The organism is Neorhizobium sp. NPDC001467, assembly GCF_050275975.1.
GTDB lineage: Bacteria > Pseudomonadota > Alphaproteobacteria > Rhizobiales > Rhizobiaceae > Neorhizobium.
On sequence record NZ_JBNNPS010000012.1, the window covers coordinates 55,974 to 111,054 of the forward strand.

The 55,081-nt window shown below is 62.9% G+C and carries 55 protein-coding genes and 3 pseudogenes; 20 read left to right on the forward strand and 38 right to left on the reverse strand.

Annotation, left to right across the window (positions count from 1 at the left end; all coding sequences use genetic code 11):
• Positions 1-536 precede the first annotated feature (536 nt).
• Positions 537-944: a peptide-methionine (R)-S-oxide reductase MsrB gene (msrB, locus tag ACQKKX_RS18635; protein ID WP_427572784.1), complete on the forward strand. Its 408-nt coding sequence runs from the start codon at positions 537-539 to the stop codon at positions 942-944.
• 90 nt (positions 945-1,034) lie between these two features.
• Here the strand turns inward: msrB and prmB are convergent, their stop codons facing one another.
• Both prmB and ACQKKX_RS18645 read right to left on the reverse strand, forming a co-directional pair.
• Positions 1,035-1,961 carry a 50S ribosomal protein L3 N(5)-glutamine methyltransferase gene (prmB, locus tag ACQKKX_RS18640; RefSeq protein ID WP_427572786.1) on the reverse strand — a complete coding sequence of 309 codons (927 nt, stop codon included), beginning with the start codon at positions 1,959-1,961 and terminating at the stop codon, positions 1,035-1,037.
• Between the two features lie 264 nt (positions 1,962-2,225).
• On the reverse strand, positions 2,226-2,423 hold the full coding sequence (locus ACQKKX_RS18645) for a hypothetical protein (RefSeq protein ID WP_427572788.1): 198 nt from the start codon (positions 2,421-2,423) through the stop codon (positions 2,226-2,228).
• Here ACQKKX_RS18645 and ACQKKX_RS18650 point away from each other — a divergent pair.
• On the forward strand, positions 2,422-3,198 hold the full coding sequence (locus ACQKKX_RS18650; RefSeq protein WP_427572790.1) for a pseudouridine synthase: 777 nt from the start codon (positions 2,422-2,424) through the stop codon (positions 3,196-3,198). The two genes, ACQKKX_RS18645 and ACQKKX_RS18650, sit on opposite strands and share 2 nt — an antisense overlap.
• Before the next feature lie 175 nt (positions 3,199-3,373).
• On the opposite strand, the gene ACQKKX_RS18655 is transcribed toward ACQKKX_RS18650, so the two are convergent.
• Positions 3,374-4,216, reverse strand: a complete 843-nt coding sequence (locus tag ACQKKX_RS18655) for an SDR family oxidoreductase (protein WP_427572791.1) — start codon at positions 4,214-4,216, stop codon at positions 3,374-3,376.
• 120 nt (positions 4,217-4,336) lie between these two features.
• On the opposite strand from ACQKKX_RS18655, the gene ACQKKX_RS18660 reads away from it, so the two are divergent.
• Together ACQKKX_RS18660 and galE are read left to right on the forward strand one after the other, a co-directional pair.
• Positions 4,337-5,251 carry a LysR family transcriptional regulator gene (locus ACQKKX_RS18660; protein WP_427572793.1) on the forward strand — a complete coding sequence of 305 codons (915 nt, stop codon included), beginning with the start codon at positions 4,337-4,339 and terminating at the stop codon, positions 5,249-5,251.
• Between the two features lie 104 nt (positions 5,252-5,355).
• Positions 5,356-6,348 (forward strand): UDP-glucose 4-epimerase GalE, encoded by a 993-nt coding sequence (galE, locus tag ACQKKX_RS18665; protein ID WP_427572795.1) that lies wholly within the window; start codon positions 5,356-5,358, stop codon positions 6,346-6,348.
• Here galE and ACQKKX_RS18670 read toward each other — a convergent pair whose 3' ends face one another.
• Positions 6,349-7,041, reverse strand: a complete 693-nt coding sequence (locus ACQKKX_RS18670; RefSeq protein WP_427572797.1) for a pentapeptide repeat-containing protein — start codon at positions 7,039-7,041, stop codon at positions 6,349-6,351. It abuts the gene before it with no gap.
• Between the two features lie 189 nt (positions 7,042-7,230).
• Between ACQKKX_RS18670 and ACQKKX_RS18675 the strand changes: the two genes are divergently transcribed.
• Entirely contained in the window at positions 7,231-8,184 is a 954-nt protein-coding gene (locus ACQKKX_RS18675) for an MBL fold metallo-hydrolase (protein ID WP_427572798.1), read from the forward strand.
• A gap of 6 nt (positions 8,185-8,190) precedes the next feature.
• Here ACQKKX_RS18675 and ACQKKX_RS18680 read toward each other — a convergent pair whose 3' ends face one another.
• Both ACQKKX_RS18680 and ACQKKX_RS18685 read right to left on the reverse strand, forming a co-directional pair.
• Positions 8,191-9,105 carry a DUF1499 domain-containing protein gene (locus ACQKKX_RS18680; RefSeq protein WP_427572800.1) on the reverse strand — a complete coding sequence of 305 codons (915 nt, stop codon included), beginning with the start codon at positions 9,103-9,105 and terminating at the stop codon, positions 8,191-8,193.
• A 175-nt stretch (positions 9,106-9,280) separates the two neighbouring features.
• The gene (locus ACQKKX_RS18685) at positions 9,281-10,885 is read right to left on the reverse strand and encodes a VOC family protein (RefSeq protein ID WP_427572802.1); all 1,605 of its coding nucleotides are present in this window, start codon (positions 10,883-10,885) and stop codon (positions 9,281-9,283) included.
• Between the two features lie 59 nt (positions 10,886-10,944).
• Here ACQKKX_RS18685 and ACQKKX_RS18690 point away from each other — a divergent pair, with 59 nt between their 5' ends.
• Positions 10,945-11,502, forward strand: coding sequence for an NADPH-dependent FMN reductase (locus tag ACQKKX_RS18690; protein ID WP_427572803.1), 558 nt, complete (start codon positions 10,945-10,947; stop codon positions 11,500-11,502).
• Positions 11,503-11,524: 22 nt separating this feature from the next.
• On the opposite strand, the pseudogene ACQKKX_RS18695 reads toward ACQKKX_RS18690, so the two are convergent.
• Positions 11,525-11,908 (reverse strand): annotated as a pseudogene (locus ACQKKX_RS18695) (plasmid maintenance toxin (PemK-like)).
• Positions 11,909-11,942: 34 nt separating this feature from the next.
• Positions 11,943-12,220: pseudogene (locus ACQKKX_RS18700) on the reverse strand (type II toxin-antitoxin system Phd/YefM family antitoxin).
• A 170-nt stretch (positions 12,221-12,390) separates the two neighbouring features.
• Here ACQKKX_RS18700 and ACQKKX_RS18705 point away from each other — a divergent pair.
• Entirely contained in the window at positions 12,391-12,663 is a 273-nt protein-coding gene (locus ACQKKX_RS18705) for a hypothetical protein (RefSeq protein WP_427572805.1), read from the forward strand.
• Positions 12,664-12,744: 81 nt separating this feature from the next.
• Here the strand turns inward: ACQKKX_RS18705 and ppdK are convergent, their stop codons facing one another.
• The 6 genes from ppdK to ACQKKX_RS18735 form a co-directional block, all read right to left on the reverse strand.
• Entirely contained in the window at positions 12,745-15,435 is a 2,691-nt protein-coding gene (gene ppdK / locus ACQKKX_RS18710; RefSeq protein WP_427572806.1) for a pyruvate, phosphate dikinase, read from the reverse strand.
• Between the two features lie 158 nt (positions 15,436-15,593).
• A complete protein-coding gene (locus ACQKKX_RS18715) occupies positions 15,594-16,262 on the reverse strand; it encodes a hypothetical protein (protein ID WP_427572808.1) in 669 nt (222 codons plus the stop codon).
• A gap of 619 nt (positions 16,263-16,881) precedes the next feature.
• Positions 16,882-20,403 (reverse strand): chromosome segregation protein SMC, encoded by a 3,522-nt coding sequence (smc, locus tag ACQKKX_RS18720; RefSeq protein WP_427572809.1) that lies wholly within the window; start codon positions 20,401-20,403, stop codon positions 16,882-16,884.
• 81 nt (positions 20,404-20,484) lie between these two features.
• Positions 20,485-21,210: a DsbA family protein gene (locus ACQKKX_RS18725; protein ID WP_427572811.1), complete on the reverse strand. Its 726-nt coding sequence runs from the start codon at positions 21,208-21,210 to the stop codon at positions 20,485-20,487.
• Positions 21,211-21,368: 158 nt separating this feature from the next.
• Positions 21,369-21,890: a DUF721 domain-containing protein gene (locus ACQKKX_RS18730; RefSeq protein WP_427572813.1), complete on the reverse strand. Its 522-nt coding sequence runs from the start codon at positions 21,888-21,890 to the stop codon at positions 21,369-21,371.
• Positions 21,890-23,122, reverse strand: a complete 1,233-nt coding sequence (locus ACQKKX_RS18735) for an O-antigen ligase family protein (RefSeq protein WP_427572815.1) — start codon at positions 23,120-23,122, stop codon at positions 21,890-21,892. The genes ACQKKX_RS18730 and ACQKKX_RS18735 overlap by 1 nt, the downstream gene beginning before the upstream one ends.
• A gap of 80 nt (positions 23,123-23,202) precedes the next feature.
• On the opposite strand from ACQKKX_RS18735, the gene mutY reads away from it, so the two are divergent.
• Both mutY and ACQKKX_RS18745 read left to right on the forward strand, forming a co-directional pair.
• Positions 23,203-24,285: an A/G-specific adenine glycosylase gene (mutY, locus tag ACQKKX_RS18740; RefSeq protein ID WP_427572817.1), complete on the forward strand. Its 1,083-nt coding sequence runs from the start codon at positions 23,203-23,205 to the stop codon at positions 24,283-24,285.
• A gap of 15 nt (positions 24,286-24,300) precedes the next feature.
• Complete coding sequence (locus ACQKKX_RS18745; RefSeq protein ID WP_427572818.1) at positions 24,301-24,915, forward strand: HAD family hydrolase; 615 nt, start codon at positions 24,301-24,303, stop codon at positions 24,913-24,915.
• Positions 24,916-25,193: 278 nt separating this feature from the next.
• On the opposite strand, the gene ACQKKX_RS18750 is transcribed toward ACQKKX_RS18745, so the two are convergent.
• Together ACQKKX_RS18750 and ACQKKX_RS18755 are read right to left on the reverse strand one after the other, a co-directional pair.
• Complete coding sequence (locus tag ACQKKX_RS18750; protein WP_427572819.1) at positions 25,194-25,454, reverse strand: ribbon-helix-helix domain-containing protein; 261 nt, start codon at positions 25,452-25,454, stop codon at positions 25,194-25,196.
• Between the two features lie 221 nt (positions 25,455-25,675).
• Positions 25,676-26,809 (reverse strand): site-specific DNA-methyltransferase, encoded by a 1,134-nt coding sequence (locus tag ACQKKX_RS18755; RefSeq protein WP_427572820.1) that lies wholly within the window; start codon positions 26,807-26,809, stop codon positions 25,676-25,678.
• A 146-nt stretch (positions 26,810-26,955) separates the two neighbouring features.
• Between ACQKKX_RS18755 and ACQKKX_RS18760 the strand changes: the two genes are divergently transcribed.
• Together ACQKKX_RS18760 and ACQKKX_RS18765 are read left to right on the forward strand one after the other, a co-directional pair.
• On the forward strand, positions 26,956-27,252 hold the full coding sequence (locus ACQKKX_RS18760) for a nucleotidyltransferase family protein (protein WP_427572821.1): 297 nt from the start codon (positions 26,956-26,958) through the stop codon (positions 27,250-27,252).
• On the forward strand, positions 27,252-27,599 hold the full coding sequence (locus ACQKKX_RS18765) for a HepT-like ribonuclease domain-containing protein (RefSeq protein WP_427572822.1): 348 nt from the start codon (positions 27,252-27,254) through the stop codon (positions 27,597-27,599). The genes ACQKKX_RS18760 and ACQKKX_RS18765 overlap by 1 nt, the downstream gene beginning before the upstream one ends.
• Here ACQKKX_RS18765 and ACQKKX_RS18770 read toward each other — a convergent pair whose 3' ends face one another.
• Together ACQKKX_RS18770 and ACQKKX_RS18775 are read right to left on the reverse strand one after the other, a co-directional pair.
• Positions 27,600-27,947 carry an antibiotic biosynthesis monooxygenase family protein gene (locus tag ACQKKX_RS18770; RefSeq protein WP_427572824.1) on the reverse strand — a complete coding sequence of 116 codons (348 nt, stop codon included), beginning with the start codon at positions 27,945-27,947 and terminating at the stop codon, positions 27,600-27,602.
• The gene (locus ACQKKX_RS18775) at positions 27,944-28,273 is read right to left on the reverse strand and encodes an NIPSNAP family protein (RefSeq protein WP_427572826.1); all 330 of its coding nucleotides are present in this window, start codon (positions 28,271-28,273) and stop codon (positions 27,944-27,946) included. The genes ACQKKX_RS18770 and ACQKKX_RS18775 overlap by 4 nt, the downstream gene beginning before the upstream one ends.
• A gap of 105 nt (positions 28,274-28,378) precedes the next feature.
• On the opposite strand from ACQKKX_RS18775, the gene ACQKKX_RS18780 reads away from it, so the two are divergent.
• On the forward strand, positions 28,379-29,062 hold the full coding sequence (locus ACQKKX_RS18780; protein WP_427572828.1) for an ArsR/SmtB family transcription factor: 684 nt from the start codon (positions 28,379-28,381) through the stop codon (positions 29,060-29,062).
• 84 nt (positions 29,063-29,146) lie between these two features.
• Positions 29,147-29,833: an HAD family hydrolase gene (locus tag ACQKKX_RS18785; protein WP_427572830.1), complete on the forward strand. Its 687-nt coding sequence runs from the start codon at positions 29,147-29,149 to the stop codon at positions 29,831-29,833.
• A gap of 247 nt (positions 29,834-30,080) precedes the next feature.
• Here the strand turns inward: ACQKKX_RS18785 and ACQKKX_RS18790 are convergent, their stop codons facing one another.
• Positions 30,081-30,677 carry a PilZ domain-containing protein gene (locus ACQKKX_RS18790; RefSeq protein WP_427572832.1) on the reverse strand — a complete coding sequence of 199 codons (597 nt, stop codon included), beginning with the start codon at positions 30,675-30,677 and terminating at the stop codon, positions 30,081-30,083.
• A gap of 321 nt (positions 30,678-30,998) precedes the next feature.
• On the opposite strand from ACQKKX_RS18790, the gene thrC reads away from it, so the two are divergent.
• The 4 genes and pseudogenes from thrC (at position 30,999) to ACQKKX_RS18810 (ending at position 37,585) form a co-directional block, all read left to right on the forward strand.
• Complete coding sequence (thrC, locus tag ACQKKX_RS18795; protein WP_427572834.1) at positions 30,999-32,396, forward strand: threonine synthase; 1,398 nt, start codon at positions 30,999-31,001, stop codon at positions 32,394-32,396.
• A 28-nt stretch (positions 32,397-32,424) separates the two neighbouring features.
• Positions 32,425-33,723: a M16 family metallopeptidase gene (locus ACQKKX_RS18800; RefSeq protein WP_427572835.1), complete on the forward strand. Its 1,299-nt coding sequence runs from the start codon at positions 32,425-32,427 to the stop codon at positions 33,721-33,723.
• Positions 33,724-33,917: 194 nt separating this feature from the next.
• A pseudogene (locus ACQKKX_RS18805) lies at positions 33,918-34,493 on the forward strand (GNAT family N-acetyltransferase); the annotation flags it as partial.
• Between the two features lie 164 nt (positions 34,494-34,657).
• Entirely contained in the window at positions 34,658-37,585 is a 2,928-nt protein-coding gene (locus tag ACQKKX_RS18810; protein WP_427572837.1) for an EAL domain-containing protein, read from the forward strand.
• A gap of 18 nt (positions 37,586-37,603) precedes the next feature.
• On the opposite strand, the gene ACQKKX_RS18815 is transcribed toward ACQKKX_RS18810, so the two are convergent.
• A complete protein-coding gene (locus ACQKKX_RS18815; protein WP_427572839.1) occupies positions 37,604-37,948 on the reverse strand; it encodes a hypothetical protein in 345 nt (114 codons plus the stop codon).
• A 129-nt stretch (positions 37,949-38,077) separates the two neighbouring features.
• On the opposite strand from ACQKKX_RS18815, the gene ACQKKX_RS18820 reads away from it, so the two are divergent.
• Complete coding sequence (locus tag ACQKKX_RS18820; protein ID WP_427572841.1) at positions 38,078-38,467, forward strand: hypothetical protein; 390 nt, start codon at positions 38,078-38,080, stop codon at positions 38,465-38,467.
• On the opposite strand, the gene ACQKKX_RS18825 is transcribed toward ACQKKX_RS18820, so the two are convergent.
• The 5 genes from ACQKKX_RS18825 to ACQKKX_RS18845 all read right to left on the reverse strand — a co-directional run bounded on the left by ACQKKX_RS18825 (position 38,464) and on the right by ACQKKX_RS18845 (position 41,496).
• On the reverse strand, positions 38,464-38,745 hold the full coding sequence (locus tag ACQKKX_RS18825; RefSeq protein WP_427572843.1) for a hypothetical protein: 282 nt from the start codon (positions 38,743-38,745) through the stop codon (positions 38,464-38,466). The two genes, ACQKKX_RS18820 and ACQKKX_RS18825, sit on opposite strands and share 4 nt — an antisense overlap.
• A 255-nt stretch (positions 38,746-39,000) precedes the next feature.
• A complete protein-coding gene (locus tag ACQKKX_RS18830) occupies positions 39,001-39,252 on the reverse strand; it encodes a hypothetical protein (protein ID WP_427572845.1) in 252 nt (83 codons plus the stop codon).
• A 72-nt stretch (positions 39,253-39,324) separates the two neighbouring features.
• Complete coding sequence (locus tag ACQKKX_RS18835; RefSeq protein WP_427572847.1) at positions 39,325-40,419, reverse strand: zinc-binding metallopeptidase family protein; 1,095 nt, start codon at positions 40,417-40,419, stop codon at positions 39,325-39,327.
• Between the two features lie 156 nt (positions 40,420-40,575).
• Entirely contained in the window at positions 40,576-40,767 is a 192-nt protein-coding gene (locus tag ACQKKX_RS18840) for a CsbD family protein (protein ID WP_427572849.1), read from the reverse strand.
• 123 nt (positions 40,768-40,890) lie between these two features.
• Entirely contained in the window at positions 40,891-41,496 is a 606-nt protein-coding gene (locus ACQKKX_RS18845; RefSeq protein ID WP_427572851.1) for a YqgE/AlgH family protein, read from the reverse strand.
• A 161-nt stretch (positions 41,497-41,657) separates the two neighbouring features.
• On the opposite strand from ACQKKX_RS18845, the gene ACQKKX_RS18850 reads away from it, so the two are divergent.
• Positions 41,658-42,572 carry a protein-disulfide reductase DsbD domain-containing protein gene (locus tag ACQKKX_RS18850; protein WP_427572853.1) on the forward strand — a complete coding sequence of 305 codons (915 nt, stop codon included), beginning with the start codon at positions 41,658-41,660 and terminating at the stop codon, positions 42,570-42,572.
• Between the two features lie 142 nt (positions 42,573-42,714).
• Complete coding sequence (locus ACQKKX_RS18855) at positions 42,715-43,200, forward strand: peroxiredoxin (protein WP_427572855.1); 486 nt, start codon at positions 42,715-42,717, stop codon at positions 43,198-43,200.
• Positions 43,201-43,274: 74 nt separating this feature from the next.
• Here the strand turns inward: ACQKKX_RS18855 and ACQKKX_RS18860 are convergent, their stop codons facing one another.
• From ACQKKX_RS18860 to coxB, 13 genes are all read right to left on the reverse strand, one after another.
• Complete coding sequence (locus tag ACQKKX_RS18860) at positions 43,275-43,583, reverse strand: Dabb family protein (RefSeq protein WP_427572856.1); 309 nt, start codon at positions 43,581-43,583, stop codon at positions 43,275-43,277.
• A gap of 83 nt (positions 43,584-43,666) precedes the next feature.
• Entirely contained in the window at positions 43,667-44,134 is a 468-nt protein-coding gene (rnhA, locus tag ACQKKX_RS18865; protein WP_427572858.1) for a ribonuclease HI, read from the reverse strand.
• Complete coding sequence (locus ACQKKX_RS18870) at positions 44,131-45,105, reverse strand: homoserine kinase (RefSeq protein ID WP_427572860.1); 975 nt, start codon at positions 45,103-45,105, stop codon at positions 44,131-44,133. Before ACQKKX_RS18870 ends, rnhA begins: the two co-directional genes overlap by 4 nt.
• Positions 45,106-45,263: 158 nt before the next feature.
• Positions 45,264-46,316, reverse strand: coding sequence for a 4-hydroxy-3-methylbut-2-enyl diphosphate reductase (gene ispH / locus ACQKKX_RS18875; protein ID WP_427572861.1), 1,053 nt, complete (start codon positions 46,314-46,316; stop codon positions 45,264-45,266).
• Between the two features lie 127 nt (positions 46,317-46,443).
• A complete protein-coding gene (locus tag ACQKKX_RS18880) occupies positions 46,444-47,352 on the reverse strand; it encodes an SURF1 family protein (RefSeq protein WP_427572863.1) in 909 nt (302 codons plus the stop codon).
• Positions 47,353-47,393: 41 nt separating this feature from the next.
• Positions 47,394-47,888: a L,D-transpeptidase family protein gene (locus tag ACQKKX_RS18885; protein WP_427572865.1), complete on the reverse strand. Its 495-nt coding sequence runs from the start codon at positions 47,886-47,888 to the stop codon at positions 47,394-47,396.
• A gap of 251 nt (positions 47,889-48,139) precedes the next feature.
• Entirely contained in the window at positions 48,140-49,258 is a 1,119-nt protein-coding gene (locus ACQKKX_RS18890) for a glycosyltransferase family 4 protein (protein WP_427572867.1), read from the reverse strand.
• A 206-nt stretch (positions 49,259-49,464) separates the two neighbouring features.
• Positions 49,465-50,340, reverse strand: a complete 876-nt coding sequence (locus ACQKKX_RS18895) for a cytochrome c oxidase subunit 3 (protein WP_427572869.1) — start codon at positions 50,338-50,340, stop codon at positions 49,465-49,467.
• A gap of 50 nt (positions 50,341-50,390) precedes the next feature.
• On the reverse strand, positions 50,391-51,011 hold the full coding sequence (locus ACQKKX_RS18900) for a cytochrome c oxidase assembly protein (protein WP_427572901.1): 621 nt from the start codon (positions 51,009-51,011) through the stop codon (positions 50,391-50,393).
• A gap of 111 nt (positions 51,012-51,122) precedes the next feature.
• Positions 51,123-51,263 (reverse strand): hypothetical protein, encoded by a 141-nt coding sequence (locus ACQKKX_RS18905; protein WP_427572903.1) that lies wholly within the window; start codon positions 51,261-51,263, stop codon positions 51,123-51,125.
• A complete protein-coding gene (gene cyoE, locus ACQKKX_RS18910; RefSeq protein ID WP_427572871.1) occupies positions 51,260-52,216 on the reverse strand; it encodes a heme o synthase in 957 nt (318 codons plus the stop codon). Before cyoE ends, ACQKKX_RS18905 begins: the two co-directional genes overlap by 4 nt.
• A 78-nt stretch (positions 52,217-52,294) precedes the next feature.
• Entirely contained in the window at positions 52,295-54,022 is a 1,728-nt protein-coding gene (gene ctaD, locus ACQKKX_RS18915; protein ID WP_427572873.1) for a cytochrome c oxidase subunit I, read from the reverse strand.
• 14 nt (positions 54,023-54,036) lie between these two features.
• Entirely contained in the window at positions 54,037-54,930 is an 894-nt protein-coding gene (coxB, locus tag ACQKKX_RS18920; RefSeq protein ID WP_427572902.1) for a cytochrome c oxidase subunit II, read from the reverse strand.
• Positions 54,931-55,081 lie beyond the last annotated feature (151 nt).

Genomic DNA, 55,081 nt, shown 5'->3' on the forward strand with positions numbered 1-55,081 from the left:
ACTCATCTTTTCCCCTCAAGATAGCAAACCGGCGTCCCATCCAAGGATTACGACGGTAACGATCACAATATATCGAAGGCAATCGGGAGTTAAACCAAAATCAGCGCTCTGCTGGCAAAGGAAGTAGCATTGTTTTGCGAGAAGTCCAATTGCAATTTCGATATTTCGACTAGGACGGAGTTTGCTGTTGGTTTCTTTAGGCTTCACTGAAGGAAAAAACGCCATAGAAAATCGCATTGTCCAGGCTTGAGGGCCGCGCTCATCGTATATCTGCAATATTGTGCCGGGAAATTCCTGTTTTTCGCTCCGAACCCCGGCGATGGGGTCGGCGCAAAATCAGCACCCTTGTGAGGGCCGGAGTGCAGTGCTGGACACTGCCTGATTCGCAGGTATTTCGCACTGTCATAATGCGCTTCTCGCGTCCTGTCGCCTGCGCCATTTCGATACGGGCCGCAGGGCCCGGCGCGGGGCGCGTCCCTGGCCTTTTCGGCGGCCGTCCTCGCACCTATGTAAGACGAAACAGAAAGGATCAGGTCATGTCCGATGTCAAAACAGCAAAACTGGAGAAAAGCGAAGCGGAATGGCGCGCGCAACTGACGCCGGAGCAATTCTATATTCTGCGCCAGGCGGGCACCGAGCGCCCCTTCACGGGGCCCTACTGGGACAGCAAGGAAACAGGTCTTTATCGCTGTGCCGCCTGTGACGAGCCGCTTTTCTATTCCGACACCAAATTCGACAGCGGCTGCGGCTGGCCGAGCTATTTTGCGCCGGTGAAGGAGGATGCGGTGATCGAGCTGCGCGATACCTCGCATGGCATGGTGCGCACGGAAATCCGCTGCGCCAATTGCAACGGCCATCTCGGCCACGTCTTTCCCGATGGTCCGCCGCCGACCGGCCTGCGCTACTGCATCAACGGCCATGCCATGGTGTTCGAACAGGGTTGATACCTTGATCCGTCAAAGGGAAACGGCTCCGCCAGAGCCGTTTCCGCTCGTCTTGTGCCCCCTGAGGCCTTTTGTTTCGGGCTTTTCGGTTCAGGCGACGCCAAGCGCCTCTGCGGTGATCCAGAACACTGCGTCCTGGGATTGCGCCGTTTCAACCCAGAAGAAATCCAGATGCGGATATTCCTCCTCGAGAATTTCGCGGCCCGAACCGATCTCGCACAGCATGCCGCCCTGCGGATTGAGGTAGGAGCCTGCGTCGTCGAGGATCCTGCGCACCAGATCGAGCCCGTCGGCGCCGCCATCATGCGCCATTGCCGGCTCGGCCCTGTGCTCGGCCGGGAAGCCGGCCATCGCCTCGTGATCGACATAGGGCGGGTTGGTGATGATCAGGTCATAGGTCCGGCCGGCAAGCGGCGCGAAAAGATCGCCCTCGAACAGTGATACCTGCTCGGCCACCTCATGATCGTTGACGTTGATCCTCGCCACATCCAGCGCGTCGCTGGAAAGGTCCGTCGCATCCACCGTGGCATGGGGGAAAAATTTTGCCGCCAGCACCGCAAGACAGCCGGAACCGGTGCAGATGTCGACGGCGCTTTCCACCGAAAACGGGTCGGGCAGGAAGGAGGAACCGTGTTCGCCGAGATATTCGGAAAACAGGATCTCGCCGATATGCGAGCGCGGCACGATCACCCGCTCGTCGACGAAGAAGCGCACGCCCTGGATATAGGCATGATTGGTGATGTAGGAGCTCGGCTTGCGGCTCGTCACCCGCAGGTCGATGCGCTCGGCCAACAATTGCCGTTCATGCGGCAGAAGGCGGGCATCGAGAAACGGATCGAGCGTGTCGATCGGCAGGTCGAGACTGTCGAGCAGCAGGAAGGCGGCATCGTCGCCCGCCGTCGTCGTGCCATGGCCGAAACCCAGTTCGGCAGCGTTGAAACGGGAGATCGCATAGCGCCAGTAATCGCGCAGCGTCACGAGTTCGCCCGTCACGGTTTGGGGTGTGATATCGGCCATGGCTGCGTGGTCTCTCGTTGGCAAGCGGAAATGTTTATCGTCTCTCGCCATTGGAGGCTGGACGAAACCGGCATTAGAATGCCAAGGACCGCAAGGTCAACCGAAACCGCCGCGAACGGTGTGACAGGAAACGTCCGATGACCGGCATTTTGGATAGAAGCGCATGACGAAAAGCCGCCGCCCCGGCGAAAGACCGGGCCCGAAATCCGGCCGGCGACCCGGCCGGAGCGCGCGCGAACTTTCCGACGCATTGCCGCCGGATGGTCAGCCCAGCGCCAGCGCGACACGCCCCGGCGCATCCGGCAGATCGGCGCGGTCGGGCGGGCCCGGGAGACCGGGCGGACCCTCGCCGAAATCCTTCAACCCTGGCAGATCGGGCGCTCCCGGCAGATCGGCCGGACCGGGCGTGTCCTCTGCGAAATCCGGAAACGGCACCCAACCCAGCCGCAAAGCCGGCGTCATGGCCGCTCCGCGAGCCGACGCCAGAGCGCGCCTCAAAACCGACGGCCAGCGCGTCACCCTCCCCCGCGGCCTGTCGAAGCTCGGTTACTGCTCCCGCACGCAGGCCGAGGCGCTGATCCGCGCTGGCCGCGTCGCCGTCGACGGCCGGACGATCACCGACACCGAAGCCTGGATCGACCTTGCCGGCGCAAGGATCAGCGTCGACGGCAATCAGGTAGCGGCGGAAAAATTCGTCTATCTGATGCTCAACAAGCCCCGCGGCCTCGTCACCACCCGTAACGATCCGCAGGGTCGCCCGACCGTCTACGAGTGCCTCAAGGGCGAGGACAGCGCCCATCTCTCCCCCGTCGGCCGTCTGGACAAGGCAAGCGAGGGCCTGCTGCTGTTTTCCAACGACACCCAGTTCGCCAACGCGCTGCTTGATCCGAAAACCCATGTGGCCAAGACCTATCACGTCCAGATCGACCGGCTGCCCGATGCCGCGACGCTGGAAGCCCTGCGCCGCGGCATCACCGATGAGGGCGAATTCCTGTCCGCCCGCCGTGTCGAGATCCTGCGCACCGGCGACAGGAACGCATGGCTGGAGATCGAACTCGACGAGGGCCGGAACCGCCAGATCCGCCGCATGTTGGAAAGCCTCAAGATCGCAACGCTGCGGCTGGTGCGCGTGGCGATCGGCGACCTGCGGCTCGGCGCACTGGAAAAGGGCGCCGTGCGGCCGCTGACGGCGGACGAACTGGCACGGCTCAGGCAGCAGAGCGGCATGGCGCGCTAAAACCGCTGCCGGCAGCGTCTGTTTTCGTGGCGCCTTCTCGCCGGCAATCGGATGTCAGGCCGGGTCTGGCCCGCAGGTTTCGCGCCGATACCGGAGCCAGCCCGCTCGGCACAAACTCGATCGAGCCATGTCTCCCGCGCAGCCCGCCACGCGGATGACATGTGCACATCAGCACTCACTCCATCGCCAGCGTTACCGCTTTGTGCGCTTCCAGTTCGGCCAGCCTTTCCTGCAAGGCTGCCCGGATGGAGAAATAGCTGCTGGTGCCGAGAACCAGTCTCTTCGGCGCCTTCTCCTGCTCTGCGGCCACGATCATCGCATCCGCCATCTTCACCGGATCGCCGCTGACCGCGAAACTGCCGTCTGCCATGCCGCGGCGCACCGCTCCGGCCGGCGTATCGTCGTAGACCGCCATCGGTTCGGCAGCGACCAGGCCGCGACCGAAATCGGTCTTGGTCGGGCCGGGCTCGACGAGCGTGATGTCGATGCCGAAGGGCGCCACTTCCTGCGCGACGGATTCGACAAACCCCTCGATGCCCCATTTCGTGGCGTGATAGAGCGAGAAATTCGGATAGGCGATCTGGCCGCCTTCCGACGACACCTGCAGGATGCGGCCACCGCCCTGTTTGCGCAGATGCGGCAGGCTGGCCCGGATCAGTTCGATCGAGCCGATCAGGTTGGTATCGATCTGATGACGGATCTGCTCGCTCGTCACCTCTTCGCCAGCCCCGAACAGGCCGTAGGCGGCATTGCTGACCACCACGTCGATGCGTCCGAACTCGGCAAAGGCACGGTCGACCGTCGCCTTGACGGCCGCAATGTCCGTCAGGTCCATCGACGCAATCCACAGCCGCTCGCCGTGCTCGGCCTTGAGATCCTCCAGCACGCCCGGCTTGCGCAGGGTTGCCGCCACGCGATCACCGCGTACCAGAAGCTTTTCGGTGAGGATTCGGCCAAAACCGGAGGATGTGCCGGTGATGAACCATGTGCGCTGTCCGGGATTGTGCATGTCGGTCATGATCGTCTCCTGCGTTTCGGCCCCACTGCCGCTTTCGAGATCAAGATAGCCCGGATCAATTATTGTGATAATCTGTCTAGACCTGCATGAACTGATGAAAAACAGCCATGAATGATGCCCATGCCTGATCGTCCCTCCCTTTCCGATCTCGACGCCTTTCTGGCCATCGTTTCGCATCGCAGCTTCCGCAAGGCGGCCGATGCGCTCGGCCTGTCGCCCTCCACGCTCAGCCACATGATGCGCGGGCTCGAAACCACGCTCGGCGTGCGGCTCCTCAACCGCACCACCCGCAGCGTGGCGCCGACCGAGGCCGGCGCGCGGCTTGCCGCGCAGGTGCAGCCGGCGCTTGTCGGGCTCGACGAAGCGCTTGCCGTGGTCGATGATTTTCGCGCCAGCCCGAGCGGCGTCCTGCGCATCAACGGCAGCGAACCAGCGATCCGCCATCTGGTGCAGACCGTCTTGCCGGACTTTCTGGCGCGCTATCCGCATATCGCGCTTGATCTGGTCACCGACGGCCGGCTGGTCGATATCGTCGCTGACGGTTTCGATGCTGGCATCCGGTTCGGCTATGCGGTGCCGCAGGACATGATCGGCGTACCGTTCGGCGATCGCGCCCGCTTCATCACCGTCGCATCGCAAAGATACCTGGAAGCGCGCGGCACGCCGCAGACGCCCGACGATCTGAATAACCATTCCTGCATTCGCCTGCGCATGCCGAGCGGCAAGCTTTTTCGCTGGGAGTTCGAACGCCATGGTCAGGAAGTGATCGTCGATGTGCCGGGCAATCTCACGCTCGATCATCTCGAAACCATGGCGGCGGCTGCACAGAAACACCTCGGCATCGTCTATCTGCCGCAAATGGTGGCCGGCCCCCATATCGAAAGCGGCGCGCTTGTGCCGGTGCTGGAAGACTGGTGCCCGTGGATCGACGGGCTGATGCTCTATTATGCCGGCCACCGCCATGTGCCGCCGCCGCTGCGCGCCTTTATCGACATGCTGAAAGAGATCGATCGCAAACCGGCAGACGATCGATAGTGCGCCGCCCCTTGCCTCGCGCCAAGCAATCGAGTGAAACTGTGCCTGCGCGTCACAGTCCAATCCGGCCGGTCGGGGCCTTTGAAGAAAAAGGGCGAAAAAGCATGGCGGTATTGGTCACTGGCGGTGCGGGTTATATCGGCAGCCACATGGTCTGGTCGCTTCTCGACGAGGGCGAGGATGTCGTCGTGCTCGACCGGCTGTCCACCGGCTTTCGCTGGGCGCTGGCGCCGGAGGCAAAGTTCTATGAAGGCGACATTGCCGACCGGGGGCTGCTGGCGCGGATCTTCGAGGCGCATGCGGTCGATGCCATCATCCATTTCGCCGGCTCCGTCGTGGTGCCGGATTCGGTCAGCGATCCGCTAACCTATTACAACAACAACACGGTGAAATCGCATGCGCTGATCGCCGCTGCGGTCGAAGCCGGCGTGCCGCATATGGTGTTTTCCTCGACGGCTGCCGTCTACGGCACGCCGCAACAGGCCGCACCCGTTGCCGAAGACGCGGCGCTCAAGCCCGAATCGCCCTACGGCGCCTCAAAACTGATGACCGAAATCATGCTGCGCGACACGGCGGCAGCTCATCCGCTCACCTATACGACGCTGCGCTATTTCAACGTCGCCGGCGCCGATCCGCGCGGCCGCGCCGGCCAGTCCACGGCCGGTGCCACGCACCTTATCAAGGTCGCCTGCGAAACGGCGCTGGGTCGCCGCTCGAAACTTCAGATTTATGGCACCGATTATCCCACGCCGGACGGTACCTGCATCCGCGATTACATCCATGTCAGCGATCTTGCAGACGCCCACCTGAAAGCGCTGCAGCGCCTGCGCGCCGGCGGCAGCTCGCTCACGGCCAATTGCGGCTATGGCCGCGGCTTTTCGGTGCTGGACGTGGTCGATTGCGTGGCGCGTCTGTCCGGCCGCGATCTGCCCGTCGAGACGGTCGCGCGCCGCCCCGGCGACGCCACCTTCGTCGTTGCCGATGCCTCGATTGCCAGACACGAACTCGGCTGGCAACCGGTGCATGACGACCTCGATTTCATCGTGCGCAGCGCGCTCGACTGGGAAGAGCACCTGGGCAAACGCAACGATCGCTGATTAACGCACCTTCAGGCCCAGTTCGGCCAAAAGCAGCCCCGCCTGATCCTTCGAGATCGTCGCCCCCTTGAATTTTTTCGCATCGATCAGCGCCAGGCCGCCGAGATCGGCGCCGCGCAGGTCGGCACCGTCGAAACGCGCATCCACCAGTCCAGCCTCCCGCAGGCTGCAGCCGGAAAACACTACCTTGCGGAAATCGCAGCCCGTCAGGTCGGCCATGCCGAAATCCAGCTTTTCCAGCCGCTCGTTGTTGAAGGAAAGCCCGCGTAACCTTGCCGCTGAAAGAATGGTTTCCCTGAACGACAGGCCGAGGGAACGGACGCGCGAAAAATCGGCGCCCGTCAGCTTGCATCCCTCAAAGCCCGTGTCATTGGCTTTGGCTTCGATAAAGCGGGCATTGTTGAAATCGCAGCCCGCAAAACGCGCGTCGGTAAGGTCGGCACCGGAGAAATCGGCCTGAGTGCCACGGCAACCGACAAACCGAGCGCCCTCCAGCCCGGCACTGCGGAAATCCACGGCTGCCATGCGGCACTCGTCGAATAACCAGCCGGTCATGTCGAGACTGGCGAGAGCCGCTTCATCGAGATTGCAAGTCTTCAGCGAGACGACGAGACCCTGCGCCGCCCAGGTCCGCATGGCATCGGCAGAAACGTCCTGATTGCTGATGTCGAGAGTGGATTGTTTCGCGACCATGAGGGGTCCTGTGTCGTCCCGGGATAGGTAGACCTATCCGATTCCGCGGCATGCCACCACAGGCCGTCACTGTGCGATGTTAAAGAGAAAAGGATCGACGCCGGAGGACAATATCCGGCAAGCAGCCTCCACCCTCGCCCTCTCCGGCCCGCCATGCTAGACCCCTGGGCGATCACAAGGGAGACGACAATGGCGGACGAGACACGCACGCAAGGCAGGGCCGCGTCGGATGCCGACGACGTCACCTTCGACCGCGAATTCGTGCCCGCCCATGGTGAGGCCATAACGGTGGCGCCCGGCGTGCAACGCGTCACCTGTGGCAATGCCTCGCCCTTCACCTTCACCGGCACCAACAGCTACATCGTCGGCGCCGGCTCCACCGTGGCGCTGATCGACCCCGGCCCTGAAGATACCGCGCATTTCGACGCGCTGATGCAGGCGCTTGGCCAGCGGACGCTGTCGCATATCTTCGTCAGCCACACCCACCGCGACCATTCCCCGCTTGCCGCGCGCATCAAGAACGCAACCGGTGCGCTGACGGTTGCCGAAGGCGCGCACCGGGCCGCCCGGCCGCTGCATGCCGGCGAGGTCAACCCCTTCGCCGAAAGCGCCGATACCGATTTCGTCCCCGATATCGTCCTTGCCGATGGCGCTTCGATCGAAGGCGACGGTTTCTCGCTGTCAGGCGTGCACACGCCCGGCCATACTGCCAACCACTGCGCCTTCGCGCTTGATGGCACGGGCATCCTGTTTTCCGCCGATCACGTCATGGCCTGGGCCACCACGATCGTCGCACCGCCGGATGGTTCCATGGGCGATTTCATGGCCTCGGTCGACAAGCTGCTGGCACGCGACGACCGCCTCTTCTTCCCCGGTCACGGCGGCCCGGTCACCGAGCCGCGATCCTTCCTGCGCGGGCTTCGCACCCATCGGCGCATGCGCGAGCGGGCGATCCTCGAGCGCATCCGCAGCGGCGACCGGCTGATCGCCGACATGGTCAGGGTGATTTATGCCCGCACCGATCCGCGCCTGCATGGTGCCGCCGCCCTGTCGGTTCTGGCGCATCTGGAGGATCTGATCGAAAAGGGCCTGGTGACGACCGACGGTCCGCCATCGCTTTTTGGCGAATACCGGCCGGCGTGAGCGGGCTCAATCCACCGCGAGCCCGAGCAGTTCGGAATCCAGCACCCGCAGGAAAGCTTGCGCGATCTCGTTGCTGAAGCCCAGGTCGTGGCCGCCGTAGCGGGCGGCGACACGCATGTCGACCATGGTCGTTTCAGCCTCTTCACGCAGACGGATGACGACGTCGAAACGAAGGCCGAAAATCAGCGTGCGGGTCTGCCCCTGCAGGATCACGTCGCCTGGCCGGCCGACCTGCTCGACTCCAGGCTTGCCCGGCCGGTCCGGTTGCGGACGCGGCAGCGGGATAGGGATAACGTCCGGCACGGCGCCGGTTTCGGCCCGCGTCTTCGGCGCCGGGCGCTCGGTGATATCCGGCTCCACCCTTTCCATGCCCTGCTTCAGGTCGAGTGAGATGCGCGAGGATTTTGCCACTTTGGCGACCGCTTCGTAGATGCGGTCGACCGCGCCCTCATAACGGCGGCCGGTCAGTGCGGGATAGGCGGCCAACTGCACCTGCCGGTCGCTTGGCGTCACCATGGCCGGTCTTTGCAGCCATTGCTGGTCGGCCTGCGGCTCGCGGATGAAGACCGGCGGATCGACGACATCCGTCGCCACATCGTAGAGCGGCGGCCGCAGGACGTAGAAGACGGCGGCAACCGCCACCAGCGCCACCGGCGCCGCCGCATAGGCGAGCGCCCAGGCAGAAGCGATGCCGCCCCGTGCGCCGACCTGCCACAGGCGGGCAAGGCCGATCGCCGCAAACAGAATGGCGACCATGCCGATCGAGGCGGAAAACAGCAGCACGGCTGCAAAATCCGGCCCCGTCAGCGGCCCGAACCGGTGCGCCGCCAGCGCCAATAGCATCAGCACCAGCGCCGCCAGACCGATACGCCGCGCCGCCAGGGCCGATTGTGAAACGGGACGGACAAAACGGACGGTCATGCGAAAATTCCGGTTGCTGGCATCAGGCCCTTATAGGCCAGGCCGGCGCTCAAGAAAATCGCATGACTGCAACAGACGCCCGCGATCAGCGCACCGCGTCTGCGGCAATCACACATCTGCGCGGTCACGCCCCTGTCGCGGTCACGCCCCTGTCGCAGTCACCCTTGTGCCGCAGTCACGCTTGCGCGGCCAGCCACCGCGCCACGACGCCGCGGTCGGCGGCCACGACATCATGCCCCGCTTCGACCCTTTCCATCGTCACGGCAACCGAGCGTGCCGCCAAAATCGCGCCGAGTTTTTCCGCATCCGCGGCATAGGTGTCGGATGTTCCGGCCACGATCAGCACGTCGGCCTGAGCGCTCGCCGTGTCGGCCGCAGGACTTCCATTGAGCACCGGCGCCGGACGCAGCAGCACGGCGCGGCGGATGACGCCCGGATGCAGCAGCATCACGGCACCGAGAAAATTGGCGCCGTTGGACTGGCCGACAAAGGTGGTCTTGTCCACGTCCACGCCATAGGCCTGCCTCAGCTGGCCGACCATTTCGACAAACGCCTCGGCTTCGGAAACGATGTCCTTCTGGTCGAACGTGCCATCCGAAAAGCGCCGGAAAAACCGCGGCACGCCTTCTTCGGTCGCCCGGCCCCTCAGCGCCATCAGCATGGTCTGCGGCGCCACGGCCCGGGCGAAGGGCAAGAGGCTGGTCTCGTTGCCGCCGCTGCCGTGCAACAGCACCAGCGTGCGGTCGTCCGGCGCCTCGGGCATGTAGATGCGGTGCACGAAAGGCAGGTCGCGGTAGCGGATGCGCGGCTCGCCCGGCAGGCTGAACTGCGGCAGCATGGCGCGGCTGTCGGCCTCGCGGTCACGCCAGTGCGGCGGGATGAACAGCGTCGTGCCGAGATCATGCTCGTCTTCGTCGAGCATGAAACCCGGCGCGCCTGTGGCATATTCGATCAGCGAACCGCCCGGCTCGCGGGCATAGAGCGAATAGAAATACGTGCGATCATGCGCATTGGTGGCCGACCCGTCGGTGGCAGCGATGGCCGCGGCTGCGCGGTGCACCGCCGCCATATCGGGGGCGTTGAGCGCGATATGGTCGATCGTGCCGGTGCCGGGCGCGGCGGTCCAGAAACCGGTCGCGTCACGCACGTCGACCACGCCGCCGCTGCGCGAGGTCAGCCGCGTCTGGCTGCCTTCGACCGGGCCTTCCTCCAGCCCGAAATATCCGGTGAGAAAGGCGATGGTCTGCGCCGGCTTTTCGGTCAGGATCGTGCCGCTGCGCAGCGCCACGATCGCGTATTCCTCCGGTATGCCCTCGCTCGTCCAGCGGCGTCCTGCAAAAGCGCCCAGATCCTCGACCCCGATCAGCTTGACGATGATGCCGTCCGGGTCCTTCAGCCGCAGCACCGGCTCGCCGAATTCCTGTGCCGGACCCTGCGTGGCGATGCCGAACTGCAAGGCGCGGGTGAGCCAGAAACCGATCGCATCGCAGGAGACGGCAAGGCCGATCTCGTTGGGCGCGCCATGGCCTACGCGGCCCGGCGAACCGTCCTCCCAGGCAAGAAAGGTGACGAGCGAACCGGGCGAAGCCTGCGCATCCCCGTAAAACAGGTGGAGTTGCGCGGCATCTTCGAAACCGGCGGTACGCTTGACCAGCCGCAGGCCGAGAAAGCCCACATAGAAATCGACATTTGCCTGAATGCTACGCGTGATCGCCGTGATGTGATGCAGCCCGCTCACCGCCTGCGATTGCTGCGTGGCGGCTCTCGATCCATCCGTCATTGCCTGTCGTCTCCCATGTGTTATCTGAAAGCGGTTATAACCAATCGGAGCGACAGCGCATGGTCAAACTCGTCGGAATTTCGGGCAGTCTGAGAAACGGATCGTTCAACACTTCGCTCTTGAAAGCCGCTACGGACCATCTGCCCGACGGCGTCACGCTCGAGATCGGCACAATATCCGGCATCCCGCTCTATGACGGCGATCTCGAAGCCGCCGAGGGCATCCCGGATGCCGTGACCACCCTGAAACGGCAGATCGCCGGGGCCGACGGTGTCATCCTGTTCACGCCGGAATACAACAATTCCATTCCCGGCACCTTCAAGAACGCCATCGACTGGGTTTCGCGCCGTCATCCGGACATCCCCGATGTCTTCAAGGGGCGCCCCTTCGCGGTCGTCGGCGCCTCGCCCGGCAATTACGGCACGCTCCTGTCGCAAAACGCCTGGCTGACGGTTCTGCACACGCTGGGTGCGCAGGCATGGTCCGGCAAACGGCTGATGGTCGGCAATGCGGCCAAGGTATTCGACGCGCAAGGCCGCATCATCGACGAGGCGGTCGCAAGCCGGCTTACCGATTTCCTGGCCGGGTTTGCGGCTTTTGCCGCGGCGAAGGGGTAAGGTTGATGGGCGACCGCGCGCATCAACGGCCGCGCGGCGTTGCCCGATGCGTCTGCGCGCGTGCAATATCGACGAACTTGCGCTTGATCTCCTCGAACAGCGCCGGCGGTAGCGGTCCGTAGTAACCGTTTTCGCCGTCGACAGGCGGGATATCCGGTCCCGGCCAGACAAACCGGTTACTTTCGGTCACCACGATCCGCGAGCGCTCGTCATCAAGACCGAGACGCCGCTTGGTTGCGGAAGGAATTCCGACGGCGTCATCCACGTTGGACGGCGGCGTGTGCGTCACCGGCAGCACACGGACGACCTTGGCGCCGTCGGCAACAGTGCTGACGATTGCCGGAACCAAAGTCGGGCGGTCCTTGTCGCCCTCCTCTCACCCGTGCAGATGATGCCGGTGCCACAGATAAGATTAGCGGAAGAGCCAGCCGACCTTCGGTTCAGTCGGCAGCATTCTTTTCGACACTCAGTTCGCCGTCGAGGTCGTCAAGCCCCGGCTCCATCTTCGACGCCTCGACTGCGGTAAGTTGGTCGGCTCCAAGCTGTGTGGTCAGCTCGGAATGGCGGTCCCGTCGCATCAGCCGAAGATAATCGTCGTAAGCCATGAGCACCGTCTGGGGCGGCCGTCGCTGGTGATGATGACCGGCTCCCGGATGGCAGCATCCTGATACGCATCAAAATCCTTGGACACGGTAGCGGCGGAAACCCTGGAGGACATGGAACGGCTCCTTTTGCGTAGAATACGGAATTTCGCCATCCATCGCAGTCCGGCGCTCCTGCATTTCGTGTTCGGTGTTCAGCAACAAAAGGTCTGCACCTTCCAGACTTTCAGAGGTAATGTCGCAAGACCATATTGCGCTCACCCCTGCCATCACCACGGAGCCCCCCATGCGTCCCCACCACCTCGTGCTTCTCGCCGCCCTTTCAGCCGTGCTTGCCTCCTGCCAGTCGATGACGCCGCAGGAACGGCGGGCCGCCGATGAAAGCCGGTGCGCCGGTTACGGTTTCAAGCCGCGCACGGAGGGCATGGCGCGCTGCCTGCTCGATCTCGATCTCGACCGGCGCGCCGAGCGGCGCCAGTGGCAGAACGAGATCAACAACCGTCCGCGCTACTGGGGCCCGGTCATCGTGCACCGGCCGGTCGTGCTGCGGTCGCGCTGACGGTCAGGCGATCCCGCCCCCTCACGGCGGCTGTTCGACCCCGCCCCCTCAGCCCGGCAGAGCGCTCGATGCCTGCTCCCTTTACGATACCTGCCCCCTGCCGGCTTGCTGTCCCCTGATCGTCGCCTGCGCCGCCGCAAGCCGCGCGATCGGCACGCGATAGGGCGAACAGGAGACGTAATCCAGCCCGGCGCCTTCGCAAAAGCGGATCGATGCCGGATCGCCGCCATGTTCGCCGCAAATGCCGAGCTTCAAATCGGCCCGCGTGCGCCGTCCGCGCTCCGCCGCAAGCTCGATCAGCTCGCCAACCCCCTCGAAATCGAGCGAGACGAACGGGTCATGCTCGATAATGCCCTTCTTCTGATAGGTCGGAATGAAGCCGGCGGCATCGTCGCGGGAAATGCCGAACGTCGTCTGGGTAAGATCGTTGGTGCCGAAGGAGAAGAACTGCGCGGTTTCGGCAATCACATGGGCCCGCAGGGCGGCGCGCGGCAATTCGATCATCGTGCCGGCGAGATAGGTGCTGGACGTCCCCGTCTCCTCGGCGACCGCGGCCGCCGCCCGGTCGATCACCGCCTTGACGTAATCCAGCTCGGCCCGCAATCCCACCAGCGGCACCATGATTTCAAGCGCCACCGGCGCGCCGGTCTGAGCGGCCGCTTCGGCGGCGGCTTCGAAAATGGCGCGCGCCTGCATTTCGGCGATCTCGGGATAGGAAATGGCCAGCCGGCAGCCGCGATGACCCATCATCGGGTTGAACTCGTGAAGAGCATCGATGCGGCGCGCGAGAAAGCCGGCCTCCATGCCCATGGCCTGCGCCACCTCCGCGATCTCGGCTTCCGTCTTGGGCAGGAATTCGTGCAGCGGCGGATCGAGCAGGCGGATCGTCACCGGCAGGCCGGACATGATCGAGAACAGCTCGACGAAATCGGAGCGCTGCATCGGCAAAAGCCTGGCCAGTGCCGCGCGCCGACCGGCCTCGTTCTCGGCCAGGATCATCTCGCGCATGACATGGATGCGCTCGCCTTCGAAGAACATGTGCTCGGTGCGGCAAAGACCGATGCCCTCCGCCCCGAAGGCGCGGGCGGCGCGCGCGTCCTGCGGCGTATCGGCATTGGTGCGCACGGTCATGCGCCGGCTGCGATCGGCCCATTCCATCAGCCGGCCGAAATCGCCCGACAGTTCCGGCTGGATCATCGCCACCCGACCGATCAGCACCTGGCCGGAGGACCCGTCGAGCGTGATGATGTCGCCGCGCTTGAGCACCACGCCGCCCGTTCCCATCAGCCGGTCATTGCGGGCGTCCACACGGATCGATCCGGCCCCGACGACGCAAGGGATGCCCATGCCGCGCGCCACCACGGCCGCATGGCTGGTCATGCCGCCACGCGTCGTCAGAATGCCCTCCGCGGCATGCATGCCGTGAATGTCTTCCGGGCTGGTTTCGGTGCGCACCAGAATGACTTTGCGGCCTTCGGCCTGGGCCGAGACCGCCTCTTCGGCCGAAAACACGATCTCGCCGCTGGCCGCCCCCGGCGAGGCCGGCAGGCCCGAGCCGAGAATGCGGCGTTCGATCCCGGGGTCGATCGTCGGGTGCAGGAGCTGGTCGAGCGAGGGCGGCTCGATGCGACACACGGCATCCTCGGGCGCAATCAGTCCCTCGTCGACCATATCGACGGCGATCTTCATCGCCGCCCGGGTGGTGCGCTTGGCGGCCCGGGTCTGCAGCATGAAGAGCTTGCCGCGTTCCACCGTGAACTCGATATCCTGCATGTCGCGAAAATGCGCTTCCAGCCGGTTGCAGACATCGCGGAACTCCGCGAAGGCCGCCGGCATCAGCTTTTCCATCGAAGGCTTTTCCGAACCGGTGGCCAGACGGCCCTCCTCGGTGATCGACTGCGGCGTGCGAATGCCGGCCACCACGTCCTCGCCCTGCGCATTGACGAGAAACTCACCGTAGAGCGTTTTCTCCCCGGTGGAGGGATTGCGGGTGAAGGCGACGCCGGTGGCCGATGTCGAGCCGAGATTGCCGAACACCATGGCCTGCACGCTGACCGCCGTGCCGGATGTGGCCGGAATATCGTGAAGCGTGCGGAAGGTGACGGCGCGCGGGTTCATCCAGCTTGCAAATACGGCGGCGATCGCCTTCCACAACTGCTCATGCGGATCCTGCGGAAACACCGCGCCGAACTCCTCGTCGATCACCTGCTTGTAAAGCGCGACCACGTGCTGCCATTCGACGGCGCTCATCTCCGTATCGTATTCGTGGCCGAGGCGCGCCTTTTCGTCCTCAAGGATTTCCTCGAAGATCTCGTGATCGACGCCGAGCACGACGCTGGCATACATCTGGATGAAACGACGATAGGTGTCCCAGGCGAAACGCGCATCGCCGGCATCGTGGCCGAGCGCCTGCACCGTTTCGTCATTGAGGCCGAGATTAAGCACCGTATCCATCATGCCGGGCATGGAGGCGCTGGCGCCGGATCGGACCGACAAGAGCAGCGGCCGCACCGTGCCGCCGAACAGGCGGCCGGTCTGCGCCTCGATCGCCGCGATACCGTCGAGAACCTGCGCGCGCAGATCCTCCGGCAGCGTGCGGCCATGGGCGTAATACCAGGCGCAGACATCGGTGACGATGGTCAGCCCCGGCGGCACCGGCAGGCCAAGCAGCGCCATTTCAGCAAGGTTGGCACCCTTGCCGCCCAGAAGCGCAGTGTCGGCGGCTTTCCCTTCCGCCTGGCCGCCACCGAAGCGATATACCCATTTCGCCATGCCTGCTCTCCACCCGATGCGGGCTGTTCTCTTCTTTTGCCAAAGACTTACAGCATTTTGACAAAAGAGGAAACGCGACGACGGCAATGCGCCCCGCGCCGTGCGGCCGTCGGCTGCAACGGTTCGTCGCCCGTCCCATTCACGCCCCCATCGCGATTTCAGGTCGCGGTACCGGCCCCGTTGCCCAACCGATTCTCTGAGGGCTGCGGCGAAAGAACGCGGCATGAGCGTTCCTCCAGGAAGCGGACGAGGCGTTTCAGCTCACGCCGCGACCGTATTTGCCGCGCCATCAGGCCTTCGGCCACGAGATCGCTGCGCCCGTCGCGGCGGCGCACCTGATAGACACGTTCTGCCGCCATCGTCTGATTGTTCCACGTATAGGTGCCGACCGCCGTGACCGCCAGTTCGTCGAGATCGCCGATACGCTCCTCCATGCCGTTTTCGCGCAAAGACCCGCGTGCCATGTCCTCGAACGACCTGAGGCGAAGATATTCGCCGCTCGCCAACGGCCCCTGCAGAAACTCGCTACGCGGGTCGACGCCCTCGCGCAGCCCCGCCTCCCGGTCGCTCAGCGAGCATTCCACCGTCTCGTCGCCGATGCGCAGGCGCACGATGATAGCCTGGATATAGACAAATTCGGGGCTGAGATTGGTGAGCATGCATTGGGCCGACAGGCTTTGGCCGCCAGCGCGCGCAATCATGACCTTAGGAACGAGCTGGTGTCTGTAGGTACGATAAAAAAGCTGAAGATATGTTACCCAGACGATCAGCGTCGCAACACTGGCGAAACTCGACACCAATGCGGGATTTTCCATCAAAAACGCCATCGCCACGACCTGCCATTTCCGTCTTGCTGCATTGCAGCAATCAATAGGGCAGTGAACGGGCGAGACGGGACGGTGTTCCGAACAAAGGAGGGCGGGTCGGCGAACGATGCAGCGCCAGCGGAGTTTGTTCGGGCATGGCGCTATCACCCCGGAACGGGGCCATACGATCATGATGAAGGGGCTATCGCCGCCGGTCTGGTTGACAGCAAAAACAGGCTTTGCGGGGCCGCCTGCTCCGGCCCCGCAAAGCCTTCCGACCAGGACAGGAAAACCCGGTCGGGGGGTCTGCCAGCGCCAGCCAGTTGCATCTCTGCCCGTCCCGGTGGTCCGCTGTCGTTGAAATCATTCATAAACCATGAATGCGTTTTAGTCCTCCCGCAAATGGGTGAAACCTGACATGGGACCAAACCTTTTTTGGGAACGTTAGAAAAATCAGGGTAGATTTACCTTTTCAATCCTGCGTTCTGCCCTAAGCGTTTCATGGTTCTGTCACATCTCGACCGCGGCAAGACCCGCAGGCGCGTCCCCTTGCCCGCTGGACTCGCCTGGGCAGCAGCTTGTCCACCCTTGCGGAAACAAGCGTCATTTCCAATATGGAAACCGCAGAACTGGCAGTGCCTCAGCTCGCCTCGGCCAGCTGCTCGGCCGCCTGCAGGTCCACCGACACCAGCTGGCTCACACCCTGCTCGGCCATGGTCACGCCAAACAGGCGGTTCATGCGGGCCATGGTGATCGGGTTGTGGGTGATGATGACAAAACGTGTGGCGGTCGAGGCCGCCATTTCGTCCATCAGGTTGCAGTAGCGCTCGACATTGTGGTCGTCGAGCGGCGCGTCCACCTCGTCCAGTACACAGATCGGCGCGGGATTGGTGAGGAAGACCGCAAAGATCAGCGCCATGGCCGTCAGCGCCTGTTCGCCGCCCGAAAGCAGCGTCATCGTCTGCGGTTTCTTGCCCGGCGGACGGGCCAGAATTTCGAGACCGGCTTCGAGCGGATCGTCGCTTTCGATCAGCTGCAGTTCCGCCGTGCCGCCGTTGAACAGATGGGTAAACAGCCGCTGGAACTGGGTGTTGACCACATCAAAGGCGGCGATCAGGCGTTCGCGGCCCTCGCGGTTGAGGCTCTGGATGGCCCCGCGCAGTTTCTTGATGGCGTCGATGACGTCATCGCGTTCGCGGGTGAGCGCCTCGAGTTTTTCGGATAGCTCCTTCTGCTCTTCATCGGCGCGCAGGTTAACGGCGCCGAGGCGTTCGCGCTCGATCTTGAGGCGGTCCAGCTCGCGCTCCACCTGCGCGATATCCGGCGGCGGCGCATCGTGGCCGAGACCGGTCAGGCGCCATGCCTCATGCGGTTCGCAGTTCAGCGCCTCGCGGATGCGGTTCTCCGTCTCGTGCCGGCGTTCGGCGGCGGAAACCAGACGTTCCTCGGCGCGGCCGCGGCGCTCGCGGGTTTCGGCCAGTTCCGACAGCGCGATCGTGGCGATACGGTCGGCCTCGCGCTGGCGGGCCTCGGCCTCGACCAGCACGTCGGACGCGGCCCTGCGGGCTTCTTCCGCCTTTTGCAACTCGGTCAGCAGCGCCCGGCGTCTGTCGTCGAACTCTTCCGGCGCAAGGTCGAGGTCGGCCATTTCCTCGCGCGCCTCTTCTTCGCGTTCGCGCAGCGAGGCGATGTGATCCTCGGCGCTGGCCGCACGCCCCTGCCATGTGGCGCGTTCCTGGCCTATTGCCGCGACACGGCGGCGGCGGGCCTCGGTTTCGCGCGAGAGGCCCTCGTAACGGGCACGCGCCTCGGCCAACAGACCACGATCGGTGGCGACGGTCGCCTGCTGATCGCGCAGACGGGCATCGATCGCATCGACTTCAGGTGCGTCTTCAAGCTCGGCGCGGGCAGCTTCGTCCTGCTCCGAAACTTCTGCAATCTGCTCGCGCAACTGTTCCAGTGCTGCGGCCGCGACATCGCGGCGGCGCATCAGGTCGCCGGAGGCGCGCTCGGCAACGGCCAGCGCCTCGCGGGCTTCCGCCAGCTGGCGCTGGGCAATGCGGCTGCGTTCGCGGGTATCGTGGAGCCGCAACTCTTCGGTGGCGATCGCATCGATGGCAGCAGTGGCCAGCGTTTCGGCTTCCGACAACTGGATTTCAGCCTCGTCGATTTCCGCTTCCAGTTCCGACAGGCGGTTTTTCTGAGCGAGCCGGAGCGCGGCGGCACTCGGCGCTTCAGATCCTGTGACATGGCCATCCCAGCGCAGCACGGCACCTTCGCGCGTCACCAGCCTCTGGCCGGGTTTCAACAGTGGCATCAGGCGCTTGGCGGTGTCGAGATCGGTGACGCCGATCTGCGACAGGCGGCGGGAAAGCTGCGGCGGCGCAATGACATGGGTGATCATCGCCTCGACGCCATCCGGCAATGCCGGATTTTGGGCCGGCTCCTGGGCCGGATCGTAGGCGAGATCGGTGCCCGCATCAGGGGACGTGCCGAAGGCCGCATCACCCGTGCCCGCCCAGTACGACGGCGCTGCCGCATCGAGCGCGCTTTCCAGGTCGTCGCCGAGCACGGCGCCCAGAGCCGTTTCATATCCCCGGTCGACACGGATGACGTCGGCGACCGGCGCAAAGGCCCCGGATGTCTCGCCGGCGGCCAGCATGCGGCGGATCGCCTTGCCTTCGGCTTCCAGTCCGCCCAGATGCGCGCGGGCGGCGGCGACAGGCGCACGTGCCTCGGCCTCGTTGCGACGCGCGGTCGCCAGAGCCTCCTCGACCTCCTCGATCGTGACGGCAATATCCTCGACGGCGATTTCCGCCGCCTCCACCGCCTCGCGGCGTTCGGACGGATCGACAAGGCCGGACAGCCGTTCATCGATACCGGCCAGTTCCGCCTCAGCCTCCCCCAGCGAGCGTTCCAGACGACCGCGGCGGTCGGCGAGATCGCGGATCACGCGTTCCAGTTGTTGGCGGCCGGCGGCGGCTTCGGCGCGCTCGCCCGTGATCTGCGCGAACACCCGTTCGCTGTCGGCAAGGCTTGCAGCGGCGCCCTCAAAAGCTTCGCGCAGGTCTTCCGCTTCCGACCCGCTTTCGGCCAGCAATTCGGCAAGCTCCGCTTCCTCGGCATCGAGCCGCGCCAGCACTTCGGCGTTTTCAAAGACCAGCCGTTCCTCGCGGCGGATATCCTCGCCCAGTTGCGCCAGACGCCGGGTCAGTTCATCGCGACGGCGCAGCAGGCGGCCGGCCTCTTCCTCCAGCTGGCCACGGGCGATCTGCAGCCGCTGCAGCGCGGCACCGGCAGCGGCTTCCGCTTCGCGCAGTTCCGGCAGCTTGTGGGCGACGATCGCCTGATGCTTGGCCGCCTCCATCTGCGCCTGCGCCTTTTCGGCAACGATCGAGGTCGCCTGGTTGAGAGCGCTTGTCGCCTCACCCTCGGCCTCCTTGGCCTGCACCCAGCGGATATGCAAAAGCATGGCCTCGCGGGCGCGGATATCGGCGGACAGGCTCTTGAAGCGATTGGCCTGACGCGCCTGACGCTTCAGGCTCTCGATCTGGCTTTCGAGCTGCGTCACGACATCTTCGAGACGCTCAAGATTGGTCTCGGCGGCGCGCAGGCGCAGTTCCGCCTCGTGGCGGCGCGAATGCAGGCCGGAAATGCCGGCGGCCTCTTCTAGCAATTGCCGGCGCGCCTGCGGTTTGGCGGAAATCAGCTCGCCGATCCGCCCCTGGCCCACCATGGAGGGTGAGCGCGCCCCAGTGGAAGCATCGGCGAACAGAAGCTGCACATCTTTCGCGCGCGCTTCCTTGCCGTTGATGCGATAGACAGATCCCTGTTCGCGCTCGATACGGCGCGACACCTGAATTTCATCGGCATCGTTGAAGGCGGCGGGTGCGGTGCGATCTGAATTGTCGAGATAAAGGCCGACTTCGGCCGTATTGCGGGCCGGGCGGTTGCCGGAACCGGAGAAGATGACGTCGTCCATGCCGGACGCGCGCATGTTCTTGTAGGAGTTCTCGCCCATCACCCAGCGCAGCGCTTCGACAAGATTGGACTTGCCGCAGCCATTGGGGCCGACGACGCCGGTCAAGCCGGGTTCGATGATGAATTCGGTGGGTTCGACAAAGGATTTGAAACCGACGACACGGAGGCGATTGAACTTCAACGGTTCGCCCTCCCCGCCCCGGTGCCCGGAAGAACGGCGGACGCGCCAGGGCGCCCGCCCGCGATCCGGTCGCGATGGGTCTTACAGCAGGCCGTCGAAAAGGGCCGACATGTTCTCAACCGTCATGTCCCCAGCATATTTCTCGCCGTTGATGATGAAGGTCGGCGTCGAATTGACACCAAAATCCTTGGCGCCGCGCTGCATCGTCGCGTTCACATCATCGAGAAGCTTCTGGTTGGTCAAGCAGGCGTTGAAGCTTTCCTGTGAAAAACCGGCAATCTTGACGGCCTGGGTCAGCGCATTGCGGACATTGCCGTCGCCGGGGGCGGCCCAGGCGCGCTGCTGCTTGAACAGCATGGAGATCATCGGAAAATACTGGTCGGCCGTGGCAAGCTCGGTCGGCTTGGCCGGGTTGCACCGCGCCAGCATGAAGGCGGCGGTGGCGGCCGGATCGAACGGGAATTCGCGGATGATGAAGCGCACCTTGCCGGTATCGACGTATTTTTCCTTGATCGGATCGAATGTCGTGGCGTGGAAATGGGCGCAATGCGGGCAGGTCATCGACATGTATTCAACGACGGTGATCGGCGCATCGTCCTTGCCGAGCTGCATTTCCGGCAGCGGACCGGGCTTGAGCACTTCGGCCATGTCGACCTTGCCGGTGGATTCGGGCTTTTCCTGCGCCTGTGCCGTCGTGATCGACGCGGCAAGCGTCAGGCCGAGTGCCGTAGAAGCGGATCCGGCGAGAAGCGCGCGGCGGCTCAAGGCGGCGGCAAAAGTCTCTTTGGTCATCGTCTGAATGGTCATGAAGACACCTGTTGCGAGGAATGAAACGGTCGGCATTTCCGTAGCCTGCCGCATGCCGTCCGACAAGCGCGGCCTTCGCTCCTTTTTTCAAACAATTGTGACGGAGAATGGACAGGGTGGGTCTTGCCGCGCCTTGGTGGGCGCCGGTGCGCGGCGGCTCAGCGCCGGATCGTGCGCTTCGTCTGCATCACCGCCGTGCCCAGACGCGTCACGGCGTTTCTAAGCGCCTCGTTATCGATGCCTTCCATCATCGCGTCCAGTTTTCGCGCGGCCTCGCCTTTCAGCGGCGGCGGTTTGGGGCGATGGCGGGGCGCCTGGACGACCGGCTTTTGTACGATGCGGATCTGTCTGATCGCCGGAAAGCCGAAAAAGGCGTTGATGCGGGCGATCAGCTCACCCTGGGCGTGGGACAGGAACAGTGCGCGCGCGCCCTCGCAGGCCACCGTCAGCGTGCCGGCCTGGTAACCGCTCTCGGTGCCGGGTTCGCGGCGCGGCCAGGCGATCTTTTCCGGACGCGAGCAATCGGCGAAATCCTCGCCCGCGATCTCGTCCCAGGAGCCGAGAAGCGCGGTCGAAATGCCGGCGCGCTTGGCCAGGACCGGATCGATGATGCCGTTGGCGACCTCGGCGATCTGGTGGGCGCCACGACGGCGGAATTCGCTCTTTTCGCTCGGCGCCATCACCGCGTCCCGTCGTTTTCGTCCACCCGCTCGCGCAACTCGCAGACCGCCGGTCCGGCCATCGACAGCGGCGCTGCCACGATGAGCACGAACCACAGAAAGACGCTATCGTAGATATCCTGGAAGAACAGAATATTGGTGCTGCCGGCAATGGTATATCCGAACAGCACCAGCAGCGCCATGAACAGCCTCTTGCGGCGCGCCACCGTGGTCGGGTTGCGTAGCACGCACAAAAGCGGCGAGATCAACAGAAGCAACGTGGCAGCGAGACCGGCAAGACCGGCATCGAAGGTGACGGTGATGAAACCGTTATGAAAATGGGTGAAGGAATAGCCGAGCGCTGAGATGAATTCGCGACGGTTCTGCAAGCCGTAGCCCAGCCACGGGCTTTCCAGAAACAGGCTGCCCGCATATTTCCACAGGGCCAGCCGCACCGTGTAGGATTGGTCGGCAATGCTGCCCTCGGTAAAATAGCTGAGAAGCCCGATCAGTCGGTCGGAATGCTTGACGGCCATGGCAAGCACGACGGCGACGCCGATGATAAGAAGCAAGCCCCCCTTCCAGTTGTAGAAGCGCCGTAGCTTGTGCGGGAAGAGCACGAGCAGCATGACGACGGCAATGGCGGGAATGGGCAGGACGCCGCGTGATTGCGACAGCATCACGCACAGGATACCGGCAACGAAACCCGCCCAGCCGAGGACCTGGCGGCGCGGCAGCGGCGACAGGGTGTTGAGCAACGATACCGACGCCATCATCGACGAGACCAGCGCGAACGGCAGGGCATTGCCCATGCCGCCGGAGGCGCGCGCATAGAAGAATTCCAGCTGCAGGTAGGCGAGCGGCAGGACCAGGATGCCGCACAGGCCCGCCCCGAAGATGAAGGCATCGATCAGTGCGGCACTCGATCCGACGCGCAGGCGCGGCAACACAAGCGGAAAGAAGATGAATGGCAGCAGAGCGACGCCGCGGCTCACCAGATTGCCGGCGGTGGCGGGATCGTAATGAACCACGGCCGCAAGGAGAATGACCGCGGCAAACAGCCAGGCCGGGCCAACGACGTACAGATCGCTGCGCTGGAAGCGTCGCGGGAACCGTTTGAGCGCCAGGCAGATCAACGCCCAGACCATCGAGATGGCCAGCAGGATGGTGATGATCGAACCGGCAAGACCCGCCGCGCCGCTGACCGTTGCCAGGCAGACCACGTTGTTCCTTTGCATCGAAGGCAGTTTCATTCCGGCTCTTTTCATTGACGCGGCTTGCGCCGACGACATAGGAAGTGATTCTTCACGGGAAGCGCACCTTGCACAGCGGCATGCAAATATCCAATCCATACAGTTGCGAACTGTTGCGATGGTACGACCGGCACCATCGCGATTTGCCGTGGCGCATCAGCCCGTCTGCCGCCCGCGACGGGCATCGCGCCGATCCCTACAAGGTCTGGCTTTCCGAAGTCATGCTCCAGCAGACCACGGTGCAGGCGGTCAAGCCCTATTTTGCGAAATTCCTCTCGCTCTGGCCGAAGGTGGAGGATCTGGCCGCCGCGCCTACGGATGCTGTAATGGCCGCCTGGGCGGGCCTTGGCTATTATGCCCGCGCCCGCAATCTGAAAAAATGTGCCGAGGCCGTGGCGCGCGATCATGGCGGCATCTTTCCCGATACAGAAGGCGGATTGAAGGCGCTGCCCGGCATCGGCGATTATACCGCGGCAGCCGTCGCCGCGATTGCCTTCAACCGTCAGGCCGCGGTGATGGACGGCAATGTCGAGCGAGTGATTTCCCGGCTGTTTGCAATCGACGCGCCCCTTCCTGGCTCGAAACCGCTGATGAAGCAGAAGGTGGCGGACCTGACGCCGGCCGACCGTCCCGGCGATTTCGCCCAGGCGATGATGGACCTCGGCGCCACCATATGCACGCCGAAACGCCCGGCCTGTGCGCTCTGTCCCTTCAACAGCCGCTGCCTGGCGTTCAACAATGACGAGCCCGAGCACTTTCCGGTGAAGACGCCGAAAAAGACCAAACCCGTGCGCGTCGGCGCCGCCTTCGTCGCCGTGACGCCCGATGGCGAAATCCTGCTGCGCCGCCGCCTCGAAAGCGGCCTTCTGGGCGGCATGACGGAAGTGCCGACGACCGCCTGGACGGCGCGCCTCGACGGCGGCACGACGCCGGACCATGCGCCCTTTGCCGGCGACTGGCAGGCCTGCGGGCAGATTATCCACGTCTTCACCCATTTCGAGCTGCGGCTGTCGGTCTATCGATTGCAGCATGAGAGGGTCGAAACGGAAGACGGCGCGTGGTGGGAGCCGGTCGCCAATCTCGACGCGCAGGCATTGCCGAGCGTCATGAAAAAGGCGATCCTGCAGGCAATACCGCTCGCCTTTTCGACATCCGCAAATTGACATCAGGAAGGTTTCATGGCCGCCAAAATCGATCACATCGTCTTCGACATCGGCAAGGTGCTGATCCATTACGACCCGAACATTCCTTACGAGCGCATCATTCCCGACCCGGAAGAACGCAAGTGGTTCTTTCTAAACGTGTGCACCCATGAATGGAATCTCGAGCAGGACCGCGGCCGCGCCTGGGCGGAGGCCGAGGATCTGCTGATTAAGCAGCATCCCGAGCGTGCCGAGCAGATCCGCGCCTTTCGCAAACACTGGCACGAAATGGTGCCGCATGCCTATGACGGCTCGGTCGCGATCATGGAAAGCCTGATCGATCAGGGCCGCGACGTGACCATGCTCACCAATTTTGCTTCAGACACGTTTCGCCACGCGCAGGAACTGTTCCCGTTCTTGAAAAAGCCGCGCGGCGTGACAGTTTCCGGCGATATTTTCCTGATCAAGCCGGACGTGGCGATCTATGAAAAGCATGCCCGCGACTTTGGTCTGACACCGGCCGCCACCCTGTTCATCGACGACAGCCTTGCCAATGTCGAAGGCGCCCGTGCCGCCGGCTGGCAGGCGGTGCATTTCGTCGATGCCGAAACGCTGAAGAAGGATCTGGACGCGCTGGGCGTGGCCTACTAGGCCAGCCAGTTGTCAACATCGCGCGCCCGATAGACGATGGCAACGACAAATATGCCATACGGCATGGGTTCGTAGATGGTGATATACCGCCCTTCAATCACAATGCGTGCGGTGGGACTGAGCTCTGGCCGAGCCGGTCCCATCAGCGGATGCTCCGCGGCGAGATTGACCTTGTCCAGTATCCGGTTAGCAGCGCATCCGCCGCGCGCTCGTTCTCCGGCGCGATCGAGCGCCAGATGTCGCGCAGGTCCTGCTCTGCGCGCGGGCTGAAAAGCACCTCACCCCCGCTCAGGCGCTTCCGCCTTCAACGCGGCCAGAAGCGTATCGGCATCGACCCGGCGCCCCTCACCGCTTGCCATACCTTCATCATAGGCCTGTTTCAGACGGGCAGTCTCCCGTTGCCGAAGCTCTTGCCGCTGCTCCCACAGTTCCGGCGCATCGCGAACGATTTCACTGCTGGAAGCGTAGTGGCCGTTTTGAACGGCGGCTTCCATCATCTCCGCCTGCTGCGGTGTAAGCGATACGGTAAGAGCGCGCATGAGCCGACCTTTCCTTTGCCGCCACCGTAGCACACATCGGCGGACCGGCAAAAAGAGCGGTCGCCGCCGGCGTTTCGCCATCGCGCAAATTAAAAGACGCCCGGCCTCTCCACGAGACCGGGCGTCAATGATCCTCTTCCGGGACTAGAGGTACATAACCGGAAGAGGAATCTTGCGATCTGGCGGCCGCCGGTTCACCCGGTGACCTTTGCGCTGGTGGATCAGCCTGCCTTTGCCATATCGTTTCGGATGACGGTCCGAAGATCGTCGATGGGTTTCAGCACGCCGTCTTCCTCGTAGTGCCAGAAGGTCCAGCCATTGCAGGCATCGAACCCCTGCACCTTGGCGCCGAGACGATGGATCGAGCCGGCAGCGCCGCCCGAGGCCAGCGTGCCATCGGCGCGCACGATCGCGCTGTAACGGCGTTTTGCATCGGTCAGAACCTGACCGGGACGGATGAGGCCGCTCTCGACCAGCGTGTTGAAGGCGACGCGCGGTTCGGCCTTCTTGCCGGTCATGACGGTGAGTTCGGCGCCACCGAGCGGCTCGACAGCCTCGATACGGGCAGACGCCGCATCGATATAATCCTGCTCACGTTCGATGCCGACGAAGTTGCGGCCGAGACGTTTTGCCACCGCACCGGTCGTGCCCGAACCGAAGAACGGGTCGAGGATGATGTCGCCCGGCTTGGTGCAGGACATGATGACGCGGGCCAAGAGCGCTTCCGGCTTCTGAGTCGGATGCACCTTCTTGCCGTCGTCGCCCTTCAGGCGTTCGCCGCCAGAGCAGATCGGAAACAGCCAGTCGGAGCGCATCTGCACGTCGTCGTTCGATGCTTTCAGCGCATCGTAGTTGAACGTGTAGCCCTTGGATTTGGCATCGCGGCTGGCCCAGATCATCGTCTCATGGGCGTTCTGGAACCGGCGGCCCTTGAAGTTCGGCATCGGATTGGTCTTGCGCCAGACGATGTCGTTGAGGAGCCAGAAATTCAGGTCCTGCATGATCGCGCCGACGCGAAAGATGTTGTGGTAGGAGCCGATCACCCAGATCGTGCCATTGGGTTTAAGCACGCGGCGGCAGGCGAGCAGCCATGCGCGGGTGAAGGCATCGTACATTTCAAACGAGGCGAACTGGTCCCATTCGTCATCGACGGCATCGACGACGGAATGATCGGGCCGGTGCAGCGTGCCGCCGAGCTGCAGGTTATACGGCGGGTCGGCGAAGATGGCATCGACGGAATGATCCGGCAGGGCATTGAGAGCGGCGACGCAATCGCCCTTGATGATGGAGTTCAGCCAGTTCTTGGGCTGTTGACGGCTCGATGTGATGTCGGCCAGCGGGAATACGAACGCCATTTTGATACTCGCTCTACGCTTACTCGATACGTTTTTACTGTCTGTTATGGTTACTGATTTTGGTTACCAAAGACTGAAGGCGCGGAGGATTTCGGGAAAAGATTTGGATGTGGTAGGTGATGGCGGGATGCGGTAGGATGTTGGTCATGAAGCGCAACGAAGCCATCGAGAAGCTGAAAAGCCAGGCCGACGCGATCCGTGCACTAGGCGCGACCTCGCTTTACCTTTTCGGATCAGTGGCCCGCGACGAGGCCGGGCCGGACAGCGATCTGGACCTGTTCATCGATTATGATCCGCAAAGCCGTTTCAGCGCATTCGATCTGGTCGGAATCAAAATTTTTCTGGAGGAAGAGCTTGCCCTCGATGTCGATTTAACGACGCGGGACGGCCTTCATCCGATCCTGAAAGACCGGATCGAGGCTTCGGCGACGCAGGTCTTCTGATGGCGCGAGAATTTCGGCATTTCCTCCACGACATCCCCCATGCAATCACTGCCATCGAGACAGCCGTTACCGGCAAGACCTTCGAGGACTTCCAGAACGACACGATGCTGAAGTTTGGCGTGGAGCGCGCCATCGAAATCATTTCGGAAGCAAGCCGCCACATTCCCGACGATCTCCGCTCCACCCGCCCGGAAGTTCCCTGGCCAAAAGTTCGCGGCATCGGCAACGTGCTTCGGCACGAATACCATGGCCTGTCCGGCAAGATCATCTGGACGGTCATCGAGGACGAAATACCAAAGCTACGAGTCGCCATCGAAGCCATTCAACGGGAGGTCGGGCCGAACTGATTACCCCGCATGCGCCGCCCGACTGTCCTCCGGCACCTCCTCCCTTTCCGTCATCCCGTAATCGCGCAGCACATGCGCCACGCGCAGCCGGTAATCGGCGAAGATGCCGGCCCGGCCCGCCTTCTGGGCGGCGCGGTGGCTTTCGAGGTTGCGCCAGTGTTGCACCGCCGCCTCGTCGCGCCAGAAGGACAGCGACAGGATCTTGCCGCGATTGGTGAGGCTTTCGAACCGTTCGATGGAAATGAAGCCGTCGATCCCGTCGAGTTCCTTGCGCAATTCTCCGGCGATATCGAGATAATGATGGCGCTCACCCATGAAGGGATAGACTTCGAAGATGACGGCGATCATGGTTTCCCTCCCAGAGCATGCGGCAGCGACAGGTTTTTCAGAAAGATGCGGTCTTCCTTGAGGATGAACTTTTCGCGTTTGGCGAATTCGTAATTCTGCCGGCCCAGCGGGTCGCTCGCAAGATTGGCGCGATAGGCCTCGTAGGCGGCGAGGTCTTCGATATTGTAGACGCCGTAAGCGGTGGTCGCCGAACCCTCGTGCGGGCCGAAATAGCCGATCAGGTCGGCACCGTTGCGGGGAATGCATTGTCCCCACACCTTCGAATATTCGGCAAATTCCTCGCGCTTGAACGGGTCGATCTCGTAGCGGATGAAGCAGGTGATCATCGAAAACTTCCTTCTGTTGGTACGTCTCCTTTGCCACGTGCGTTTCCGCCGATGCTTCGGTTTTGATCGAAGCATGTCTGCGACATTCGTGCTAAAAGTCTCGCCATGAGAGATGGACCGGATATCGCCCGCCTAGGCACGCTGATCGGCGACCCCGCCCGCGCCAACATGCTGACAGCCCTGATGGGCGGGCAGGCCCTGACCGCGACCGAACTGGCGCAGGCCGCCGGCGTGTCGCTGCCGACCGCCAGCTCACACCTCTCCAAGCTGGAGGATGGCGGGCTGCTGTCGCAGCGCAAGCAGGGCCGGCACCGATATTTCACATTGGCCGATGCCGCCACGGGCGCGATGCTGGAAAGCCTGATGGGTTTTGCCGCAATCCGCGGCCATCTGCGCCACAGGCCCGGCCCAAAGGATCCCGCGCTGCGCAAGGCCCGCATCTGTTACGACCATCTCGCCGGCGATTTTGGCGTGCGCATGTTCGACAACCTGATCTGCGAAGGCGCGATCATCGCCAAGGGCGAAAATCTTGTGCTGAGTGAAATCGGTGCCGCGCGTGTCGCCGCACTCGGAATCGATGTCGAAAACCTGCATTCGACGCGCCGGCCCTTGTGCAAATCATGCCTCGACTGGAGCGAAAGGCGCTCACATCTGGCCGGTTCGCTCGGCAAGGCGCTTCTTGGCCATTTCATTGCGCATGGGTGGGCACGGCGGGTGGCCGATAGCCGGGTGATCGACTTCACACCCGAAGGCGAGCGCCGTTTTATGGCCGCTTTTCCGGTCGAATAGGTGCGTGCGCATTGTTCGGGCGGACGGCCTCGTGTAGATCGCCCAGATCCCCAACCTATCCCACACCACGAAGAGACTTACCCCATGAGCGGTTTCGACCTCATCATCTTCGACTGCGACGGCGTTCTGGTCGATTCGGAAATCATCGCGGCGCAGGTGGAATCCCGTCTGCTTACCGAAGCCGGCTATCCGATCAGCACCGAGGAAATGGGCGAGCGTTTTGCCGGCCTGACCTGGCGCGACATCCTTTTGCAGGTGGAAAAGGAAGCCGATATTCCGCTGTCTGCCTCGCTGCTCGACAAGTCGGAGAAACTGCTCGATGCCCGCCTTGCCCGCGATGTGAAGGTGATCGAGGGCGTAAAATTCGCGCTGGCGCGGCTGACCACGCAGCGCTGCATCTGCTCCAACTCCTCCTCGACCCGCCTCGACATGATGCTGACCAAGGTGGGCCTCAAACCCTATTTCGAAGGCCATATCTATTCGGCAAAGGATCTCGGTCCCGACCGGGTGAAGCCGAAGCCGGATATTTTCCTGCATGGCGCGCAACAGTTCGGCGTTGCGCCGGAGCGCTGCCTGGTGATCGAGGATTCGGTCCATGGCGTGCATGGCGCGCGGGCAGCCGGCATGCGCGTCATCGGCTTCACCGGGGCCTCGCATAGCTATCCGAGCCACGCCGACAAGCTCACCGATGCCGGCGCCGAAACGGTGATTTCGCGCATGGCCGACCTGCCCGCGATGGCGGCGGCGCTGGCCGAATGGGAAGTGGTCTGAGGAAGATTGTTTGAGGGCACATCGCCTCTCACGCTCCGGAGCACACGACCTCTTTACGTCATCCTCGGGCTTGTCCCGAGGATCTAACCCCCGCCTACGACGTCAGGCCGTTACAGATCCTCGGGACAAGCCCGAGCATGACGGCGGAGAACGCAGCGCGGCCCAACAGCACGCTCACCGCACCACGCACAAAAAAGCCGTCCGCGATGTCTCACAGACGGCTTTGAATATTTCGGTCGTCGAAAGCTCACCCCCGGCGGGCGGGCTTCTTCGCAGCCGCCTTGCCGGTATCGAAGCCGATGCGCACCGTGGTGAAGCGTGAAGCGCCGCCGACGGCATTGGGGATCGCGACATCCGGTTTCTGGAAGATGAACTGGCCGCTGCCTTCCGCCGGGATCGTCGCGGTGAAGGCGACCTTCTGCGAATAGATGACGTCATTGCCGTCCACCGCTTCGACCAGAACCGGCAGCGTCACGTCGCCGGTCTTGCCGGCGGCACCGGCCACGATGCGGCCCTGCGCCATCACGTTGACGGTCAGCGTCGTTTCGTTGGCGGTGCAGGAACGCGTCACGTCGGCAAAGGAGGCCTGGTAGATCAGCTTGCTGTCGTCGCCTTCTGCGGCCTTGCCGGCATAGGCGCGGTGGAAACCGGTATCGGTGCGGATCACCACCTGCGGGCAATAGGCCTGCACGACGGGCGTCACGGTCGCCTGCGCTTCGGCGCGGCCGGCGGCACCGAGATCCGGCGTGCTGCAACCAGTCACGGCCGCCAGAATGCAGACGCCGGCTGTTGCGCGCAAAACCGTCTTGAAAGATGCCGTGGTCGGGGATGTTTTTCCAGACACGTTACTCAACCCTCTTGCATTCTGATCCGCTGCATGGCCGATCATGGCTTGATCTGTGGCGCGACCGGACCCGTCCGGCACCCTTCAGGCCAAGGTCTATAGCAGCGGCAAAATCAAAAATCGATCCGTCGGCCGACGAAAATCCTCCGCCCGTTGAAACACATGGAATGCGGCGAAATTCGTGCGGCGGAACCGCTGCGGCACAATCCGGGCTCGCAATCCCCATCGCCTTTCTGTATTGAAGGCGCGACTTTGAAAAGCAGGCTTTCCGGAACCGTTGCTTGCCCGCGCAGCAACGCTTCCTTCTGGAGAACGAACTTCGTGGACTATATCTCGACCCGCGGCGAAGCACCCGCGCTCAGCTTTCGCGATGCACTCATGGCAGGTCTCGCCCGCGACGGCGGCCTTTACGTTCCGCGCGAATGGCCGACCTTCTCCAAAAAGGACATCAAGAGCCTGCGCGGCAGGACCTACCAGGAAATCGCCTTTGCGGTGATCAGCCGGTTCGTAGGTGACGAGATCGCCGCCGACAGGCTGCGGTCGATGATCGACGAAGCCTACGCCACATTCCGCCATCCGGCCGTGGTGCCGCTGGTGCAGACCGGCCCCAACGACTTCGTGCTCGAGCTTTTTCACGGCACCACGCTCGCCTTCAAGGACGTGGCGATGCAACTGCTCGCCCGGCTGATGGACCATGTTCTGGCCGAGCGCGGCGAGCGTGCCACGATCGTCGGCGCCACTTCGGGCGATACCGGCGGTGCTGCCATCGACGCCTTTGCCGGCCGCGAGCGCACCGATGTCTTCATCCTCTTCCCGCATGGCAAAGTGTCGCCGGTGCAGCAGCGCCAGATGACGTCTTCCGGTGCGGCCAACGTGCATGCCGTTGCAGTCAAGGGCAATTTCGATGACTGCCAGACCCTCGTGAAGGACATGTTCAACGACGTGGCCTTCCGCGAAAAGGTCGGCCTTTCCGGCGTCAACTCGATCAACTGGGCGCGCATCATGGCGCAGGTGGTCTATTACTTCACTTCCGCGCTGGCCCTCGGCGCGCCGGACAGAAAAATCTCCTTCACCGTGCCGACCGGCAATTTCGGCGATATCTTTGCCGGTTACGTGGCCAAGAAGATGGGCCTGCCCGTCGAGCGGCTGGCGATCGCCACCAATGACAACGACATTCTCGCCCGCACGCTGAAAACCGGCCGCTACGAGATGAAGGGCGTGCACGCCACGACCTCGCCCTCGATGGATATCCAGATTTCCTCCAATTTCGAACGTCTCCTGTTCGAGGCCTATGGTCGCGATGCCGGCGCCGTGCGCAGCGCCATGGCGAGCCTGAAACAGTCGGGCTCTTTCGAGATCCAGCCGGAAGCCCTGAAGAGCATCCGCCGCGAGTTCCGAGCCGCCCGCGCCACCGAAAAACAGGTTGCCGCGACAATCCGGGAAACGCTGGAACAGACCGGCTACCTCATCGACCCGCATACCGCGACCGGGGTTTTTGCCGCGAAAAAGTTTGCAAAGCCGGGCGTTCCGATGGTGACGCTGTCCACCGCGCACCCCGCCAAGTTCCCGGCCGCCGTAGAAAGCGCTTGCGGAATTTCTCCCGCCCTTCCACTATGGCTTGCTGATCTAATGACACGGGAGGAGCGTTTCGATCTCTTGGATGCCGACCTGAAGGCCGTCGAAGGCTTCATCGGCAAACACACTCGGGCCACGGCCTGAGGCGATCGATAGACGCCGGAGATATGGAATGAATGTTAATATCACCCGGCTTGCCTCCGGGTTGACCGTCGTCACCGAAAACATGCCGCATCTGGAAAGCGTTGCACTGGGCGTCTGGATCAAGTCCGGCTCGCGCAACGAGATGGAAGACGAGCACGGCATTGCCCATCTTCTCGAGCACATGGCCTTCAAGGGCACGGCGCGCCGCAGTGCGCGCGACATTGCCGAGGAGATCGAGAATGTCGGCGGCGAACTGAACGCTGCCACCTCGACCGAGACGACATCCTATTACGCCCGCGTCCTGCGCGACGACGTGCCGCTGGCGGTCGATATCCTTGCCGATATCCTCACTGAGTCGGCCTTCGATGAGGACGAACTGCAGCGCGAGAAGAACGTCATCCTGCAGGAAATTGGCGCGGCCAACGATACGCCCGACGATATCGTCTTCGACCGCTTTTCCGAGGTCGCCTATCGCGGCCAGACGCTCGGCCGGCCGATCCTCGGAACGCCGGACACGGTGCTGGCCTTCACGCCCGACAACATTCGCGGCTATCTTTCGCGCAATTACACCACCGACCGCATGTTCGTGGTCGCCGCCGGCGCGGTCGATCACGACGTCTTCGTGCGTCAGGTGGAACAGCGTTTCGCCTCGCTGCCACAGACCCCGTCGGCACCGCCGGTCATGGAAACCGCCCGCTATATCGGCGGCGACGTGCGCCAGACCCGCGACCTCATGGACACGCAGGTCCTGCTCGGTTTCGAGGGCAAGGCCTATCACATGCGGGATTTCTACTGCTCGCAGATTCTCGCCAATATTCTCGGCGGCGGCATGTCGTCCCGCCTCTTCCAGGAAGTGCGCGAGCATCGCGGCCTGTGTTATTCGGTCTATGCCTTTCACTGGGGCTTTTCCGATACCGGCATCTTTGGCATCCATGCGGCCACCGGTGCGCAGGACCTGCCGCAGCTGGTTCCGGTCATTCTCGACGAGCTGCGCAAGTCTTCCGAGGTCATGCATCAGGCGGAGATCGACCGTGCCCGCGCGCAGATCCGCGCCCAGTTGCTGATGGGCCAGGAAAGCCCCGGCGCCCGTGCCGGCCAGATCGCCCGCCAGATGCTGCTTTACGGCCGCCCGATCCCGAGCGGCGAAATGATGGAGCGCCTGGAAGGCATCACCACGGAGCGCCTGACCGATCTTGCCGGACGGCTGTTCTTCGATACGGTGCCGACCCTGTCCGCCATCGGCCCGGTGGAGACGCTGGCGCCGTTCGAGGACATCACGTCGGCGCTGTCAGCGCCGTCGACACACACACAGCAGGCCACCGGCTGATCCGGCCCGGCCGGCGCGCATGCCGCTCCGGCCACCGTCTTTCCTGCCGATGTCTCTGCCAAGCGAGGGCTATCGCATATGGACCGGGGACCGCACCGCCCGCTCCCATTGACCTTTCCGCCCGATGCCGCGATGCCGCAGATCGGGCAGGTTCCTTGCGGTGCTCCTGCGGAGTGCGGCGGAGTGCGCATGACATGACACGATCGGTGTTTCGGTTCCTGTCGCGACAGCCGGAGACGCCGGAACTTTACGGCGACCATCATCTGCTGCGCCTGCCGCGCTACGCCGATTACGGCCAATGGCACGCGGCGCGCGACGGCAGCCGCGATTTCCTGCAGCCCTGGGAGCCGACCTGGCGCGCCGACGAGCTGAGCGAAAGCGCGTTTCGCCTGCGCGTGCAGCGCAATGCACAGGAATTCGCTTCCGGCATCGCCGTGCCCTTCCTGCTGTTTCGGCGCCAGGACATGGCCCTCATGGGCGGGCTGACGGTGGGCTATATCCGCCGCGGTGCGGCGCAAAGCTGCATGATCGGCTACTGGATGAGCGAAAGATATGCCGGCCATGGCCATATGTTCGTCGCACTCAAGCTTGCAGTACCCTACATCCACAGCGGACTTCAGTTGCACCGCATCGAGGCAGCCTGTATTCCGGAAAACTGGAAAAGCGTGCGTCTTCTCGAGAAGGCCGGTTTCGAACGGGAAGGTCTGTTGCGAAAATACCTGAAGATCAACGGCGAGTGGCGCGACCACCTGATGTTTTCGAGACTTGCCGGTGCACCGGCGGTGGGCGACCGGGCCCCGAGTGACCAGAGCGCCTTGGGCGACGTCAGCCCTGCGGCAGTCGGTCAGGTCGCGTTCGATGGCACGGGACGGGACCAGACCAGCGCTACAAACGGCGGTTTCGGGAAGACCGATTTCGTGAAGACTGGCACACCATGACACAGACTGCCGCCCTCCCGACCCTGCAGCGCTTGCGCGCCGCGCCGGTCGTCGTCTTCCTCGCATCCCTCTGCCTCGCTTTTTTCCTTGCGGCACTGGCCTCGACCGGCGCGCAGGCCGCCGAACCGGTCAAGCTGTCGCGGGACGATACCGCGCTCGACCTGACGCCGACGACCGACATCTATGCCAACCAGGGCGAGGCCTTCCAGGTTTCCACCGCAGCCGGCGCCGACGGCATTCGCCGCCGTATCGAGGTGCGCGCCTCCTCCGATGCCCATCAGGGCGACTGGGCGGTATTCGCCCTCGCCAATGTCACCGACGAACAGCTGGAGCGCGTCATCGTCGCTCCGCATTTTCGTCTCGCCAGATCGCAGCTGTTCTGGCCCGATCTGGGGTCGCAGCGCATCATCGCCATCACCCCATCGGAAGGGTTTGCGCTCGATCGCATCGCCAGCCCGGATGCCGACGTCTTCCGCATCACGCTCAATCCCGGAGCCGTCATCACCTTCGTGGCCGAGCTTTCGACGCCGCAGCTGCCGCAGATCTACCTGTGGCAACCGGATGCCTACAAGGATTCGATCAACTCGTTTACGCTCTACAAGGGCATCGTGCTGGGCATTGCCGGCCTGCTTGCCGTGTTCCTGACCATCCTCTTCGTGGTCAAGGGCACATCCATGCTGCCCGCCGCCGCAGCCCTTGCCTGGGCGGTGCTCGCCTATGTCTGCGTCGATTTCGGCTTTCTGGAAAAACTCATATCGGTGACATCGAGCGATCAGCGCATATGGCGCGCCGGCGCGGAAGTGGCGCTTGCCTCCTCGCTCGTCATCTTCCTGTTCACCTATCTCAACCTCAACCGCTGGCACGTGCATCTGGGTTATGCCACCTTCGCCTGGATCATCGGCCTCGGCCTGCTCTTCGGCGTCGCCATCTACGACCCGTCGATCGCATCCGGCATTGCCCGCCTCTCCTTCGCGCTCACTGGCACGGCCGGCATCCTGCTGATCATCTATCTCGGCATCAACCGCTTCGACCGCGCCATCCTGCTCGTGCCGACATGGGCGATCCTGCTCGTCTGGCTGTTCGGCGGCTGGCTGACCGTCACGGGACGCCTCGACAACGACATCATCCAGCCAGCGCTGGGCGGCGGCCTGGTGCTGATAGTGCTTCTCATCGGCTTCACGGTCATGCAGCACGCCTTTGCCGGCGGCGCCTATCAACAGGGCCTGTTTTCCGATCTGGAACGGCAATCGCTGGCGCTGACCGGTTCGGGCGATACCGTCTGGGACTGGGATGTGGCGCGCGACCGGGTCATCACCACGCCGGACATCTCGACGCAGCTCGGGCTTTCGGCCGGCGCCATGCACGGGCCGGTGCGCAACTGGATCCCGCGCCTGCATCCGGATGACCGCGACCGCTTCAAGGCAACGCTCGACGTGCTTCTGGAACACCGTCGCGGTCGCCTCAACCACGAATTCCGCATCCGCGCCGAGGATGGCCATTTCCACTGGCTGCAGATCCGCGCCCGGCCGGTTCTCGGCTCCAACGGCGAGATCATCCGCTGCGTCGGCACCGTCGTCGATGTCACGGAGCAGAAGAATTCCGTCGAGCGGCTCTTGCAGGACGCGCTGCACGACAACCTCACCGGCCTGCCTAACCGTCAGGTCTTTCTCGACCGCCTGCAATCTGTCCTGACCATCGCGGCTGCCAGCGACGGCGTGCGCCCGACCGTGCTGTCGATCGATATCGACCGTTACAAGCAGGTGAACGACAGCCTCGGCATCGCAGCGGGCGACAATATCCTCATTGCGCTCACCCGCCGCCTGCGCCGCCTCCTGAAGCCGCAGGATACGCTGGCCCGCCTTTCCGGCGACGAATTCGGCCTCATCCTCGTCTCCGAGCGCGATCCGGCCAAGGTGGCGGATTTTGCCGATGCCGTGTCGAAGGCGATCATGGTGCCGATCAATTTTGCGCACCGCGAGATCATCCTGACCGCCTCGATCGGCCTCGCCTCGTGGGTGGACCAGCAGGAAAACGCGCAAGGGCTCTTGAGCGACGCCGAGCTTGCCATGTACCGGGCGAAACGCGCCGGCGGCAACCGTGTGGAACCGTTCCGTCCAGCCTTCCGCTCCACCGGCACCGACCGCCTGCTTCTGGAAACCGATCTGCGCCGCGCACTGGACCGCAAGGAACTGACCATGGCCTACCAGCCGATCATCCGGCTGGACAATGGCGAGATTGCCGGTTTCGAGTCTCTGATGCGCTGGGAGCACCCCAAGCGCGGCACCATTCCGCCCAGCGAGTTCATCCCGATCGCCGAAATGTCGGACCTGATCGGCCCGCTCGGCCTGTTCGCGCTCGACCGTTCCGCCAACGACCTGAAGGACTGGGAAACCCAGACCGGCGTGCTTCCGATCTTCATGTCGGTCAACCTGTCGAGCGCGCAGCTCATCAACAACGACCTTTGCAACGACGTGCGCTCGATCCTGGCGCGCACCCATTGCGAACCGAGCCGGTTCAAGCTCGAACTGACCGAATCCGTGATGATGGAAAACCCGGAACAGGCCCGGCTTGTTCTCAACAAGCTCAAGGAAACGGGCTTAAGCCTCGCGCTCGACGATTTCGGTACCGGCCATTCCTCGCTCGCCTATCTGACGCAGTTCCCGTTCGACACGATCAAGCTCGACAAGGCGCTGGTGGCGGGTGCGGCCGAAAAGCGGGCGCTCTTGCTCCGCTCGGTGATCGCGATGGCGCGTTCGCTGGAAATGGTGGTGGTGGCCGAGGGCGTGGAAACCGACGAGGACGCCGCCGATCTGGTGAAGATGGGCTGCCATTACGGCCAGAGCTACCTGTTCGGCCCGCCAATGGATGCGGCTTCGGTGCAAAGGCTGCTGAAGGAGCGGTTTCCGTTGACGAAGCGGGCGTGAGGGGGTGGGTGATGGTCGTCATTGCGACCGGCCGTCATCCACCTCGACAACAAAACCACCACAGAGAAATTCGAAGGCGTCCTGCTCCTCATCAAATACGCGAAATCGTATCTCTGGAAAGTGCGGTGATCTTTCTGGTTCTATCTGCAAACCAATGCCGGAGAGGGTCAGCATATTTCCTGGCCGGAATTCCACACATTGATCGAAATGAACGGTGAGACGACGCGTGCCTGTCGGGTTCGCCATCACCAATTTGATGAACAGAAAAACACAATCCGCCGATCGCGTGATCACAAGCTCATCGATACGGCGATAATCCCAGCATCTGGCCAGTGAAAGCTGTTCAAGCTTGTCTATCAGCATAAGACCTTCTCGGTAAACAAAACGGCGATTGCCGGTGGGTTTCGATCAAGCTTGCATCGGTAGGATAGAGAAATCCAAATGCGTTTTCTGAGATCCTTACTCAAATCGTTTTTCATACGGACTGATCAGATGCAGATTTCGCGCGAACTGTCCGATTTCCTTCGCCGATTCGATCATTTCAACGACAGCGTGATCGAATCCATATCCGTCGATTACGCCAGTGACCAACCCCTATCTCGCATTCGCATTGTCCTGACCTGCCAGGATGACCTCGCCGACAAGCAGACCTGGAGACGTTGCGTCTTCGATTTCCGAAAGGTTCAGGAGTTCAGGATCGGGCAGGACATGAACAGATCGTCCTGTATCATATCCTTCGGCTTGGCCGCCACAATGGACGCCGGCTTGACCTATGTGGACTTCAACTGTCTCGGAGACACGGAGCGGACAATCGATCAGGTGCGTTCGTCCGGCTTCTTTATCGGCGCGGAAACCGTCAGATTTGGCACTCTGGACAATTAGTTCGGCTTGAGCCTTCTTGCCTCCCACTGCCTCATGTTCTCCAGCGCGTTCTCGAACATTCCATCGATATGGTCCTTGCATTTAAGCCGTATCGCCGTCTGGTCCAGTTTCTGCCGGATATCTTCCGGCGTTCTGCCATGGGCGATCCCGGCTGGGACATTGTGGAATACATCCGCAAGGGTTTGCGCCTTGCGCACATTGTCCGCCGCCCTGATTTCTAACAGTGCGTAACCCAGAACTTTCAGAAGGAGTTTGTAATCATCGCTTTGTGCCGTCATTTAAATCTCCCTGTTATGTGATTGTGCGCATCCCTGAAGTTTACGGAGACTGGTTGCAGCCACCTTCCGTTCGCTGTTTTTTCTGAGTCAAAATGACCCGATCGTTACTGCGTCGATCAGCGTGGAGAAACCATCCGTCTCAGCCATGCGGGCGGATTCCTGGGCAGGAGTGCTGTCGCGAAAGAGGTGTGGGAAATCCACGATGCTGGCAGACCGAAGATCCGCTCCGTCGGCCTCCGGCTGTCGCAGAATGTGCTAGATAACCGACACGATAGCGGCCAGCGTTCGTCCTGCGTACATCTCAAACGTCACACCGCTCTGCAGCAGATGATGCGGCGCTGTCTCGACCAGAAAGCGGGCAGTGCCCCGGTCGAGTTTCTCGAATTCGAGCACCACGCTCCAGCTTTCATCCGCCGAATTCGGATCTGTCCCAAATCTGGCGGGCGCCACATATCGCCCTGGCGCCGTCATCCTGCCGATGGCGGCATCACTCCAAACGATCTTCACGTTGCATCGCATTTATCTCTTCCCGGTGTGCGCCGGCACAGTATCGCGTTTGCACCCCCAAGCAACGCCCCCTCACCGCCCCCGATGCACCAGCCCATGAATAAACTCCATCTTCGCCACCACGGTCGGGCCCAGAATGAACGGATAGAGATCCGGCACGCCCATCGAGCGGTGCATGGCGTTGAGCGCGACGCTGAACGGGATCCAGGCCGAGACCAGCTGTTCGGCGTCGTGGGCGAAATAGGGGTTGAAGGCCACTTCGGCCGCCATTTCCTCATGTCCGCGCGGTTCCACCACCATGCCGAAGGCGCGGGCGGTTTCCAGCGTGTCGACGATGTGCACGTAATGCGCAAAGGTCTCGGCAAAATCCTCCCACGGATGGGCGCTGGCATAGGTGCTGATGAAATCCTCCTGCCAGTCCTGTGGTGGGCCTTCCTCGTAATTGCGCTTCAGCGCCTGCGAATAATCCGCCCGCTCATCTCCGAAAGCCAGACGAAACGGATCGAGCCGGTCGCGGTCGCGCACCAGCTTGTCCCAGATGAAGTGGCCGACCTCGTGGCGGAAATGGCCGAGCATGGTGCGGTAGGGTTCGTTCATCGCGACGCGGATCTGTTCGCGGGTGGCATCGTCGGCTTCGGCAGCGCGGATGGCGATCAGGCCGTCCTCGTGGCCGGTCATCGGCACGATCACGCTGCCGTCCGGCCGTCGCTCGTCGACCAGAAAATCGAAGACCAAGCCGCCCTGCGGGTCCTGCGCCCGCGTCGTCAGGGGAAGGTCCCATTTCAGCAGCGAATAGAACAGGTGTCGCTGCGCCTGGCCGATACGGCGCCATTGCTGCAATCCCTCTTCCGTTGCGGCATCGGGCACCAGGCGGTTGTGGCGACAGGCGGCGCAAAACACCTCGCTGCTACCCGCCGGCACCGTCCAGTTGCAGATGTCGTGATCCGCATTGGCGCAGAAGATCACCCGCTCATGCGGGTTAGACACGAGCCGCCAGCCGCCTTGTCCCGCGTCTGCGCCAAGCTCCTCGGCCTCGTCATCCTCCTTTTCGAGCGCATGCAGGGTCAGCCGCTCCGGCACGAAGCCGAGGCGGTGGCCGCAATGGATGCAGCTGCGATTGTCGAAATGGATCGGCTGACCGCAATGGTCGCAGTCGAAGAGGCGCATGACATATCCTGTCGGCACGAACGGCATTAAGATCGAACGGCAAGGCAAATCGAACGGGATGGCAGATACAGAAAACCTGCCCCGGCGGATGCCGAAACAGGCTTTCTGGACGTCGCTGGCACCCGCAAAGGCGCCGGTCTGCATCAAGACATCGGATCAGGCGCGATCGACGATGTCCTTGACGCCTTCCTTGGCCTTGCCCTTGGCCTGCTGGGCGTGGCCCTTGGTTTCCTGGGCAGCACCCTTGGCGCGCAGGGAGTCGTTGTCGGTCGCCTTGCCGGCGGCCTGCTTGACCTTGCCTGCTACTTCGTTGCCCTTGCCGGCCATCTTGTCAGCGGTGCTTCCCATTGTCGTTCTCCTTGGTTGTGGTGCTTTTTTCTTCGGCACCGTGTCTGCACAAACAACGAGCGACATGTTTTTTTGTTCCGCCGGGCGCGAAGACCACTTGCCCTCGCGGCCGCGCATGGCCGATCAGGCGTGACCGCTATCCGTCGACAGCATGGCCGGGCTCACCCCCATCGAGGCAAGCGCACGTTCGTATTTGCCCTCCAGGCCGTGGTCGAAGATCATCGCCTCGGTGGCCGGGCAGTTCAGCCAGCCATTGCCGGCAATCTCGGCCTCGAGCTGCCCCGGTCCCCAGCCGGCATAGCCCAGCATCATCGTGGCGCGTGCCGGTCCGCGGTCCTCGCTGATGGCGCGAATGACGTCGAGCGTCGCCGTCAGCGAAATCTCGTCGCTGATCGGAATGCTGCTGTCGCCGACATAATCGTCCGAATGGAGCACGAAGCCGCGGCCCGTTTCCACGGGCCCGCCCGACAGGATCGGGAAGGCGCGGGTCTTTTCGGGCAAGAGGATGGCATCGTGCTCGTCGAGCATCTTGAGATGCAGAAGCACGTCGACAAAGGAAATCTGCTGCGGCCGGTTGATGATGAAGCCCATGGCGCCATCGGCCGAATGGGCACAGATATAGACAACCGCGCGCGCGAAATTGCCATCCTCCATGCCCGGCATGGCAATCAGGAACTGACCGTCGAGAAAGCCGCGTTCGCGTTTGTCTCCAAGCGTCGGGAAATCCATCCTGCCTCCAGCCTGCTACCCGGCCGGAGTGCCGACGGGTAGCGTCAGTTTGCGTCTATCAAAGCAACATGGGTCACGCATCGGCTGCAATCAACCGAAAATGATTGGGTTTTTGTGATGTTGACTGGCCCGCACCGGCAAGATGCAATAGGTGCAGAGGGATGAGCATCACCCTGCCCTATCCGGATACCATTGCCAGCCGTGCCCGGCCGATCCGCCGCGCGGTCCGGTCTTCCGCCGCCCTCATTGGCCGGGTCAGCGCTTTTGCGCTCGTCGTCGCCGGGCTTGCCGCGCCCGTGTGCCTGCCGGTCGCCGCCACAGCGGAAACGACGGCATGGGCGCAGAACGAAGGCGGGCGGATGCGCATCGTCACCCTGCCGCCGGATGCGGCCGGACGGGTGCGCGGCGGGCTGGAGATCGAGCCGAAGCCGGGCTGGATCACCTATTGGCGCGAACCGGGCGAGGCCGGCATCCCGCCCAGACTGTCGCTGGCCGACGGTGCCGCGGCAACGATCGGCGACATCGAATTTCCGGTGCCGCGTCGCGTCGGCGACGGCAAGCTTCTCGATATCGGATACGACAAGCCCGTGACGCTGCCGTTCGAACTGACGGTCGCCGATCCGCAGACGCCGCAACCCGTGACGGTCTCGGGCTTCATCGGCCTTTGCCGCGAGATATGCATTCCCTTCCAGGCGGATTTTGCGCTGCAGCTGAAACCGCAGCCGATAACGCCGCCGGAGGAATTCATGATCCTCCAGCGGGCTGGCGCCTTCCTGCCGGATCCGCCCTCGATGGATTTCGCCGTCACTCATTATGCGCTGACGGACGCACAGAAGACCCTGCAACTGGCGTTGCGTTTGCCGCAGGGCACGCGCGCGCCGCCGCAGGTTCTGGTGACAGGACCGGAAGGCTACGTGCTGTTCGACGAGGCGGGCGGGCGGCGCGAGGGCGACAGTTACATGGTCGACATGCCGATCGCGCGCCTGCCCGTCAGATACGAGATGCGCGGCAAGCGATGGACCATTCTGGTGATCGCCGGCACCCGGTCCATGCAGACTTCGCTGGCCTTCGACTGAACAGGACGTCGCCTGGTTTGCTGTAGCTCTCCTGCCCGGCTTTGCGTTATCGCTCGTGCCTGCCGCGCCTTGCCAAGATCGTCGCGCCGCCTATAGTCGGCGCGCCTGACCTTTGTCAGGAATGCGCACACAGGAGACCGACATGACGATTTCGATCGGCGAGAAGCTGCCGCAGGCGACTTTCAGGGAAAAGACGGCGGACGGCCCCGCCGAGGTGACGACCGAGGATCTGTTTGCCGGCAAGCGCGTCGTGCTGTTTGCCGTGCCCGGCGCGTTCACGCCCACCTGCACGCTCAACCACCTGCCCGGTTATCTGGAAAATCGCGAGGCGCTGATCGCCAAGGGGGTCGACGAGATCGCCGTCGTTTCCGTCAACGACTGGCATGTGATGGGCGCCTGGGCGCAACAGTCCGGCGGCCTTGGCAAGATCCATTTCCTTGCCGATTTCGACGCGGCCTTCACCAGGGCCATCGGGCTTGACGCGGACCTTTCCGCCGGCGGGCTCGGCGTCCGTTCCAGGCGGTATGCGATGCTGGTCGAGGACGGCGTGGTCAAGTCGCTCGATATCGAGGACAGCCCCGGACAGGCCACTGTTTCCGGTGCCCAGGCGATGCTCGACAGGCTCTAAGCCGGTCGGCGGCCAGCAGCGGTCAGCTGGCCAGGCGGCACCGCAGACGCGAAGGGCGCTTCCGGCGCCCTTTCTCATATCTCCAGATCGAAGACCAGAAGACCCGCCAGCCCGCCCTCGGCGGCGGCCACGATCCGTTCGCCCAGCGCCACGTGATCGGGATGGGCGAGATAGGCGTCACGCGCCTCGGCCGTTTCGAACGTGACGACCAGCGCATCCTCGAAACCGCCGCCCAGCCCCTCGGGCGACACATTGGGGCCAAAGCGGATGTCGACAATGCCGGAAAGCCTGTCCTTCAGCGCGGCCGCCGCATCGAAGATCTCCTTCTTGCGGGCCTTGTCGGTGGTGCTCTTGAAGCGGATGAGGACGGTGTGCAGGATCATGGGATCGGTTCTCCGGAAATCGTCCGCTCAGAGATAGGTTGCCCGGCCCGCTGCGCCAATAGAGCGGCCGGGCACGGACCGGCCTATTTCACCAGAAGCGACCGCCCGAGCGAGGACGTCTTGAACGGCGCCATGCCGAGGCGGGCCAGCTCGTCGGCGCGTTCGTTTTCGGGATGGCCGGCATGGCCCTTGACCCAGTGCCATTTCACCTCGTGGCGCTGGTTTGCGGCATCGAGCCGCTGCCAGAGTTCGCCATTCTTGACCGGCTTCTTGTCAGCGGTCTTCCAGCCATTCTTCTTCCAGCCGAAAATCCATTTCGATATGCCGTCCATGACATATTTGCTGTCGGTATAAAGATCGACCTCGCAGGCGCTCTTGAGCGCATCGAGCGCCGAAATCGCCGCCAGCAGTTCCATCCGGTTATTGGTGGTCTGCGCCTCGCCGCCATTGAGTTCCTTCAGCGTTTCGCCATAGCGCAGGATGGCGCCCCAGCCGCCGGGGCCGGGATTGCCCGAACAGGCGCCATCGGTGAAGATCTCGACCTGTTTCATGCCATCTCTCCGGAAATGCCGTAGGCGGCAACAGTATCGACCGCCGCGTGGAAGCGCAGCTTGCGCAGATATTCGAGCGGGTCCTTCTTGACCACCAGCGCGCCTTCCGGCGTCGTCAGCCAGTCGTAAAGGCGGGTAAGAAAGAAACGCAGCGCCGATCCGCGCGCAAGGGTCGGCAGGGCGGCGAGTTCATCGGCGCTCAGCGGTCGCACCGACTGGTAGCCTTCGAGCAGCGCCTTGCCCTTGGTGACGTTATAGGCGCCGTCCTTTTCGAAACACCACGCATTGAGGCAGATCGAGACGTCATAGGCCAGCATGTCGTTGCAGGCGAAATAGAAATCGATCAGGCCCGACAGCTCATCACCGAGGAAGAACACGTTATCCTGAAACAGATCGGCATGGATGACGCCGGAAGGCAGGTTGTTCGGCCAATGGGCAGACAGGTAATCGAGCTCGCCAGCAATCTCGTCCTGCAGGCCGGGCTCCACCTCGTCGGCGCGATCAGCGGATTTCTGCCAGAGCGTAACCCAGCCTTTGAGCGACAGCGCGTTCGGCCGTCTGATCTCGAACCCCTCGCCGGCCAGGTGCATGCGCGCCAGCGCCGCCCCGACTTCGCGGCAATGTTTCGCCTCGGGCTTGCGCAGCCACATGCCTTCGAGAAACGAAATCAGCGCCGCCGGACGGCCCGACAATTCGCCCAGAAGTTCACCATCCTTGCGCGGCAGCGGCAGCGGGCAGTTGAGGCCGCGATCGGCCAGATGCTGCATCAGGCCGAGGAAGAAGGGCAGATCGGATTTCTCCACGCGCTTCTCATAGAGCGTGAGGATCAGCGGATCCTTCGTTGTATGCAGGAGGAAATTCGAATTCTCGACGCCTTCGGCGATGCCCTTGTAGGATGTCAGCGCGCCGACGTCATACTGGCCAAGGAAATTCTTGAGGTCGGTTTCGGTGATGTCGGTATAGACGGCCAATGTGTTTTCTCACAAATTTTTCATGGCCCGGCAGTATCGCGTGCCGGACAATTTGCGCAATCCGTTCGGAGGCGAAGGCCACCAGATATCCTGCCTTATGACCAGATATCGGGGCAACGCGGCATATTGATAGATGCCCGAGATCGCGTCGTTTCGGCCTATACCGAAAGCGGCCGTACGCCATTGACCCAGGCCATGTCTTCCTGCGTCAGCGGAACCTCGCGAAGCTCGCGATTGACAAGAAAATTCTCGGTCTCTTCGGTGGTGATCGCAAGTTCCACCCTGGCATCAAACCGGGTTCGAAACGCCTCGATGATCTCGTCGACGATGACTTCGGGGGCGGAAGCGCCGGCAGAGATGCCGAGCGTGCGGATATTGCCGATCTCGTCCCAGTTCAGCTCAGACGCCCGCTGCACCAGCATGGAGCGTTTTGCGCCGGCGCGCAGCGCCACTTCGACGAGGCGCTTGGAATTGGAGGAATTCGGCGCACCGACGGTGATGAACAGGTCGCAGCCTTCGGCCGCCTGCTTGACCGCTTCCTGACGATTGGTGGTGGCGTAGCAGATACTGTCGGCCGCCGGCGCCTGAAGCTTGGGGAAACGCTCCTGAAGCCGAGCGATAACGCCGGCCGTATCGTCGACCGACAGCGTGGTCTGGGTGACGAAACCGAGATTGTCCGGATCGATAGGCATGTAGACATCGGCATCCGCAACGGTTTCGACCAGCGAAACGGTCCCTTCCGGCAATTGCCCCATCGTGCCGATCACTTCGGGATGGCCGGCATGGCCGATCAGAATGACATGGCGGCCGAGGCGCTGGTGGCGCATCGCCTGCTTGTGCACCTTCGAGACCAGCGGGCAGGTGGCGTCGAGATAGAAGAGATTGCGCGACTGGGCATCTTCCGGCACCGATTTCGGCACGCCATGGGCGGAAAAGACGACCGGCTGCTGACGATGGTCGGGGGGGATCTCGTTGAGTTCCTCGACGAAGATCGCGCCCTTGGCCTCCAGCCCTTCGACGACATAGCGGTTATGCACGATCTCGTGGCGAACATAGACCGGCGCGCCATAGGCTTTCAGCGCCAGAACGACGATCTGGATGGCGCGATCGACACCGGCACAGAAACCGCGTGGACCGCACAGACGGATCGTCAGTTCGGGCTTGGCATCAAGAGGCCGTGCGTCGGCCTGTTCGGTCACCTGAATATTCATTGCGTTCCACACGAAGGGGCCAGGCCCTTGAGGGCAAGCCGCGATAGAGGGCCTCTTGGCGTTCCATATAGGCGAGCCGGGCCGGATGCGCCAAACAAAATTTGCCGAACCGGCGAAAGGACGGCCTTCACGACGCTGTTGTTTCCGTGGAGGCGATCGCTTTTGAAGAGGCGGCCGGATGACGGCGGCGTTTCAGCCACAGGCCTGCAACCACGCCCAACAGCGCCAGCGCCAGCCCGTACCAAGTCAGCGCATATTGCAGGTGATTATTGGGCAGATCGAACTGCGTAACGCCACCGACGGGAAAGCCGCCGGGATTCTTCGTCGTCGCATCGGCATCGACGAAGAAGGGCAGAACCCGCGCGGCATCGAGCCCGGCGCTCGCGGTCATGGCGGCAATGTCCTTCCAGTAGAAGATGTTTTTCGCCAGATCGTTATCCGGCACCAGCGACGAGGGTTTTGCGGCAAGTTTCTGGCGCGCATAACCGGTAAGGCTGACCACCCCCGCCACCTGCCCCTGTTCGCGCCGGGCGGCTTCCTTCATCTCGTAGGGCACGAAACCGCGATTGACGAACAGCGTGCGGCCATCATCGAGTGTCAGCGGCGTATAGACGTAGAACCCGGGCTGGCCCTGATGGGTGGCGAAGAAATGCCGTTCCCCGGCATGATCGAACGTGCCGGAAATTTCCACGCGCCGGAATTCGATATCTTCGCCCCGCTTGCCCGCAGCCTCGATGGCGGAAAGCGGCACCGGTGCGGCGTCACGGCGCTCCGTGATTTTCGCAATCAGTCCTTCCTTCCACTGCAGGCGCTCGACCTGCCATGCGCCGAGCGACACAAGGACGGCAAGACAGACAAGCACGAGAGCGCCGGCGAGAATGGCGCGGCCACGAGACGGCCCACCCGGCGCATCGGCCCGCGGCACTTCAGCTGACGGCACCTCAGCTGGCGGCACTTCAGTTGGCGGCACTTGGGCCTGCGCCATATCTGTCCCCGCCTTAGCCTTCACAACCGAACCCTTCTCCCGATCGTTCATCACGGCCTTCTCATTCCGGTCTCCTCACCGCCAAGACCGTATCACGGTCTGATCTCGATCGGCGTGCCGTTTTCGACCAGATCCCAGATCTCGTCCATTTCGGCATTGGTGACGGCGATACAGCCGTCGGTCCAGTCGAACCACTGGGTAAGCGGCGCAAGCCAGCCGAAGTGGTTTCGCTGGCCATGAATCATGATCATGCCGCCAGGGTCTTCGCCGGCCGCGGCGGCCCGGGCCGTATCGGCTGGGCTCGGATAGGAGACATGGATGGAGCGATGGTAGCCGCTGTCGGGATTGCGCCAGTCGAGCAGGTAACGGCCCTCGGGCGTGCGCCTGTCACCCTCTTTCTGCTTGTGCCCAACCGGCGCGCCACCGAGCGCGACCGCATAGGTTTTGACCACCGTTTCACCATCCATGATCTGCATGCGGCGCTCGGACTTCATGACCAGAACATGGGTGACGGATTGCGCCGCGGCGGCGGATGCGGCGGTGAACAGGACCAGGGCCAAAACCGGCCAGCGCAGGACGTGGTGCATGTGTGACAGGCTTCCTGTTGTACGGGGACGGGCATGGGATCTGGACGGGCACGACGATGGATTCCAGAGGAAAAAGGCGGTCGGATGGCGAAAAGGCCCGGACAAAAGGGCAGCGTGCCGGCGAAAGCTTTCGTCATGACTTCAGTCCTGCATTCCGTCCCTGATCCGGCATCGGTCTCGACAGGCGGGCGCCCGCGTCGCGATGACCGCGATACGATCCCGCCACGATACGATCCCGCCGGGATATCCGCTCACGCCAACCGCCGCAGCCCCTCCCCGACGCGGGCGAGATTTTCCTCCCAGGAAGGCAGTGCGACAGCCTGGCGGGCGACCTTTTTACGGGCCGCGCCGTAAAGGGCGGGATCGGCGATGATGGCCGCGATCGCTGCGGCCATCGCGCGCGGATCTTGCGCATCGACCAGCGTCACCGCTTGCGCGGCCCATCCGGCGACGGCACCCGAGGGCGTCGAGAGAACCGGCACGCCCCGACAGATCGCCTCGGATATGGCCATGCCATAGCCTTCGTAGAAGGAGGAGGCGACATAAAGATGCGTACGGCCCCAGAGCGTTTCGAGGGCGGCGGCCGGCAGTTCTCCGGCAAGCGTTATCATGCGGCCAAGACCCTGCGTCTCAATCACGTCGCGAAGTTCGGCAACGTAATCCGGGTAACGCTCGGTATTGCCCACGATGGTAAGACGCCAGCCGGGTAGAGGCTCTGGCGACAGGCTGCCGGCGTCTTGCGTCACCGAAGGCGCGGATGGCGCCCGGCGTGCGCCCCGGTTTGCATCCGCCGGAAGCAGAGTTGCCATCGCCTCGACCAGAAACTCGTAGCGCTTTCTCGGAATGACGGCACCGACGGAGAGAAGCTGCCATGCCCCCGCGCCATGCGCCGGACTTTGTGGCACCGGATCGTTGCCGGGCTGGGCGGTGATGACCCTGTCGGCAGCGACGCCGTGATGGCGGGTGACATAATCGCAGCTATCTTTCGACGTGACGATGACGAGATGGGCCAGTTCCAGCGCCGATCGCTCGATGCTGTCGCGATCGGCTGCGGCCTGCGGCTGACCGCGCTCCTCGCTCAGCGAATGATGATAGATCAGCACCAGCTTGAACGGCCGTTCCGAAAGGATCGGCAGCAGCATGCAGGCATAGACATGGTCCATCACCAGAACCGCGCCGGCTTCGACCGCGTCGAACATCGCGGCGATCTGCGCAAGCACCGCCGCTTCCGGGCTTGGAAAGCAGGCCGGCACCGTCATTTCCCGCAGGTTGCCGAAATGGCGGTCGACCCAGCCGGTCAGCCGGCGATTGTAGATCCAGCCGCCTGTCTTCTGCTCGTAATCGTGGCTGAAAAAATGATGGATCTGCATTTTTCGGCATGCCTGGGGGGTAGTACAACGCAAACCGGACCGGGGGAGCGGCAACGCGTCGGCAGAAGGCGGGTTTTGACGGAGAGAGACAAGGCGGATGCCGGCCGGCCGCCGCCTTGTCCCCGTCCCGTCGATCGGCGTGCCGGCACCGGGACAAGGCGCGCGGCAGGCCCCGACAGAAGCCTTTTCGAGCAGGAACGACGATCTCAGTGAGCCAGAGGCGCGCCCCAATCGCCCCAGATATAGATCGCGAAGAACAGGAACAGCCAGACGACGTCGACGAAGTGCCAGTACCAGGCGGCCGCCTCGAAACCGAAATGCTTTTGCGGGGTGAAGCCGCCGGTCAGCGCGCGGATCAGGCAAACGGCCAGAAAGATGGTGCCGACCAGAACGTGGAAGCCGTGAAAGCCCGTCGACATGAAGAAGGTGGCGCCGTAGATCGAGCTTTTGAAATCGAACGGCGCGTGCATGTATTCGTAGGCCTGCACGCAGGAAAACAGCACGCCGAGCGCCACCGTCAGCGCCAGACCGTTGATGAGGCCCTTGCGGTCGCCATGCAGAAGCGCGTGATGCGCCCAGGTGACGCAGGTTCCGGACAGGAGAAGGATGACGGTATTGTAGATCGGCAGGTGCCAGGGATCGAGTACCTCGATGCCCTTGGGCGGCCACTGGCCACCGGTGAATTCCACCCGCGAGGCCTGGATTGCCTCGTTGGAAAACAGGCTGGCATCGAAAAACGCCCAGAACCACGCCACGAAGAACATCACCTCCGAGGCGATGAACATGATCATGCCGTAGCGCAGGTGCAGCGACACGACGCGGGTATGGTGGCCCTCGCGGCCCTCCCTGATCGTGTCCGCCCACCAGCCGAACATGGTGTAGACGACGATGGCGAGCCCGATGAAGAACAGCCATGGCGTGGCGAAGTTCAGCCCGAACATCTTGAATTCGCCGCCATGCAGATAGCGCATGTAACCGACGCCGCCAAAGGTGAGGATGAAAGCGCCGATCGAGGCCAGGAACGGCCAGGGGCTGGGGTCGATGATATGGTAGTCATGCTGTTTCTGATGCGTGTCGGCCATGTCTCACTCCCCTGACCTGAAGCTTTTTCCGCCGATAAGGGCGGACCCTCTTACAGTTTCCTGCCGTCCGCTGCGTTCCTGCCCGGCAAGGCCGCCACGGGCTTTGCCGCCGGCGTGCTGGGGTAGAATGTGTAGGATAGCGTGATCGTGCGGATATGTTTGGTTTCCTCGGCCGTGGCGATATCCGGATCGACGAAGAACACCACCGGCATGTCGAGCGTCTCGCCCGGTTTCAGTGTCGTTTCGGTGAAGCAGAAACACTGGACCTTGTTGAAATAGGCGCCCGCCTCCATCGGCGTGACGTTGAACACAGCCGTGCCCGTCACGTCATGCGGGGAGCGGTTGGTTGCCTTGTAGGCGATCTGCACCGTCTCGCCGATCTTCGGCTCGATGGAACGATCGACGGGGCGAAAGTCCCAGTTGAGGCCGTTCGACGTGTTGGCGTCGAAGGTGACGCGGATTTGTCGGTCGAGAATGCGGGTGGAATATTGTTCGACGCGCTGGGTAGTGCCGTTATAGCCGGTGACCTGGCAGAACAGCCGGTAGAGCGGCACGGATGCATAGGCAGCACCGACCATGCCAAAGGTAAAGACGAAGCAGGACGCCATGATCGCGCCATTGCTCATGCGCTTGGGGCTCATGGCGTTTGCGCTCAGGCCGTTTGGGCTCATACGCGTCGGGCTTGCCCGCGCGGAACCGTTTTCGACGCCAGCCGGGATGCCGCCGTCAGCGGGCGAACCCGGCTCCCTCCTCCCTGTCTCCTCCGTCAACCCTGCCTCCCGTCAGTTTGCGAAGCCGCCGATCTTGATCAGCGTTACGATATAGAACAGCACCACCAGGCCTGCGAGCACCAGACCCAGCGCGATATTGCGCCCCCGTCTGGATTTCTTCTGCGCCTCATTGAGCTTGACCGTTTCGATCATCCGCCTGCTCCAAGCAGCGGCCAGAGGCCAGCCAGCCAGCGATCGGCCAGCAGCGCGCTGAAAATCGCAAACAGATAGAAGATGGAATAGAAGAACATCTTTTTCGCCGGCACCATCTTTTCATCGCCATCCGGCATGCGCAGCACGAGGATGGAATAGAAGGTGAAGATGGCGCTCAAAGCGCCGGCAAAGATGCCGTAGCCGATGCTGGCAAGACCGGTGAAGGCCGGCGCGACGGCAACCGCAAAGGTCAGCAGCGTATAGACGAACATCTGCCGCTTGGTGGAACGCTCGCCAACGACATTCGGCATCATCGGAATGCCGACGGAACCGTAATCGCGCATCTTGAAGAGCGCCAGAGCCCAGAAATGCGGCGGGGTCCACAGGAAGGTGATCATGAACAGGATGGTGCTGTCGAGCGACACGTCGCCGGTGACGCAGGCCCAGCCCAGCATGGGCGGAAAGGCGCCGGCCGCGCCGCCGATGACGATGTTTTGCGGCGTCGAACGCTTCAGCCACATCGTATAGACGACGGCGTAGAAGAAGATGGTGAAGGCGAGCAGGCCGGCGGCGAACCAGTTGACGGCCAGACCGAGGATCGCGACCGAAAACACCGACAGCGTCAAGCCGAAAGCCAAGGCTTCGCGCGGCTGCACGCGGCCATCCGGGATCGGCCGCTTGGCGGTGCGGGTCATCACCTTGTCGATATCCGCGTCATACCACATGTTGAGCGCGCCGGACGCGCCCGCGCCGACGGCGATACAGAGAATGGCGATGGCGCCGAGGATCGGGTTGATGTGGCCGGGTGCCAGTACCATGCCGACAAAGCCGGTAAACACGACCAGCGACATGACGCGCGGCTTCAGGAGTTCGAAGAAATCGCGCGCATTGGCTTCCGACAGGCCTGACGCCTGCTCGGCTCCGAATGTGTCGTGATCCTGAATGACGGTCATGCGGTGGTCCTGTTCTCGTATCGAATGGCGAAGGCGGCGCAATCGCTGCGCTGCCTCCCCCCAGAGTGTATCAAGTGCTTACCTGATGCGCGGCAGCTGTTCCCACTGGTGGACGGGCGGCGGTGAAGACAGCTGCCATTCCAGCGTGGTTGCGCCCTCTCCCCACGGGTTATCGCCCGCGACGCGCTTCCTTGCGAAGGCTTCCCATACGCCGAAGAGGAAGATCAGTACACCCACAAAAGAGATGTAGGAGCCGATCGAGGAGACATAGTTCCAGCCCGCGAACGCATCCGGATAATCGATATAACGGCGCGGCATGCCGGCGAGGCCTAAGAAATGCTGCGGGAAGAACACCAGGTTCACACCGACGAACATCACCCAGAAATGCAGTTTCCCGACGAACTCGTTATACATGTAGCCGGTCATTTTCGGGAACCAGTAATACCAGCCCGCGAAGATGGCGAAGACGGCGCCGAGCGACAGCACGTAATGGAAGTGCGCGACGACATAATAGGTATCGTGCAGCGAGCGGTCGAGGCCGGCATTGGCGAGCTGCACGCCGGTCACGCCACCGACCGTGAACAGGAAGATGAAGCCGATCGCCCAGACCATCGGCGTCGCAAACGTGATTGAGCCACCCCACATCGTCGCGATCCACGAGAAGATCTTGACCCCTGTTGGCACCGCGATGACCATGGTTGCGAAGACGAAGTAACGCTGTGCGTCGAGCGAAAGCCCGACCGTGTACATGTGGTGGGCCCAGACGATGAAGCCGACCGCACCGATCGCCACCATGGCATAGGCCATGCCGAGATAACCGAAAACCGGCTTTTTCGAGAAGGTGGAGATGATGTGGCTGATGATGCCGAAACCGGGCAGGATCAGGATATAGACTTCCGGGTGACCGAAGAACCAGAACAGGTGCTGGTAAAGGATCGGGTCACCGCCGCCTTCCGGCGAAAAGAAGCTGGTGCCGAAATTGCGGTCGGTCAGCAGCATGGTGATGCCACCCGCCAGAACCGGCAGCGACAGAAGCAGCAGAAACGCCGTGACCAGAACGGCCCATGCGAACAGCGGCATCTTGTGGATGGTCATGCCCGGCGCGCGCATGTTCAGGATCGTGGTGATGAAGTTGATGGCGCCCAAAATCGACGAGGCACCGGCCACGTGCAGCGCGAAGATCGCGAGATCCACCGCCGGTCCCGGCTGGCCGGAACTGGCGAGCGGGGGATACATGGTCCAGCCGCCACCCGCGCCATAGGCGCCTGCCGGGCCTTCGACGAACATCGATAGCACCAGCAAGAGGAAGGCCGGCACGATCAGCCAGAACGATATGTTGTTCAGACGCGGAAACGCCATGTCCGGCGCGCCGATCATGATCGGGATCATCCAGTTGGCGAAACCGCCGATCATCGCCGGCATGACCATGAAGAAGATCATGATCAGCGCATGTGCGGTCGTGAACACATTGAACATGTGCTTGCCGCCATCGATGGCGGCATCGCCCTCAAAACCGTAAACCATTGCCGCCAGACCGTGAAAGATCTGGATGCCGGGTTCCTGCAGTTCCATGCGCATGGCAACCGACATCAGGCCGCCGACAATGCCCGCCATGATCGCGAAGATCAGGTAGAGCGTGCCGATATCCTTGTGGTTGGTCGACAGGAACCACCGCGTGAAGAAGGACGGCGTGTGGTGATGATGATGGGCGTGATCGTCATGCGCATGTCCGTGGCCATCGGCGTGGCCGCGGGCGACGCCATGATCGGAATGAGCGTGATCGCTGTGATCGGTATGTCCGGCCATGATTCTCCCTCCCCTTACTTCGCAGCCACGGCAACGGATGCATCACCACCATTCGCGGGTGCATCGGTTGCGGCCATCAAGGCCCTGTTGGCGGCGGGCAGATCGGCTGCGGCGGCAGCCTTCCAGCTGTCGTACCTGTCCTGCGACACGACCCGGATGGCGATCGGCATGAAGGCGTGGTCCTTGCCGCAAAGCTCGGAACACTGGCCGTAATACAGACCTTCCTTTTCCGGCTTGAACCAGGTCTCGTTCAGGCGACCGGGCACGGCATCGATCTTGACACCGAAGGCGGGCATGGCAAAGGCGTGGATGACATCGGTGGGCGCGGCCGTCACCAGCATGCGCACGGTCCTGTTCACCGGCAGAACCACTTCATTGTCGACGGCGAGAAGGCGCGGATAGACCGTCATGTCCTGCTTGCCGGCGGCGGCGCGGTCGGGCTCCTTCAGCATGTAGCTGTCGAAGGCGAGCGGATTGTCGCCGCCCTCATATTCGTAATTCCACTGCCACTGGGTGGCGGTCGCCTTGACCGTGACATCCGGATTTTCCGGCATGGTCAGCTGCGCGTTCAAAAGATTGAACGAGGGAATGGCGAGAAACAGCAGGATCAGCACCGGGGCGATGGTCCAGACGATCTCGATCGCCGTATTGTGACTGGTGCGCGAGGCGACCGGATGTTTCGCGGCGCGGAATTTCACCGCCACGACGATCAACAGCGCCAGAACGAACAGCGTGATCGGCACCACAAACCACAGCGAGTAATGATTGAACCACCTGATCTGGTGCATGATCGGCGTCACCGGCTCCTGCAGATCCAGTTGCCAGGGTTTAGGTTGATCGGCGACAGCGACGGTCGCCAAGAGCAGACAGATCAGCGTGCCGACCCCCGCGAAAGCCCTCGAAATCATCATGCACCTCCCTCGCATTTTGATCCGGCTCAAATCAGAATGCAGTTTCCCTGCGACACTCTTCGGTTCAATCATAATTTGCGTTATGCCGCAATACGCGCCCGGCTGAGGCGCTGCGGCATTTTAGCCCGCCTTTACACAATCTTTGCGC

What these genes read in the sequence shown, in the direction of transcription:
- ACQKKX_RS18905 (WP_427572903.1), bottom strand. Translation starts at nt 51,263, where the DNA reads ATGATCGAAACGGTCAAGCTCAATGAGGCGCAGAAGAAATCCAGACGG.
- ACQKKX_RS18745 (WP_427572818.1), top strand. Translation starts at nt 24,301, where the DNA reads ATGGCCGCCAAAATCGATCACATCGTCTTCGACATCGGCAAGGTGCTG.
- ACQKKX_RS18890 (WP_427572867.1), bottom strand. Translation starts at nt 49,258, where the DNA reads ATGCAGATCCATCATTTTTTCAGCCACGATTACGAGCAGAAGACAGGC.
- msrB (WP_427572784.1), top strand. Translation starts at nt 537, where the DNA reads ATGTCCGATGTCAAAACAGCAAAACTGGAGAAAAGCGAAGCGGAATGG.
- ACQKKX_RS18885 (WP_427572865.1), bottom strand. Translation starts at nt 47,888, where the DNA reads ATGCACCACGTCCTGCGCTGGCCGGTTTTGGCCCTGGTCCTGTTCACC.
- ACQKKX_RS18750 (WP_427572819.1), bottom strand. Translation starts at nt 25,454, where the DNA reads ATGCGCGCTCTTACCGTATCGCTTACACCGCAGCAGGCGGAGATGATG.
- ACQKKX_RS18855 (WP_427572855.1), top strand. Translation starts at nt 42,715, where the DNA reads ATGACGATTTCGATCGGCGAGAAGCTGCCGCAGGCGACTTTCAGGGAA.
- ACQKKX_RS18900 (WP_427572901.1), bottom strand. Translation starts at nt 51,011, where the DNA reads ATGAGCCCAAACGGCCTGAGCGCAAACGCCATGAGCCCCAAGCGCATG.
- ACQKKX_RS18715 (WP_427572808.1), bottom strand. Translation starts at nt 16,262, where the DNA reads ATGGCGTTTTTGATGGAAAATCCCGCATTGGTGTCGAGTTTCGCCAGT.
- ACQKKX_RS18835 (WP_427572847.1), bottom strand. Translation starts at nt 40,419, where the DNA reads ATGCGCCTCTTCGACTGCGACCATTGCGGTCAGCCGATCCATTTCGAC.
- ACQKKX_RS18670 (WP_427572797.1), bottom strand. Translation starts at nt 7,041, where the DNA reads ATGGTCGCGAAACAATCCACTCTCGACATCAGCAATCAGGACGTTTCT.
- ACQKKX_RS18645 (WP_427572788.1), bottom strand. Translation starts at nt 2,423, where the DNA reads ATGACGCCGGCTTTGCGGCTGGGTTGGGTGCCGTTTCCGGATTTCGCA.
- ACQKKX_RS18660 (WP_427572793.1), top strand. Translation starts at nt 4,337, where the DNA reads ATGCCTGATCGTCCCTCCCTTTCCGATCTCGACGCCTTTCTGGCCATC.
- ACQKKX_RS18775 (WP_427572826.1), bottom strand. Translation starts at nt 28,273, where the DNA reads ATGATCACCTGCTTCATCCGCTACGAGATCGACCCGTTCAAGCGCGAG.
- cyoE (WP_427572871.1), bottom strand. Translation starts at nt 52,216, where the DNA reads ATGACCGTCATTCAGGATCACGACACATTCGGAGCCGAGCAGGCGTCA.
- ACQKKX_RS18685 (WP_427572802.1), bottom strand. Translation starts at nt 10,885, where the DNA reads ATGACGGATGGATCGAGAGCCGCCACGCAGCAATCGCAGGCGGTGAGC.
- ACQKKX_RS18675 (WP_427572798.1), top strand. Translation starts at nt 7,231, where the DNA reads ATGGCGGACGAGACACGCACGCAAGGCAGGGCCGCGTCGGATGCCGAC.
- ACQKKX_RS18860 (WP_427572856.1), bottom strand. Translation starts at nt 43,583, where the DNA reads ATGATCCTGCACACCGTCCTCATCCGCTTCAAGAGCACCACCGACAAG.
- ctaD (WP_427572873.1), bottom strand. Translation starts at nt 54,022, where the DNA reads ATGGCCGGACATACCGATCACAGCGATCACGCTCATTCCGATCATGGC.
- ACQKKX_RS18895 (WP_427572869.1), bottom strand. Translation starts at nt 50,340, where the DNA reads ATGGCCGACACGCATCAGAAACAGCATGACTACCATATCATCGACCCC.
- mutY (WP_427572817.1), top strand. Translation starts at nt 23,203, where the DNA reads ATGCAAATATCCAATCCATACAGTTGCGAACTGTTGCGATGGTACGAC.
- ACQKKX_RS18725 (WP_427572811.1), bottom strand. Translation starts at nt 21,210, where the DNA reads ATGACCATTCAGACGATGACCAAAGAGACTTTTGCCGCCGCCTTGAGC.
- ACQKKX_RS18880 (WP_427572863.1), bottom strand. Translation starts at nt 47,352, where the DNA reads ATGAACGATCGGGAGAAGGGTTCGGTTGTGAAGGCTAAGGCGGGGACA.
- ACQKKX_RS18730 (WP_427572813.1), bottom strand. Translation starts at nt 21,890, where the DNA reads ATGGCGCCGAGCGAAAAGAGCGAATTCCGCCGTCGTGGCGCCCACCAG.
- ACQKKX_RS18650 (WP_427572790.1), top strand. Translation starts at nt 2,422, where the DNA reads ATGGCCGCTCCGCGAGCCGACGCCAGAGCGCGCCTCAAAACCGACGGC.
- ACQKKX_RS18800 (WP_427572835.1), top strand. Translation starts at nt 32,425, where the DNA reads ATGAATGTTAATATCACCCGGCTTGCCTCCGGGTTGACCGTCGTCACC.
- galE (WP_427572795.1), top strand. Translation starts at nt 5,356, where the DNA reads ATGGCGGTATTGGTCACTGGCGGTGCGGGTTATATCGGCAGCCACATG.
- ACQKKX_RS18735 (WP_427572815.1), bottom strand. Translation starts at nt 23,122, where the DNA reads ATGAAACTGCCTTCGATGCAAAGGAACAACGTGGTCTGCCTGGCAACG.
- ACQKKX_RS18850 (WP_427572853.1), top strand. Translation starts at nt 41,658, where the DNA reads ATGAGCATCACCCTGCCCTATCCGGATACCATTGCCAGCCGTGCCCGG.
- ACQKKX_RS18820 (WP_427572841.1), top strand. Translation starts at nt 38,078, where the DNA reads ATGCAGATTTCGCGCGAACTGTCCGATTTCCTTCGCCGATTCGATCAT.
- ACQKKX_RS18705 (WP_427572805.1), top strand. Translation starts at nt 12,391, where the DNA reads ATGCGTCCCCACCACCTCGTGCTTCTCGCCGCCCTTTCAGCCGTGCTT.
- ACQKKX_RS18815 (WP_427572839.1), bottom strand. Translation starts at nt 37,948, where the DNA reads ATGCTGATAGACAAGCTTGAACAGCTTTCACTGGCCAGATGCTGGGAT.
- ACQKKX_RS18780 (WP_427572828.1), top strand. Translation starts at nt 28,379, where the DNA reads ATGAGAGATGGACCGGATATCGCCCGCCTAGGCACGCTGATCGGCGAC.
- ACQKKX_RS18840 (WP_427572849.1), bottom strand. Translation starts at nt 40,767, where the DNA reads ATGGGAAGCACCGCTGACAAGATGGCCGGCAAGGGCAACGAAGTAGCA.
- prmB (WP_427572786.1), bottom strand. Translation starts at nt 1,961, where the DNA reads ATGGCCGATATCACACCCCAAACCGTGACGGGCGAACTCGTGACGCTG.
- ACQKKX_RS18785 (WP_427572830.1), top strand. Translation starts at nt 29,147, where the DNA reads ATGAGCGGTTTCGACCTCATCATCTTCGACTGCGACGGCGTTCTGGTC.
- ispH (WP_427572861.1), bottom strand. Translation starts at nt 46,316, where the DNA reads ATGAATATTCAGGTGACCGAACAGGCCGACGCACGGCCTCTTGATGCC.
- ACQKKX_RS18765 (WP_427572822.1), top strand. Translation starts at nt 27,252, where the DNA reads ATGGCGCGAGAATTTCGGCATTTCCTCCACGACATCCCCCATGCAATC.
- ACQKKX_RS18690 (WP_427572803.1), top strand. Translation starts at nt 10,945, where the DNA reads ATGGTCAAACTCGTCGGAATTTCGGGCAGTCTGAGAAACGGATCGTTC.
- ACQKKX_RS18755 (WP_427572820.1), bottom strand. Translation starts at nt 26,809, where the DNA reads ATGGCGTTCGTATTCCCGCTGGCCGACATCACATCGAGCCGTCAACAG.
- ACQKKX_RS18760 (WP_427572821.1), top strand. Translation starts at nt 26,956, where the DNA reads ATGAAGCGCAACGAAGCCATCGAGAAGCTGAAAAGCCAGGCCGACGCG.
- ppdK (WP_427572806.1), bottom strand. Translation starts at nt 15,435, where the DNA reads ATGGCGAAATGGGTATATCGCTTCGGTGGCGGCCAGGCGGAAGGGAAA.
- rnhA (WP_427572858.1), bottom strand. Translation starts at nt 44,134, where the DNA reads ATGAAACAGGTCGAGATCTTCACCGATGGCGCCTGTTCGGGCAATCCC.
- ACQKKX_RS18825 (WP_427572843.1), bottom strand. Translation starts at nt 38,745, where the DNA reads ATGACGGCACAAAGCGATGATTACAAACTCCTTCTGAAAGTTCTGGGT.
- ACQKKX_RS18680 (WP_427572800.1), bottom strand. Translation starts at nt 9,105, where the DNA reads ATGACCGTCCGTTTTGTCCGTCCCGTTTCACAATCGGCCCTGGCGGCG.
- ACQKKX_RS18810 (WP_427572837.1), top strand. Translation starts at nt 34,658, where the DNA reads ATGACACAGACTGCCGCCCTCCCGACCCTGCAGCGCTTGCGCGCCGCG.
- ACQKKX_RS18845 (WP_427572851.1), bottom strand. Translation starts at nt 41,496, where the DNA reads ATGGATTTCCCGACGCTTGGAGACAAACGCGAACGCGGCTTTCTCGAC.
- coxB (WP_427572902.1), bottom strand. Translation starts at nt 54,930, where the DNA reads ATGATTTCGAGGGCTTTCGCGGGGGTCGGCACGCTGATCTGTCTGCTC.
- ACQKKX_RS18655 (WP_427572791.1), bottom strand. Translation starts at nt 4,216, where the DNA reads ATGACCGACATGCACAATCCCGGACAGCGCACATGGTTCATCACCGGC.
- ACQKKX_RS18770 (WP_427572824.1), bottom strand. Translation starts at nt 27,947, where the DNA reads ATGATCGCCGTCATCTTCGAAGTCTATCCCTTCATGGGTGAGCGCCAT.